Below are 54,362 nucleotides of genomic sequence, written 5' to 3'. Positions count from 1 at the left end.
CAACGTCTCGTTCGTCGGCTCTACCGCGCTTGCCGAAGAACTGAAACTCTTGGGACCGCGTTACACCAACGGCGTGATCGTGACGCAGGTGGTGCCGGCGGTGTCGGGCTATTCGTCGGCCGTGCTCGAATATAAAAATGCGCTCGCCAAGTATTTCCCAGGCGAAGCGCCCGACTACGTTTCGTTCGAGGGCTATGTCGCCGCTAACGTCCTGATCGCGGGCATCAAGCGGACCGGCCCGCAGATCGATACGGAGAAGCTGATCGACACGCTGGAGACCATGCGCAATCTCGACCTCGGTCTCGGGACCCAGCTCAGCTTCGGCCGCTCCGAGCACCAGGCCTCGAACAAGGTGTGGGGCACGGCACTCGACGAAAGCGGGCGTTACCAGCCGATCGATCTCGAATGATTGAAGGGGGCCGCAATCCCGGTGATTGCGGTCCCTTTACGTACCGACCCCGCGCCGTCAACGCTTCTCGATGACAAGGCTCTGGATGGCGCGGCCGAAGTAACCGCGCTCGTCGGCAAGCCGCGCCATTGCGAGCCCCGCGCCATCGGGACCGATCCAGGACTCGGCATCGAGCAGGATCCAGTCGCCGACCGGCTCACGGGCAAAATTCACGGTCAGGTCGGCATTGAGAAAGGTCCACGCGCGGAAATCCAGCACGGCCGAGGTGCCGTTGCAGAAATCCGCCGCCGCCATAGCCCGCATCGCCTGCGAAACGGCTGCGCCTTCCACGATCGGCCGATCGACGCGGTACCAGATCGCGCCGGGACCGGGCTCGCCGAAGCGGCCGCGCGCGGCGCGCAGCGACATACCTGATACGAACGGGCTGGAGGAAAAATCCGCGGGTTCGACGCGCGATCGATCCGGGCCCGGTAGCTCGACCGGCAGGATCGCGGCCTCTAGCGGCAATTCCTGGGCCTGCACCTTGATCTTCAGCACGGTCGCGCCGACCACGACGACGCCTTTAGCCCGTAGCCTGACCGCGCAGAGCTGGATCTTGCGCCCCTCGCGCAACACTTCGCTCTCGATGGTGAGCGGCGCCACCGGCACGGGACGCATCAGGTCCACGGTCACGCGCGCAACCCGCATCGCGACCGGCGTCGTAATCCGCTCTGCCGCCCACACCACCAGCGCCGCCGGCGGCGAGCCGTGCTGCATGCTCGGATCCCATGGGCCTGCCGCAAAGGGGCTAGTGACGACGTCGTTGCCGTCAACGCGAAAAATGCCGTCCATTGAATGAGAAGTCCTGTCGATCAAGGGACGAGCTTCTTGCCTGCTTCGGCGGAACGAGTCGAGCCCGCGGCGGACAGGGCACCGTGCGCCATTCGCGGGAAACGGCGAGCAAGGCGGCGCATCAAATGAACGCCATGCCGCCATTGAGGACGATGGTCTACCCGGTCATGTAGCTGTTGCCGAGCACCATCGCGACGGCTTGCGCGACTTCCTCGGCCCGGCCCATCCGACCGAGCGGGATGTTGCGCGCCAGATCCGTCCGGCCGCCCATCATATCGGTCTCGATCAGCGACGGCGCCACGGCGTTGACCGTAATGCCTTCCTTGACGAGGCGCGCCGCGTAGCCGCGCGTCAGTCCTTCCATGCCGGCCTTGGAGGCGTTGTAGTGCACGCCGATGGCACCCGCGCCGCGCGCCGCGCCCGACGAGATGTTGACGATGCGGCCCCATTTGCGCGCCCGCATCGCCGGCAGCACCGCCTGCGTGCACAGGAACGCCGATTTCAGGTTTACGGTAATGGTCCGGTCAAAATCGTCCTCGGTGAGGTCGTCGACGCCGCGCACGATAGCTAAGCCCGCATTGTTGACGAGAATGTCGATCGGACCGAGCGCGGAGGCGACCTGCTCGACCATGTTGGTGACGGCCGCGGCCTGCGAGACATCGGCTCCGATCGCGATGGCGCGGCCACCATTGGCCTTGATGGCGGCGACGACAGCATCGGCATCACCAGCGCGCTCGCGATAATTGACCGCGACCGCGGCGCCGGCCTCGGCAAGCGTCAAGGCAATCGCCGCGCCGATACCGCGGGACGCGCCAGTCACCAGTGCAACCCGCGCGCTCAAATTCTGTCCGCCATCGCCGATCCTCCGTCGCATTCACGACGGGGCGCCGCTCCGCAAGACGCCTCACAATGCGGGGTCGACCGCCTCGTCATATTCCTTCTTAAACCGCGCGATCAGCTCGGCGGCCGGCACCACCTTGCCGATGCCACCGATGCCCTGACCAGAGCCCCAGATCTCCTTCCATGCCTTCGGCTTGGCGCGCTCGCCTGAGGCGTCCGTGCCAAAACTCATCTTCGAGGGATCGGAGGTCGGCAGGTCGTCGGGATTGAGCCCGGCTTTGACGATCGACGGCTTGAGGTAATTGCCGTGCACGCCGGTGAACAGGTTCGAATAGACGATGTCTTCCGCCGACGACGACGTGATCATCTCCTTGTATGCTTCGACCGCGTTGGCTTCCTGGGTCGCAATGAAGGCGGAGCCGATATAGGCGAAGTCGGCACCGAGGATGCGCGCCGCACGGATGGCGCGGCCGTTGGCAATCGCGCCCGACAGCGCGATCGGTCCGTCGAACCAAGCGCGCGTTTCCTCGACGAAGGCGAGCGGCGAGATCGTGCCGGCATGGCCGCCGGCACCGGCCGCGACCAGGATCAGGCCGTCGGCACCTTTCTCGATCGCCTTGTGCGCGAATTTCTGGTTGATCACGTCGTGGAAGACGATGCCGCCCCAATTATGCGCCGCCTGGTTGAGATCCTCGCGCGCGCCGAGCGAGGTGATCAGCATCGGCACCTTGTACTTCTCGCAGGCCGCAAGATCGTGATCGAGCCGGTTGTTGGATTTGTGAACGATCTGGTTCACCGCGAACGGCGCCGACGGCCGCTCCGGATGCGCCTTGTCGTAGGCTGTGAGCTCTTCGGTGATCCGCGCCAGCCATTCGTCGAGCAGCGAAGCCGGCCGCGCATTCAGCGCCGGAAACGATCCGACCACGCCGGCCTTGCACTGGGCAATCACGAGATCGGGCACGGAGATGATGAACAGCGGCGACCCGATCACGGGTATCGACAGGCGGCCCTTGAACAGCGCGGGCATCGACATTCGAAGCGATCCTCTGGTTATTCAGGCAAACGGTTTGGCTCTAGAGATGCCAGACGTCATACCAACCAACAAGGCAATCTTTCCAGTGTCAAGTATTGCGTTTTGGCGCTGCCAGATGCCGGAACGACCCCTACTGACAGAGCGCCCTGGTCACGTAATTTTCCGTCTTGCAATCACCAGACTGCCGCTTGTAGCCGGGCAGGAACACTTTCGGCGAGCATTTCTCGGCCGCGTCAGTATCGAGGCTCTTGCCTTCTTTGTAGCCCTTGCTCTGGCACAGCCGGTCGGCGCCGGCCTTGCAGTCCGGCGCGCCGTTGGCCGCGACAAGACACGCCGCCCGCCCGCTCACCATGACTGATGGCCTGGCGATATTCGACAGGCTGTCGCCGGCACCCTTGGCGCCGGCATTGAGATCGTCGATGGTCTCGCCCGGGCTCTTCAGCGGCAGCAACAGCGATTTGGATTTCTCGAACAGCTTTCCGATTTCGTTGATCAGGCCGGGATTTTCCTGGCGCGGCGCTCGCTGTGGCTCACTCTGCTGCCGCTCGGGCTGAGCCGGCACCGGCTGCTGGGCCGGCGACTGCAGGCCGAGCGAGGGCTGCGGCGCGCCTTGCGACCAGCCGGCATCGGGAGCGATCGCAAGCACGGATGCAACGAGGCCAACGGTCGCGCGTTGCGTCCCGAATAGCTTGATCAAACGGCCGATTCGATCGGGCATGGAACGAAACGTAGCCTGAAGCCGGGATGCCGGCAAAGCCTAGACCAGCTTGAACGCGGCGTAAAAACCGAACACCAGGACGATGGCACCGATGGCCACCCAGGTGCCAAGGCGCTTTTCCAGCTCGGCCCGGATCGCGTCGCCATAGCGGTTGAGCAGGACCGCGACCACGAAGAACCGTCCGCCGCGCGCCACGATCGAGCATAGGATGAACAGCCAGATGTTGTAGCCCGCAAACCCCGAGGTGATGGTGACGAGCTTGTAGGGGATCGGCGTCAGCCCCTTCAGCAGGATGATCACCGCGCCCCATTCGGCATAGGATGCGCGGAAGGTTTCGACCTTGTCGCTGAGACCGTAGACCGTGATCAGCCAGTGCCCGACCGAGTCATAGAGCAACGCACCGATGGCGTATCCGACCACGCCGCCGGCAACGGATGCGACGGTACAGACGGTCGCGAACCACCACGCCTTCTTCGGCTGCGCCAGCGACATCGGCAGCAGCATGATGTCGGGCGGGATCGGGAAGAACGAGCTTTCCGCGAAAGACACCGCCGCCATGATCCAGAGCGCATAGGGCTTGTCGGCGGCGTTGATACACCAATCGTAGGTCCGTTTGAGCATGGGCGCATGAACCATCATGGAGCGGATTTGTCCATGCCGGAAAACGACGGAATTTGAGAGGATTTTCTACCGCTTGCGTAAGGAACGGCCTTCCAGCGCGACAATTCGCCGCCGGACTGCGGGCCCTGCCGCCTTGGGCAGCGGCTTGGTCGGCGCCGTTTTCGGCGACTTGACGGGCTTTGGCAGCTTTTCGGCAATGCCGAGCAGGTCCTCGCGCCGCTCCATTTCGCGCCAGACGTCCTCCGGCTTCACGCCGGCCGATGCCCACAGCACGGTCAGGTTATAGAGCAGGTCGGCGCTCTCGCGGACTACCGCGTCGGTCTTGCCGTTGACGGCATCGATCACGACTTCGATGGCTTCCTCGGCGAGCTTCTTGGCCATCTTGGAGGGGCCGCGCTGAAACAGCCGGGCCGTGCGCGACGTTGCCGGATCGAGATCCCTGGCCGCGAGGACAGCCTGATAAAGCCGTTCGAGCGAATCACTCATTCTCCGAGCCTAATGCAAAGCCATGGCCGGCGTGTTAACGGCCGCCTCTGCAACCATAAAAAATCCACCGGCCGGGGTAGCCGGTGGATTCATCTTTAACAGCGGGTGGCGATCGTCGCGGTTACCAGCCGCCATAATAGTGGCTGCCATAGTACGGGCCGTGCCCGTAATAATACGGCGCCGGGCGTCCGTAGTAGGCCGGACCGCCATAGTAGCCGTAGTGACGATCGTAGTAATAGTCACGGCGGTTCTGGGCTGCCGCAATCGCAAGGCCGGTGCCGACGATGCCGGCAAAAGCCGCCGCGGCCGCCGCGCCGCCACCACCGCGATAGTGCCGGCGGCGGGCGCTGATATCGGTGGCGTCGCTGGTCCCGGTCGAGGCCGTCACGCCCTTGCTCGACGCCGCGGAGCCCGCGAATGCCGTGGTCGGCGCGACTGCCGTCAATGCAACGGCCACAACCGTCGCCACCGCGCTGGCGCGCCCGATCGATGAAAACACACCTTTTTGCGCGAACATCTCGACATCCTCCGTGGGAGCTGGCCTGACAGGCCTTCGATAGCTAACCATCGAATGGATACTAGGTTCCCGAATCCGAACGGCAGCTGAACGATCCCTGGCAAAATCGTGGCAGTCATCGATCATTCAGGTTAGATGCTGCACAATAGCTCGCCTAAAGGCCAAGTCTGCCGTCGGCGATGTCACGAAACCGACATCGCCGGAGCGGCAACTTGTCCCACCTCTTGCTGATGTCATCTCGATGCGTGCGATCAGGACCAACGCCATCCGCTCTCGCCTGAGCGTTCTCTTGGCTTTCCTTGCCGGGCTGTGCGCCATTGCGGGCTTCTCAGCGAATAGCGCCCTCGCCGCCAACGAACCTCGGCCTCCGCTCGCAATCCAGTTTTCGCTGGATCGTCCGATCGATGCCGCGGCGGCGCCGTTCGTGATGGCCGCCGCCGGCGGCCTGTTCAGCGCTGAGGCGCTTGCGGTCACGATCAACATCGCCAGCGGATCGCCGGACGCAATTGCGCGCGTCGCCGCCGGCACCAGCGATTTTGCCGTCGTCGACATCAACGCATTGATGCGGTTGCGCGACAAGGACAAGCAGGGCGGCCCCAGGATCAAGGCCGTGTTCGTGCTGTTCAACAAGGCGCCCTATGCCATCATCGCCCGCAAGAGCCGCGGCATCCGCGCGCTGACCGACATTGAGGGCAAGACTCTCGGCGTCGCCGAAGGCGACCTGTCGGCCCAGCTGTGGCCGGCGGTAGCGCACCAGAACAGTATCAAGATCAAGAACGTGAAGCAGAGCAGCATCAGTGCCGCGGTACGCGAGCCGATGCTGTCGGCGGGCCAGATCGATGCCGTGACCGGATTCTCCTATCTGTCGGCGATCAATCTGAAGGACCGCGGCGTGCCTGCCGACGATCTGGCGGTGCTGAAATTCGCCGACTATGGCTGTGAAGCCTACGGTTTCGCTATTATCGCCAATCCGGCGCTGGCGGCCGCCAAGCCCGAGGCGGTGAAAGGATTCGTGCGGGCCGTCATCGGCGGGTTGCATCTCACGGTCAAAGACCCCGAACGCGCCGCAACCGAGGTCGCAAATCGCATGGACGGCGGATCGAAGGACCTCGAACTCGAGCGGCTGCAAAGCATCCTGCGCGACTACGTCCTGACCAGCGAAGTGAAACGCAACGGTATCGGCGCCATCGATCCGGCACGCTTCGAACGCTCGATCGATCAGGTGGCGGAAGAGTTCAAGTTTCAGAAACGGCCGCAGGCGTCCGACATTTTCGACGACCAGTTTCTGCCCCCACTCAACAGCCGGCTGATTAATTGAGTGGGTCTTCTTCCGCCAGCGCCCGGGGCTTACCCCCTCTCCCCAACCCTCCGCCTTGCGGGTGAGGGTTAGGGATAGGGGTGCCACTTGATCAACTGGCTGCCGAAGTCGCCTACCTCACTGCCTAATGAATGCCTCTGCCTCACTAGTCGTCCGGAGCGATCCCTGCTTACAATGGGCGATTGAATCGCCTTGCGAGCCTCATCTGATGTCCATGCTGCGCCTTTACACCCGTGTCCTCGAGCTGCTTGGCAAGGAGGCGCGGCTGGGCTGGATTCTCGCCGTCGCCAACCTCCTGCTGGCCGGGGCCCAATTCGCCGAGCCGGTGCTGTTCGGCAAGATCGTCGACGTGCTCTCGGGCAAGCCGCAGAGCGGAATGCTGGCCTCGAACTCGGCTTGGCCGCTGCTGGCGGCCTGGGTCGTGTTTGGGCTGTTCACCATCGCCTGCGGCGCGCTAGTCGCGCTCCACGCCGACAAGCTGGCGCACCGGCAACGCCAGGCGGTGCTGACGGATTATTTCGAGCACATCATGCAACTGCCGCTCACCTACCACACCGGCACCCATTCGGGGCGGCTGATGAAGGTGATGCTGAACGGCACCGACGCGCTGTGGCGCCTCTGGGTCGCGTTCTTCCGCGAGCATTTTGCGGCAATCCTGTCGCTGGTCGTGCTGCTACCGCTCGCGTTCTACATTAATTGGCGGCTGGCGATCCTCTTGTTCGTGCTGTGCGTGGTGTTCACGGTGCTGACGACGCTGGTGGTACGCAAGACCTACGGCATGCAGAGCGAGGTCGAGGCGCAGTACAGCGATCTCTCGGCGCGCGCGTCTGATGCGCTCGGCAACGTCGCATTGGTGCAGAGCTTCGTGCGGATCGATGCAGAGGTTCAGGGCATGCGTTTCGTCGCCGACAAGCTGCTCGCCGCGCAGATGCCGGTGCTCGGCTGGTGGGCGCTGGTAACCATCATCACCCGCGCTTCCACCACCATCACCGTGCTCGCGATCTTTACCGTCGGCATCTACCTGCACACGCAGGGACAGACGACGGTTGGCGAGATCGTGATGTTCGTCAGCTTCGCGACCATGCTGATCCAGAAGCTGGAACAGGTGGTGAGCTTTATCAACAGCGTGTTCATGGAGGCCCCAAGGCTGCAGGAATTCTTCGACGTACTGGACGCTGTACCCGCGGTGCGCGACCGGCCCGGAGCGGTCGATACCGGCCGGCTTTCCGGCCTCGTCGAATTCCACGACGTATCGTTTTCCTATGACGGCAAACGGCCCGCGGTCGAAGACGTTTCGTTTACCGCTCTGCCCGGGCAGACCATCGCCCTGGTCGGTCCGACCGGCGCCGGCAAGTCGACGGCGATTGCGCTGTTGCACCGCGCCTTCGATCCGCAGTCCGGCATCATCAAGATCGACGGCATGGACATTCGCGCATTGAAGCTGACGGCGCTGCGGCGGAACATCGGCGTGGTGTTCCAGGAGGCACTGCTGTTCAACCGCTCGCTCGCGGACAATCTGCGCGTCGGCAAGCCGGACGCGACCGATGAGGAAATGCGCATCGCCGCAAGCCGCGCGCAGGCGCTGGAATTCGTCGAGCGCAGCGAGAAGAAATTCGAAACCCATGCCGGCGAGCGCGGCCGGATGCTATCCGGCGGCGAGCGGCAGCGCCTGTCGATCGCACGCGCACTGTTGAAAGACCCGCCTATCCTGATTCTCGACGAGGCGACCAGCGCACTCGATGCCGTCACCGAGGCCAAGGTCAACGCGGCGCTCGACGAGGTGATGAAGGGCCGCACCACCTTTGTGATCGCGCACCGGCTTTCGACCATCCGCAACGCGACCCGCATCCTGATGTTCGACAACGGGCGGGTGATCGAAAGTGGAACTTTCGATGAACTGGTGGCCATGGGCGGTCGCTTCGCGGAACTCGCCAAGGCCCAGTTCATGGTGCAGGAGAATGCGCAGGTCGGCATGAAGGTCAAATAGACCGGCAAGCATCTGTTACGGTTCAACTATCGCCGAAATTGCGCCAATTTCGTCCACGATTAAATCGCCGGGCCTCTGTTCTGAATCGCCAAGCCGGTATAGGTTTGCGACCTGCCGCAATGCGACGGCGCCGGACACGCTTGAAACCCGAACATTTGATTTAAGGACCTCTCCTTTTCGAAGGCGGGTCTCAAAGGACCGGAACGGAAAAGTGCATCTTCTTCGCCCGTTGCTTCGCGCTTCCTCATTGAACCTGATTTTGCTGGCGACGGCGCTTGCCGTCATAACGCCGCGCACCGTGCACGCCGAAGCGCTGCTGGTGGTCGAAGCCGATACCGGCAAGGTGCTGCAGGCCGACAATGCCACCATGCCCTGGTATCCCGCCTCGGTGACCAAGATCATGACGGCTTACGTCACGCTGAAGGCGGTCAAGGAAGGACGATTGTCGCTCGACACTCTCTTGACGGTGTCGCCGGTCGCCGCCTCGCAGTCGCCGTCCAAGATGGGCTTTCCTCCGGGCACCCAGGTCACCGTCGATAACGCGCTCAAGATGATGATGGTGAAGTCGGCCAATGACATGGCCGTGGTGCTCGCCGAAGGCGTCGGCGGCTCGGTCGACGGTTTCTCGGCGATGATGAACCAGACCGCCTTGCGGCTCGGCATGACGCAGACGAGTTACGTCAATCCCAACGGCCTGCCGGCGGACGGACAGATCACCTCGGCGCGCGATCTCGCGATGCTGGCACGCGCCGTCATTCGCGACCTGCCCGAATACGAATATTTCATGCAGATCCCCTCGATCCGCTACGGCCGCAGGGTGACGCAGAATTTCAACAAGCTGATCGGGCGCTATCCCGGCGCCGACGGTTTCAAGACCGGCTTCATCTGCGCTTCCGGCTACAATCTGGTCGCGTCCGCCACGCGCAACGGCAAGCGGCTGATCGCCGTCGTGCTCGGCGCATCCTCAGGCCAGGCGCGGGCCGTTCGCGCAGCGCAATTGCTGGAGCGCGGCTTCGGCAACGGGCTGGGCTGGCTGACGCCCGCGCTTGGCACCGTCGACAAGCTGGTTCCGGTCGATGCGACGCCGCCGAACCTGCGCGACGAGATGTGCAACGGCAAGCGCAAGCGGCCGGCCACCGATGAGGATCCGGACATCGTCGCCAGCAACGGCAATACTTCGACTGGCGAGACCGCGGTGAACTTCTTCACGGCGGGGCTGCAGAACCACCCGGTCAAACCTGCGGATCTGCTGGCGGCTGCGGCGGAGCCGTCCGAGCCTGTTCCGGTCTATACCGGTCCAACCAAGACCGGCCCCGCATTGATCGCCGCCGTTGCGGCGGAGGCCGAAAAGCAGGCGTCCGCAAAGCGCGGCAAGAAGTCGAAGATTGCCGCGAAGAAGCCCGACGCCGCGGCAGCGCCCAACGCTGAAGCCAGCGCGAAGCCGGCAGCCAAGCCTGCTGCAGTCCGGCATGCGACCGCCAAACCGGAGGCTGCCGCCAAGCCGACCGCCTTGGCCGAGAAAAAGCCGGCCGCGTCGGCCGAAAGAAAGCCGGCAGCTTCCGCCGACAAAAAGTCGGCCGCCAAGCCTGTCGCCGTCGGAGACAAGCCCGCGCCGAAGCCGGCCAAGCCAAACGCCGCCGCTAAACCCAAAGGCGAAAACAAGCCGGCTGGTTAACGGGGCCGCGGAGCCACGTAATTAGGCAGCTTTCCTGCCGTTCGGCTGAACGATTCCAGATAGCCGGAATGCGTCGAGAGCGCGCAGCCGCTTGCCATCGGCGGCGGCATTCACAATACTGCCCAAAACAAGGCATGCCCGGCCGAGAAACAGGGAAACAAGCAGAGGGGAGATACCATGGAGCGGATCTGGCTCAAGCAATATCCGGCCGGCGTGCCAGCCGATATCGACGTCACCCAATACTCGTCGCTGGTCGAGCTGTTGGAAGAAAGCTTCAAGAAGTTCGCCGATCGCAAGGCGTTCATCTGCATGGACAAGTCGATCAGCTACCGCGATATGGACGAGATGTCGGCCGCACTCGCTGCCTATCTGCAGAGCAAGGGCCTGCAAAAGGGCGCCCGCGTCGCGCTGATGATGCCGAACGTGCTGCAATACCCGGTCTCGACCGCCGCCGTGCTGCGCGCGGGATATGCCGTGGTGAATGTCAATCCGCTCTACACCCCGCGCGAGCTCGAGCATCAGCTCAAGGATTCCGGCGCCGAAGCGATCATCGTGCTGGAGAATTTCGCCACCACGGTGCAGCAGGTAATCGCGAGAACCTCGGTCAAACACGTGATCGTCGGCAGCATGGGCGACCTGCTCGGCTTCAAGGGCGTGATCGTCAATCTCGTCGTGCGCAAGGTGAAGAAGATGGTGCCGGCGTGGTCGCTTCCAGGCTCCGTCTCGTTCAACGATGCGCTCTCAGCCGGCCGCAGCATGAAGCTCAACAAGCCGCAGCTCACGCGTGATGACGTCGCTTTCCTGCAATATACCGGCGGCACCACCGGCGTCTCTAAGGGCGCGACGCTGCAGCACAAGAACATCCTCGCCAACGTGCTGCAGAACGACGCCTGGTTGCAGCCGGCGCTGAAGAAGCCGCCCCATGTCGACCAGCTCTTCATCGTCTGCGCGCTGCCGCTCTATCACATCTTCGCACTGACGGCGTGCTTCCTGATGGCGGTGCGGGCCGGCGGCGTCAACCTTCTGATCCCGAATCCGCGTGACATACCGGGCTTTATCAAGGAGCTGCAGAAGTATCAGGTCAACAGCTTCCCAGCGGTTAACACGCTCTACAACGCCCTGCTCAACGCACCCGGCTTCGACAAGGTCGACTTCTCCAAGCTGAAGACCTCGTTCGGCGGCGGCATGGCGACGCAAAAGCCGGTCGCCGAGAAATGGCTGAAGGTCACCGGCTGCGCGCTGTCGGAAGGCTATGGCCTGTCCGAGACCTCGCCGGTGCTGACCTGCAACCCTGCCGACACCGACCAGTTCTCCGGCTCGATCGGCATTCCCGTGCCGTCAACCTACATCTCGATCCGCGACGACGAAGGCAAGGAAGTGCCGCTTGGCCAGCCCGGCGAGATCTGCGCCAAGGGACCGCAGGTGATGGCCGGCTACTGGAACCGGCCGGAAGAGACCGCGAACGTGATGACCGCGGACGGTTTCTTCCGTACCGGCGACATCGGCGTGATGGACGAACGGGGCTACACGAAGATCGTCGACCGCAAGAAGGACATGATCCTGGTCTCGGGCTTCAATGTCTATCCGAACGAGATCGAGGAGGTGATCGCGGGGCATCCAGGCGTGCTCGAATGCGCCGTGATCGGTGTGGCGGATTCGAAGTCGGGCGAGGCGGTGAAGGCCTTCATCGTCAAGAAGGACCCAAACCTTTCGGCCGATGACGTCATCAAGTACTGCACCACGCAGCTCACCGCCTACAAGGTCCCCAAGCAGATCGAGTTCAGGACCGATTTGCCAAAGACCAATGTCGGCAAGATCCTGCGCCGCGAACTGCGCGACGAGAAGAAGGCCGCGGCGTAAGGCGCACGCGGACCTCTCGACATGACCGAGACTAACGTCGCGCCAGCCGACATTCTGGCCTTCTGGCGCGACGCCGGCCCTGATCGCTGGTACACACGCGACGACGCTTTCGATGCGGAGGTGTGCCGGCGCTTTCTCAGCCTTTGGCAGAGAGCGGCGGCCGGCGAGCTATCGTCATGGGAAAAGAGCGATGACGGCGCGCTGGCGCTCGTCATCGTGCTCGACCAGTTTCCCCGCAACATGTTCCGCGGCGACGCGAGAACCTACGCCAGCGACCGCCTCGCGCGCGAGGTGGCGCACCGCGCCGTCGATCGCGGCGTGGACGCGCGGATCGATCCCGCTTTGCGCGAATTCCTCTATCTGCCTTTCATGCATTCGGAGCACCTGGGCGACCAGTTGCGCTGCATCGAACTGTCACGTGCGGCCGGCCATACCGAAAGCCTGAAATGGGCCGAGCACCACGCCGATATCATCCGGCGCTTCGGCCGCTTTCCCCACCGCAACCACCTTCTGGGCCGCGCTACCACGCCGGAGGAGCAGGCATTCCTCGATGAAGGCGGCTTTTCGCCGTGATGACGCAAGCGTGAACGGTCTCGACCGTTGCCGTTTCGAGCCTGACGAATATTGTGCCGGCTACCTGCCCGGTCTAAGAAACCCGCTCATTGAGGGAGAATAGACGATGACGATCCAAGTTGGCGACAAGCTGCCGGAAGCCAAGTTTCGCGTGATGACGGCGGAAGGCCCGCAGGTCAAAACCACCGACGACATTTTCAAGGGCAAGAAGGTGGCGCTGTTTGCGGTGCCCGGCGCCTATACCGGCACCTGCCACAAGATGCACCTGCCGAGCATCTTCCTCAACGCCTATGCCATCAAGGACAAGGGCGTGAACACGATCGCCATCGTCTCCGTCAACGACGCCTTCGTCATGAATGCGTGGAAGCGCGACACTGACCAGCGCGACGAAGCCTTATTCCTCGCCGACGGCAATGCTGATTTCACCAAGGCGATCGGCATGGAGCTCGATGCCTCCGGCAATGGCCTTGGCATCCGCTCCAAGCGCTATTCGATGCTGGTGGAAGACGGCGTGGTGAAGAAGCTCAACCTCGAGCCCGCGCCGGGCAAGGTCGAAGTTTCCGGCGGCGATACGCTGCTGGGGCAGTTGTAAGCTGAAGCGCGTCGCAAATTAAGCTGTCATCGCCCGGCTCGACCGGGCGATCCAGCACGCCGCGGCTTCTCCGAATTTCTCAGCGTCGCTGGAATACTGGATCACCCGCCTTCGCGGGTGATGACAGCGGGAGGATGCGGCCCTACTTCCCCACTCTCTCCTGCAACCTCGCCATCGCCACGCCCTCGCGCGCGAGTTGATCGGCGCGCTCGTTTTCGGCGTGGCCGGCATGGCCCCTGATCCAGTGCCAACGCACCTGGTGCGGTTTCAGCGCGGCGTCGAGGCGCTGCCAGAGATCGACGTTCTTGACCGGCTTCTTGTCCGCGGTGCGCCAGCCGTTCCGCTTCCAGCCATGGATCCAGCCGCTGATGCCCTGGCGAACGTACTGGCTGTCGGTGGTGAGATCGACCACGCACGGTTTCTTCAGCGCTTCCAGCGCGGAGATCGCCGCCATCAGCTCCATGCGGTTGTTGGTGGTGTGCGGCTCGCCGCCCTTCAGTTCCTTCTCTTTGTCGCCGAACCTCAGAATCGCGCCCCAGCCGCCGGGGCCGGGATTGCCCGAGCAGGCGCCGTCGGTGAAAACCGTCACGTGAGGCAATTCGCTCAAGCGGCAAATCCGGGCTGGGTCAGGCCGTAATCGCGCACGCTGGAAACGCTCTGGTGGAAGCGCAGCTTGCGGACGTATTCGAGCGGGTCCTTCGGCTTCACCAGCGCGCCCGGCGGCACGTTGAGAAAATCGACCAGCCGCGTCAGCAGGAAGCGCAGCGCCGAGCCGCGCGCCAGCAGCGGCAGCGCTTCCTGCTCGGTATCAGACAATTGCCGCTCGCGGCCATAGGCGTTGAGCAGCGCGCGCGCTTTGGTGACGTTGAACGAATGATCCGGCTCAAAACACCACGCATTCAGGCAGATCGCGACGTCGTAGGCCAGGACGTCATTGCAGGAAAACGGGAAGTCGATCAGGCCGGACAATTTGTCGCCGAGGAAGAAGACATTGTCGGGAAACAGGTCGGCGTGGATGACGCCGAGCGGCAGATCTTTCGGCCAGCGTGCCTCGAGGTGATCGAGCTCGCGCGCGATGAAGTCCTGCAAGCCAGGCGCGACGCTGTCGGCGCGCGATGCGGCGAGATCGAACAGCGGCCGCCAGCCCCCGACCGACAGCGGGTTCTTGCGGAACATCGGGAAGTCGCCGCCCGCCAGATGCATCTTTGCAAGCGCCTCGCCGACGCCGGTGCAATGGGCGGCGTTGGGCCGCCGCGGCCACATGCCTTCGAGGAAGTTGATGATCGCCGCCGGACGCCCGGCCAGTTCGCTGTAGACTTCGCCCTTGCGGTTGCGGGCGGGCTGCGGGCAACGCAAACCGCGCTCGGCCAGATGCGCCATCAGCGACAGGAAGTACGGCAAATCGTCCACCGCCACGCGCTTTTCATAGAGCGTGAGGATGAACGCGCCCTTGCTGGTATGCAGCAGAAAATTGGAATTCTCGACGCCTTCGGCGATGCCCTTGTAGGAGAGCAACTCGCCGATTTCGTAGCCCTTGAGGAAATCCGCGAGATCTTCGGCGGCGACGTCGGTATAAACCGCCATCGCGACTACTCGGCGGCAGCTTCAGGCCGCAGCGAACGCGGCAGCGGGAAGAATTCGTTCTCCTCCGCGGCCGACACCGTCTCCACATGCAATTCGAACCGCTCGGCGAAGGCGCCCATGATTTCCTCGACGATCACTTCCGGCGCGGACGCGCCCGCCGTGATGCCGAGGCTCTTGATGCCCTCGAAGCGCGACCAGTCGAGATCCGAGGCGCGCTGCGCCAGCACCGAGACCGGGCAGCCCTCGCGCTCGGCGACTTCGCGCAGGCGCTGCGAGTTCGACGAGTTCGGCGCGCCGACCACGATCAGGGCATCGACCACCGGCGCCACCTTCTTCACCGCGAGCTGGCGGTTGGTGGTGGCGTAGCAGATGTCTTCCTTGTGCGGGCCGTTGATGTTCGGGAAGCGCTCCTTGAGAAGAGCTACGATCTCGGCGGTGTCGTCGATCGACAACGTCGTCTGGGTCACGAAAGCGAGGTTGTTCGGATCCTTCGGCGCGAACGTCTTGGCATCCTCAGCGGTTTCGATCAGCGTCACCGCGCCCGTCGGCAACTGGCCGAGCGTGCCGACCACCTCGGGGTGGTGCGAATGCCCGATCAGCAGGATTTCACGGCCGCGCTTGAAGTGGATCGCGGCCTCGCGATGCACCTTGGTGACCAGCGGGCAGGTCGCATCCAGCGAGAAGAAATTGCGGGCGCGGGCATCCGCCGGAACCGATTTGGGAACCCCGTGGGCCGAAAACACCACCGGCGCATTGGTATTGTCGGGGATTTCGGCGAGTTCCTCGACGAAAATCGCGCCCTTGGTCTTCAGGCTGTCGACCACGTAGCGGTTATGCACGATCTCGTGCCGGACATAGACGGGGGCGCCATAAATGGCGAGCGCCCGCTCCACGGTATCGATGGCCCGCACCACCCCGGCGCAGAAGCCGCGGGGAGAACAAAGCACGATTCTGAGGTCTGGTTTGGCTGGCATGGGGCGCTATCTCGGGACCGAATCACCCCTTGCCGGCGGGCAGGGAACGGCCAATTCGGATAAGGACTTGGGACTGCTTTCGGCCTGTGTCAAGGCACTTTAGCAGACCATTGCGCCAGTGGGTCCGGAAGGCCTATATAGGCATTGAATTCCCGTCATCACCGATGACCACAGGCTTCGCCTCCGAAAGAGGTGGGCGAGGCACAAAGGAGATTTGCCATGAGCAATGCACCGCTGATGCCCAAGGCGACGGCCGTGTGGCTGGTTGATAATACCGCTTTGACCTTCGACCAGGTGGCCGATTTCACCAAAATGCACCCCCTTGAGGTCCGCGCCATCGCCGACGGCGATGCGGCCCAGGGCATTAAGGGCATGGACCCGATTTCGACCGGCCAATTGACCCGCGACGAGATCGAAAGGGGCGAAAAGGACCCGAATTACCGCCTCAAGCTCGGCGAGAGCAAGGTGGTGCTGCCGCCGGCCGCCAAGAAGAAGGGCCCGCGCTATACCCCGGTGTCGCGCCGCCACGAGCGGCCGAGCGCGATCCTGTGGCTGGTCCGCAACCATCCCGAACTGAAGGACGCGCAGATCATGCGCCTGGTCGGCACCACCAAGACCACCATCGCCTCAGTCCGCGACCGCACCCACTGGAATGCCTCGACGCTGACCCCGATGGACCCGGTGACGCTCGGCCTGTGCTCGCAGATCGAGCTCGACTTCGAGGTGCAGCGCGCAGCGAAGGAAAAGCCGGTGCCCGCAGCTTACGGCGGCGCCACCCTGCTGCCGGCCTCCGAGACCACGAAAAAGGAGCCGGAATTCGAGCCGAGCGAGAAGTCGGAGGACGACCTCAACGTCGATGCCGTGTTCGCCAAGCTGAAAAATATCGGCGGCAAGAGGCAGGACGAGGAAGAGTAGAAGCTATCGGCTACGGCTGATGTCGAACGCGGCGGGGCAACCTGCCGCGTTTTTGTTTGGGCGCTCAGCCGTATTTCAGCTTCATGAACAGGATCCCGCCGGCCAGGACGATCGTGATGGCATTGGCGATGATGAGCGGGACATCACCGGAAAACAGGCCGTACAGCAGCCAAAGCACGAGCCCGAGCAGCATGACGAGGAACATGCCCAGTGAAATGTCCTCGGTGGAGCGGGTTCTCCAGACCTTGATGAATTGCGGGGCATAAGCGAGGGTTGTGCACGTCGCGGCGGCAAACCCCAGCAGCTTGATTGCAAGTTGTTCCATGCCCGACTTATAGCATCGATTCGAAACGTGCGCGGCAGTGGCAGGACAAGCCGTTACTGCAAAGTATCTTTTTTGCGCAACGGCCGTGCGCTGCCCCAATAGGGGCTTCGCGCCTGCAACGGCAGGGTCCCGAAGAAACCCTCAGCCCAGCTCGATCTCCTCGTCAATCTCATGCGACAGGCCGATGCCGCTGATCGTGAGAACCATCTTCGCCGGCAGCTTTTCATGGCCCTTCAGCTTTCCCGACTCGATGGCATCGCGCACGGCCTTTTCGATCTCACGCTGCGAGGTGACGCCGACTTGCTTGAGAAATTTGCGCAGGCTGACGTTGAAGACATCTTCGTTCATACGGACCTCCTGATCACGGCCTGGTCGGATTGTTCAGCATCTGCTCGGCGAGATTGCGCTGGGCACGATCGGTGCGGGCGTTGGCGTTGCCGCGCTGGACGTCGCGGTTCTTGCGGCAGATGACGTAGTCGTTGGAGCCCGGCGCGACATTGTTGGAGCGACAGAACGCGTCATCATCGGCGCTGGTGTCGACCATGGTCGGCTGGCCGCGTTCGAGGCAACCCGCGAGCAGTGGTGCGATGAGGAGGAATGCGAGTGGCAGGTTACGTCGCATGCTCTGTCCCTTCCAGGTTTCATCATTGCCGGGCACGCGTCCCCGACTTGATCGGGATGAGCCGGCAATCCATCGAAATAATGGCAGCCTGCTTTGACGATGATGGATGCCCGGGTCAAGCCCGTGCATGACAGCGCGGGTGGGTTGGAACCTACACCCTGCCCTTCAGGGCCTCGCCGATTTCGTCGAGCACCTTGGGGTCCTCGATGGTGGCCGGCATGGTCCAGCTTTCGCCGTCGGCGATCTTCTTGATGGTGCCGCGTAGGATTTTTCCCGAGCGCGTCTTCGGCAGGCGCCCCACCGTGATCGCCAGCTTGAAGGCTGCGACGGGACCAAGTTTTTCGCGCACCAGCGCCACGATCTCCTTTTCGATCTCGGCCGGAGCTCGCGTCACGCCGGCTTTCAGCACCAGGAAGCCGCAAGGTACCTCGCCCTTGATCGCGTCCTTGATGCCGAGCACGGCGCATTCGGCGACATCAGGATGAGAGGCCAGAATTTCCTCCATACTGCCGGTGGAAAGGCGGTGGCCGGCGACGTTGATGATATCGTCGGTACGGCCCATCACCCAGACATAGCCGTCCTCGTCCTTGTAGCCGGCATCCGAGGTCTTGTAGTAGCCGGGGAATTCGGTGAGGTAGGCTTCCCTGAAGCGCTCATCCTGCTGCCACAGCGTCGGCAGGCAGCCGGGCGGCATCGGCAGCTTGATCACGATCGAACCCATGGTACCCGCAGCGACCGGCTTGGATGCCTCGTCGACCACCTCGACCTGATAGCCCGGCATCGGCACCGTCGGCGAGCCGTGCTTGACCGGCAGCATGCCGAGGCCCACCGGATTGCCGGCGATGCACCAGCCGGTTTCGGTCTGCCACCAGTGATCGATGACAGGCACTTTCAACTGCGCTTCTGCCCATTCTACCGTCGGCGGATCGGCGCGCTCGCCGGCCAGGAACAGCGTGCGGAATTTCGACAGATCGTATTTGCGGATGAAGGCGCCGTCCGGGTCTTCCTTGCGGATGGCGCGGAACGCGGTCGGCGCGGTGAATAGGGCGACGGCCTTGTGCTCGGAAATGACGCGCCAGAACGCGCCGGCGTCGGGCGTGCCGATCGGTTTGCCCTCATACATGATCGAGGTGGCGCCATGGATCAGCGGGCCGTAGACGATGTAGCTGTGGCCGACGACCCAGCCGATGTCGGAGCCGCACCACCAGACCTCGCCGGGCTTGACGCCATAGAGATTGAACATCGACCATTTCAGCACGACCAGATGTCCGCCATTGTCGCGCACGACGCCCTTCGGAATTCCCGTGGTGCCTGACGTGTAGAGAATATAGAGCGGATCGGTCGCGAGCACCGGCGTGCACGGCGCGGCCTTGCCGGCGTCGAGCGCCGCGCGACGGAGCGCCGCCCAGTCGTGATCGCGGCCGGTCGTGAGTTCGCAAGGATGCTGCGGCCGCTGCAGGATGACGCAGGCCTGCGGTTTGACACTGGAGAGCTTGATCGCCTCGTCGAGCAGCGGCCTGTATTGCACGATGCGGCCGGGCTCGATCCCGCAGCTCGCCGAGAAGATCAGCTTCGGCTTGGCGTCATCGATTCGCGTTGCGAGCTCTTTGGCGGCAAAGCCGCCGAACACGACACTGTGCACCGCGCCGATCCGCGCGCAGGCCAGCATCGCAAACACCGCTTCCGGCACCAGCGGCATATACAGGATGACGCGGTCGCCCTTGACGACACCGAAATCGGCCATCACGGCGGCGAGCGTCTGCACCTCCTTCAGCATCTCGGTATAGGTGAATTTCGAGATGGTGTTGGTGAGCGGCGAATCGTGGATCAGCGCGACCTGGTCGCCGCGTCCGCCCGCGACATGGCGGTCGAGCGCGTTGTAGCAGGTATTGACCACCCCTCCGGCGAACCAGCTACCATACGCGCCCATCGAGGGGTCGAAGATTTTCTTGGCCGGCTCGATCCAGTCGATTTCGCGCGCGGCGTCGGCCCAAAATGCTTCCGGATCGGCCAGCGAGTGGGCATGGACCTCGTGGTAGCGGCTATTGTCCTGGATGTTCATGGCGCACTCCCGGTCGACGCATTCTTGGCTCCGCAGGCCCCAGACATGGGCGGCGCCAGGCGCCCTGCCCTGACCAGGATCTAAAGCAGGCCAGTTTTCTTGAACGCATTGTCACGGGAAGCCGCGACAGATCAAGCCAAGAATGGCTTGACCGCCAAACGACCTAGTAGCCGACGATTCCGTTAATCTTTTGCAGGCGATCGCGCATGGCCTTTTTCAGATCGTAGTCGGGCCGGCCGTATTCCGCATTGCGCCGGGAGATATACTCCTGCTGTTCTCGCCGCAGCGTGCGCGCCTGCTGTGGGGTCATCTTTCCAGCGGCCGCCCTGACATAGGCCGCTTGAACCTCGCGATCGAGATCGGCGAGTTCTGGATTGTCGCAGATCGCCTTTTCCACCTTGCGGCGGGCAGTGGCACAGTTGAAGCTCGGTTTGCCGGCGACCGCCTTCAGCGCGCCTTGCCGCTCCGCCTCCTGCGCCAGCGCCCGGTGGTTGGCTCTTGCGACGACGTGATCCGGGTTCAGCTTGATTGCCGCGGCAAAATCGGCCACCGCCTTGGGCAGATCACCTTTCTTGCGCCAGAGTTCGCCGCGCGCGTTGTGAACATCGGCGTGCGCCGAATCGAGCCGCAACACGCCATCATAATCGGCGATGGCACGGTCGATCATGTCCTTGCGCTCATAGGCGGTCGCACGGGCAATCAGTGCCTTGATGCGGTCGGCCTTTTCGGTCTTTGCGTTGTCGATCAGCGCACTGCAGAGATGCACGGTCCTGTCGTGATCATGCGCAAGGCCAGCGGCAAGACAGGCCGCAGGATCAATGCGTATATCCTCGCCCGGCTCGGTCCCGGTCGCCGATGCATCATGCGCATACGTCAGCGACAGCAGGGAAGCCACGACCAAGCTGCGGATGTGGAGATAGCCTCGCATCAATTGATCCGGAAAGCGCTGTCTATTGCGACGCGATCCTAGCAAGCGACCTGCATTTTCGACAAGCAGCCTGCAAATTTCCCGTTCGCACAAAAACGGATTTTGGCCGAAACGTGACCTGCGGAAAACGTAATTCTCTTCACAGACGGAAGAATACGATCCGTGAGAAAATCTGCTGTGAACCTATTGCAGTTTTCGCGGACTCAACAACCATGACCACATTGATCGACTTCAATTCGCCGCGCGCCATCGCGCAATCCCAATCAGGCTATTTCTACTTCTACATGGCGCTAGCCTGCATGGCCGTCGCCTTTCTCGGCTTCGCTCCGACCTATTGGCTGCCGTTGGCGAAGCGATCGTTCTCGGCGTCGCCCGTCGTGCACTTTCACGGCCTGCTATTTTTCGCCTGGTCGCTCTTTTTCGCATTCCAGAGCTGGCTTGCCGCGTCAGGCAAAGTCGCCCGGCACCGCACCATCGGCATGATCGGCGTCTCACTGGCGACCGCTATGACGATTTTCGGTTTCCTGGTCGCGGTCAACGCGATGAAGCGCTCCGCGGCGGCGGGATTGACCGACGAAGGAATCTCGTTCGTGATTGTCCCGCTTAGCGGAATTCTGTTCTTTGCCGTGGTGTTCGCGCTGGCGATTGCCGCGATCCGGCGGCCCGAAGCCCATAAGCGGCTGATGCTGCTGGCCAGCATTTCGCTACTGGACGCCGCGGTCGCCCGCTGGTTTCTCACCTTCCTCGCGCCTCCCGGTCCGCTCGGCCCGCCGCCGGTCCCCGTGACCATCCCGCCGGCCTTCGTCGCCTATCTCCTGCTGGTGGCCGCCATCATTTTCGACTGGCGCACGCGCGGCCGGCCGCATCCGGTCTATGTCTACGGCGGCATTGCGCTGATAGCTGTAAAACTCCTGAACTGGCCGATCAGTGTCACGCCGCTCTGGCATTCTTTCGCTGGCGGCATATTGGCGATGGCGCAGTAGCGACTAGTACCACTTGCCAGGCTGAGCTGATCTTCCGAATAAGGACAAGCTTCAGCCGGGAAAACCTGCCGGTTTTGGTGCTAGATTGATGGCGACATTGATCTCGGCCGGCAGGGAATCCGGAATTGCAAGCATTTGAATGGATCATCGGGCTGCTGCTTGGCGCGGTGCTGCTGTCCGCGCTGGCGCGGCGGCTCAAGGTACCCTACCCGACATTTCTTGCGCTCGGCGGCATGCTGCTGGCATTCGTGCCGTCGGGGCCGCAATGGACACTGGAGCCGGATCTGGCGCTGGCGCTGTTCGTGGCGCCGGTGTTGCTGGATGCGGCTTTCGACACCTCGCTGCGCGATCTCCGAAACAACTGGCTGCCGGTCTCCACGCTCGTCCTCGTCGCCGTCGGCCTCACCACCGCGTCGGTCGCGGTGTTGGTGCACTGGCTTCTGCCCGACATGCCCTGGGCCGCAGCGGCCGCGCTTGGCGCCATCGTCGCACCGCCCGATGCTGCTGCAGCGACGGCAATCCTGCGTCAAGTCAACCTTCCCTACCGTCTGCTCAAGATCCTCGAAGGCGAGAGCCTGCTCAATGACGCCAGCGCATTGTTGGTCTATCGCGTCGCCGTCGGCGTCGCGATGGCCCATCATTTCAGATGGAGTGAGCACGCCCCCTCGATCGCGTTCGCATTAGTCGGAAGCCTACTGGCTGGCTATCTATGTGCTCGGCTTTGGATGCCGTTGACGCAGCGGATCACGGAAGCACCGAGCGCGATCATCACGCAATTCGCCGGCACCTTCACGGTATGGATCGTCGCCGAGCATATCGGCCTGTCCGGGATCCTCACCATCGTCGCCTATGCGATCACGCTCGCGCGCACCTCACCGGCGCGGATGTCGGCGCGGCTGCGGGTGCCCACCTATGCGGTGTGGGAAACCGCCGTCTTTGTCCTCAACGTGCTGGCATTCGTGCTGATCGGGTTGCAGTTGCGGCCGATTTGGGAACGGCTCGATGATGCCGTGCGGTTGAAGTATTGTCTGGTCGCCGCCGCCGTGCTCGGTATCGTGATCCTGACGCGCATCGCCTGGGTGATGTCGTACGGCGCGGTGCTGCGGCTCGTGATCGCGCGTCGCGCTTTCCGCTCGAAACAGCCAATGACCGCGCCCACCGTTCGGGGCGGCATAGTCGTCTCCTGGTGCGGTATGCGCGGCATCGTTACGCTGGCGGCAGCATTCGCACTGCCCGAAAACTTTCCATATCGCGATCTGATGCTGCTGACGGCGTTCACGGTGGTGCTGGGATCGCTTGTGATTCAGGGCCTGACACTACGGCCGCTGATCACGGCGCTGCGGTTGCGGGATGAGAACCCGGTTGCATCGGAAGTCGCACGCGCGCGGGCGGCAGCCTATCGGGCGGCGCTGGATGAAATCGACGGTGATCCATCCGAGGCAGCCGAGCTGCTCCGGCTTGAATACCGCGCGCTGTTGCTCGGCGCCGGGGACGATGGAGGCCTTGCCAGCGGCGAACTGCCCGCCGACCCGTTGCGCCGCCGCGCCATTCGCGCCGCCCGGCAATCGCTCCTCAATCTGCGGGAATCCGAGGAAATCGGTGACGATGCGTTTCACCAGCTCGAAGAGGAACTGGACTGGGCGGAATTGAGCGCGCGGGGGTGAGCGTCGTCGTCCCGGCGAACGCCGGGACCCATACCCCGCGGCCTTTGTGCGTACGAGCGGTGTGTCTACCACCTTTCTTCAAACGGCAGTACACGGCGTATGGATACCGGCTCGCGCTTCGCTTGGCCGGGACGACGAGAGAGTGGTTGTAGTGCTAGCCCGACTTCACCGTTATCCCGCCATCGACCACCAGTTCGATCCCCGTGACATAGCGGGATTCGTCCGAAGCGAGAAACAGCGCCGCATTGGCAACATCCCAGGCGTCGCCCATGTGCCCCATCGGCACCTGCGCATCGCGCGCCCGCCACATCGCTTCGACGTTGCCGGCCGAATAGCTTGCTGCAAGACCGGCGGAGTGCTCGACCATCGGCGTCTTCATCAGGCCCGGCAGGATGCAGTTCACGCGAACATGGTCTTTCGCGAATTGCACGGCGGTGGTGCGCGTCATCTGGTTCATCGCCGCCTTCGAGGCGCCATAGGTGACGTAGGAGATGCCGAGATGGCGAATCGATGCGATCGACGAGATGTTGATGACCGAGCCGCCACCCTGCTTCTGCATCACGGGAATAACGTGCTTCATGGCAAAATAGGCGCTCTTGAGATTGACCGCGAAAACGTGGTCCCAGCTTGCCTCGTTCACCTCGACGACGCTGCCCATTTCGGCGATGCCGACATTGTTGTCGAGCACGTCGATGCGGCCATAGGCCTTCAGGCACGCCGCCACCATCGCCTCGACCTCGGTCTCGCGCGAGACATCGGCGGTGAAGGCGGTGGCCTTGCCGCCCTCGCCCGTGATAATGCTGACGGTTTCTTTTGCGGCAGCCGCGTTGCGATCGACGCAGAACACGCTGGCGCCCTCGCGCGCGAAGGTGACGGCGGTCGCCTTGCCATTGCCCCAGCCAGGACCGATCGATCCCGCGCCCACCACCATCGCCACCTTGCCCTTGAGCCGTTCCATCGACTTCTTCTCCCTTTGGGTTGTCGTTGCATTGCAGCGCGCAGGAATGCGGCGCATCCGAATTTTGGGGCGGGAAATTGGACGGACGGCGGCCCTGGGTCAACCTGTCCGAAAAGCTAAAGCAGCGACTTGGACATAGGCCGAAAAGCCCCTTGCCACCGCCACCCAAAACGGACTGAATGCGGCCCGCGAAGGAGGCTCGCCGCAGTCGGGCCGGAAAGTTAACCGGTCCCCGGGGGAAGCATGGCCGTAGACAAGACAACGCCGCCCAATGACGAGGTCGTCACCGTTTCGGACGAAGCCTTGCACAAGGCGGAAGCCTACATCGAGGCGGAAGAAGGCGCGACCAACCGCCTGATGGGGTGGGCGGGAAGGATTTCGACCACGATTGCCGTGGTCATGAGCCTATTTCACCTCTATGCGGCCTATGCCATCGTTCCGACCCAGGAGCTTCGCTACACCCACGTCGCCTTCACCTTGATCTTGAGCTTCCTGCTGTTTCCGCTGGCGACACGGTTTCGCAACCGTGTGCGCTGGTGGGACGTCGTTCCCGGGATCGTCGCGGTGGCGACCGTCATCTACGCGCTGTGGGGTGGCGAGGATTTTACCGACCGCGCCACCACGCCCGATCGCTGGGACGTGATCGTCGGCATCGTTTTCATCGTGATGCTGCTGGAGGCGACGCGGCGCACTACCGGCGCAATCATGCCCGTGGTGTCGATCCTGTTCATCGCCTATGCGATGCTCGGCCCCTATTTGCCGGCGCCGTGGACCCATCGCGGCTACGACCTCGACCGCCTGGTCGGTCACCTCTTTATCACACTGGAAGGCATTTTCGGCGTCGCAGTCGACGTGTCGGCGACGCTGATCATCCTGTTCACGATCTACGGCGCATTCCTGCAGCATTCCGGCGCCGGCAAATTCTTCATCGATTTCTCGCTGGCCTTGATGGGCGGCAAGCCGAACAGCGCCGGCCGTACCGTGGTGTTGTCGTCATTCCTGCTCGGCGGCCCCTCCGGATCGGGCGTCGCCACGACCGTAATGATCGGCACGGTGGCCTATCCGATGATGGCAAAGGCGGGCTTTGAGAGGAACGCCGCGGGCGGATTGCTCGCCGCCGGCGGGCTGGGCGCGATCCTGTCGCCGCCGGTGCTCGGCGCCGCCGCGTTCCTGATCGCCGAGTTTCTCAAAATCAGCTATCTCGACGTCATCTGGATGGCGACCATCCCGACCTGTCTTTATTACATGTCGCTGTTGTTCATGGTCGAGCTGGACGCCAAGAAATTCCACGCCAAGAACGTGACCTTCACGCCCGAGATGTCGCTCGGCCAGATGACCAGGCGGTACGGCTTCCACTTCATCTCGCTGCTCGCCGTCGTCTTTTTCATGATCATCGGCTACTCGCCGTCGCTATCGGTGTTCTACGCCATTGTCGTCACCTTCGCGCTGAGCTTCCTGCGCCGGGAGACCGCGCTGGTGCCGAGCAAGCTGGTGAAGGCGCTGGCCGACGGCTCGATCGGCGCGCTCAATGCCGCGACCACCTGCGCCTGCGCCGGCATCGTCGTCGGCATCGTGACGCTGACCGGTCTCGGCCTCAAATTCTCGTCGATTGTCATCGCCTATGCCGGCGGCAGCCTGTTGCTGACCGCGATCTACACCGCGCTGATCGTCTGGATCATCGGCCTAGCCGTGCCGGTGACGGCGTCCTACATCATCTGCGCGGTCATCGCCGCGCCCGCGCTGGTCAAGCTCGGCGTGCCCGATTACGCCGCGCATATGTTCATCTTCTACTATGCCGTCCTGTCGGAGGTCTCGCCGCCGACCGCGCTGTCGCCGTTCGCCGCGGCCGCCATCACCGGCGGCGATCCCTACAAGACCACGCTGCAATCCTGGAAATATACGCTGCCGGCGTTCCTGGTGCCGTTCGTCTTCGTGCTCGATCCCCAGGGCGGCGGCCTGCTGATGTCGATCCCCAAGGGTGGATCGTGGGTCGACATTCTCGAAATCGCGATCAAGACGAGCTTGGGGCTGCTGGCGCTGGCTGCGTTTGCCCAGAACTGGGCGCTGCGACAAAATACAGCGGTCGAGCGCGGCCTGCTTCTGCTATCGGGATTGCTGCTGGTGTTCCCAAGCCTGATTGAGGCAATGGTCGAATGGATCACCGGACGCGATATCAGCTACACCTATGTGCCGGGCCTGATCATCGGTTTCGGCGTATTGCTGTGGCAGGCCAGAACGCGGTCGCCTGAGCGGCCTGCGGTCACAACATAGAGAAGAAGCAATTGAGGAGACAAAAATGAAAAAGACCACAGCGATACTGGCGATGGCTCTGGGGCTCGCCTTTGCCGGCGCAGCCCACGCGCAGCAGAAAACCATGTCAATCGGCACCGGCGGCACCGGCGGCGTCTACTATCCGCTCGGCGGCGCGGTTGCCAACGTGCTCTCGAAGAACCTTCCCAACCTGCAGGCCACCGCCGAGGTCACCGGCGGCTCGGTCGACAATCTCAAGCTGATCGGCGCCGGGAAGAGCGAACTTGCCTTCACCATGGCCGATGCCGCGCTCGATGCTTTGCAAGGGCAGGACAAGTTCAAGAGCGGCAAGGTGCCGCTGCAGGCGCTGCTCGTGGTCTACCCGAACCGCATGCATGTTGTGACGGTGGAAGGCACCGGCATCCAGACCATGGCAGATCTCAAGGGCAAGCGCGTTTCGACCGGTTCGCCCGGCAGCGCCACCGAAGTGATGGCATTTCGCGTCATCGAGGCGGCCGGCCTCGACAAGGACAAGGACATGAAGCGCGAGCGGCTCGGCGTCGCCGAATCCGTCAATGCAGTCAAGGACCGCAAGATCGACGCCTTCTTCTGGGTCGGCGGCATTCCGACCGCTGCGGTCACTGATCTCGCGGCGACGCCCGGCCTGAAGATGAAGCTGATCGACCATGGCGATCTGGCCGAGAAGATGAATGCCAAATACGGCAAGCTCTATTCTCCCGGAAAGATCAAGGCGGGCTCCTATCCCGGCTACGACAAGGACAACTCCATCACTGAAGTCTGGAATCTGATCGTCACCGGCGACAAGATGAGCAATGAGGACGCCTACACCATCGTCAAGACGCTGGTGGAAAAGAAGGCCGACATTGTTGCCGTGCACAAGGAAGCCGAGAGCTTCTCGCTCGACAACCAGGTGCAGGACCGCTCGCCGATCCCATTCCATCCTGGCGCGTTGAAGTACTTCAAGGAGAAGGGCATCGGCGGCTAAGGCAGCGTGCTCGAGCTAGTTCGGCTTGCTTCATCAGTGACCGCGGTCTGCCGAGGACCGCGGTCATTTCTTTTGGCCAGGGTTGTGAGCATTGCGATATTGCTGCGCCTGCGAGGGAGCGTTCAGACGACGTTCGCTGAACCACGAACATCGCGGCGCCGGCGAGCGACCACAGGCGTTAACACGCGAGGCTGATCAAATGTTGCCCAAGCTGGAATCATCGCGTTGAAGCCGACGAAATGACCCCTTCGAGTGCCCGGGCGCTGGTTGGCTGCGTCGCGGCAGCAGCTTCCCTAAAATTTTATTCTTGTCGGCTGCTTTAACCCTACCGAAGTAATCATGTGACCTGCCGCAAAATTCCATGATTGCGACCGCAACGCCGATGTACCACTGGCGTTGGGGTAGCTAGCGGGAGGGTGGCATGGAGCAAATCAACTTCGTCGAGTATTCGCGCGCCGCGCACTTTGGGCATCGGAAGCTGGCGCCCAGAGCGTGCGTCGTCGACAGCAAAAGGCACCTGCGATTGTTTCTTTCCGACGCTCTCGAGGATCTCGGGTTCGTGACCTGCGAATGCGGCCAGGCCAGCGATTTGGCAGGCATACTGCAGGCGGAGCAGCCGGATCTGATCGTGCTCAGCGTGTGCGCCGACGGGATCAATGTCGGCGAAATTCTCGAGGCAATCGTCCGGAAAGATTTCGGCGGCAAGGTTCTCGTGATCGGTCAACCGGACACGATCATGGTTAAGGCCGTCAGGCAAATTGGCGAAGAGTACGGCATTGCCATGCTGCCCTCGCTGCCGACGCCGTTCGGCGCAGCTAGCCTGCGCGCCAGCCTCGCGACGCTGCTGCCTGCCGAGCCGGCGCCAAGCCCGGCCGTCGACGTCGCCGAGGCGTTGAAGGCTGGCTGGCTCGAATTGTGGTATCAGCAGAAGATCAACGCCCGCACGCTGGTCCCCAGCGGAGCGGAGGCGCTGGTCCGCATGCGGCATCCGGCCTGGGGCGTGGTCCCGCCGGCCTACTTCATTCCAGACGACAAGGATCCGCATTTTTGCAAGCTTTCCGAATTCGTGATCGGCCGCGCGATCGAGGACTGGCGCTATCTGCTGGAGAGCCAAGGTCCGGTCGACCTCTCGATCAACCTGCCAATATCGTTCTTCGACGACGCAGCGGCAGTGCGCGATCTGTGCCGCGCCATGCCCGCCCACCCGGCGTTCGGCGGACTTTTGATCGAAATCAACAGCAGCGAGGTGGTCGACCATCCGGATCTCGCAGTGGACACCGCAAGACGGCTGCGCCTGCACAATATCGCGATCGCCATCGACAATGTCGGCGCGGAATGGCCGTCGCTGCTGGAGCTTCGGAGCTTCCCGTTCGTCGAGCTGAAGGTCGACCAGCAATACGTCAAGGGCTGCGCCGACGATCGGCTGAAGCAGACGGTATGCCGACGCATCGTCGAACTGGCCGGGGACAACGGCGCTCGCGCCGTCGCCCAGGGCATCGAGACGCGCGCCGATTACCTTGCCGCGCACGACATGGGGTTCGATCTGATTCAGGGCCATCTGTTCGGCAAGCCCGTCGGCGTACGCAAATTCGCGCGGTCACGCCCTCAGCTTGCAGCCGACCCCGAGAAGGCTCCCTGAGCGAGGCTCACTCGAACTTCATGTCGATGCATTTCGCGATGTCCGAGCCAAGACCGGACGAGATGATGATGCAGCCGCGCACCTTCAGATTACTGTTGTCGCTGGCCCACACCGCATAGCCACCGGGACCGAAGAACGAATTGGTGTTCGGCCCCTCGGTTTCGGTGGCATCGAACGAATAACTCGAATCGGCATCGAAGATGCGCGGCTTCTTCGTGCAGCCGCCGTCGGACTGCACGTTGATGACTTCCTTGTTGTCCCGCGTCAGGGCCATCGAGACCTGGCAGCGGAAATACTCTGACGTCTTCGTGTTGAACACGTAAGCATAGGATTTGCAGGTCGCGGTGTTGAGCTTGCCCGCGCTCAATCCCCGACTGCAGGCGATCCGCTGGTTGTTGGACAGCTTGAAATTGTCAGCCTCGGCCGCTTGAGCCGGCGTCATGAACGATAGCGCAACACCAAGACCGATCTTCATGACGTGGTTCATCATAACCATCCCTATGACGTTTCTCGCAATGCATGCTTGTAGCCGGAATGGCGAACATAGTCGCGAAGTCAGACGCGGGAAATCACAAAGTCTCAAGGGCCATGTGATGCGTCGAAGGTGGCAATTGACGGCGCAATGCCGTTCGTGATTTGTTCAAAACGTGGGACAGAAGCCGCTTAAGGCCGCTGGGAGGATGACGATGACGAGCGTTTCGACAAAATCAGTTTTGATGGCGGCCGCACTGACAGGGCTGGCGACATCGGCATTTGCGCAAGGCGCGGCACCGACTCCATGGGAATTGAAGTCGGACATGGGTTACGCCTACGGCAGGGACGGCAAGACGCTAGCCTACAAGCTGGGCACCAATAATGCCGGCTTGCTATTGAAGGGTGCCAAGAAAGTGCCGAGGGGCACGTTGTTCTTCCTTGGCCAGAACGGGCAGCTCTACATGCGCTCAGGCCCCTATCTGGAAAGCGACGGCAAGTTCATGTTCGGATCGGAGTGAACTTTCTTCCTTCTCCCCTTGTGGGAGAAGGTGGATCACTGATGCGAAGCGGCAGCGAGACGGATGACGGGTCTGTCTCCGCGGAGAGAACCCCTCATCCGGCGCGGATTTTCATCCGCGCCACCTTCTCCCACAGGGGGAGAAGAGGCCTAAAACGCCGTCGCCAACTCCTTTGCGCCGGGCTTGCTGGAGTTGAAATCCATCCGCTCGTCGGTGATCGCCAATAATTTCGCCACCGTGTTATGGCGGATTGCGACCGGGTTACGCTCGTAGCCGCCGCGCTGGAAGAAATTCGAGGTCGGCACCTGCTCGCGCATCGCCTGCGGCATGGTGACCATGTCGAGGCCGGTGCCGTCGCCGGTCAGGTTCATCATTTCAAGTTCAGCCGCCGTCAGTGGACGATTGTAGCCCTTGGCGCGCGCGAAATGGACCGATGTCAGCAGCTTGTGGGTCTGCAACATCGGCCCGACGTCGATATCGAGCGCCATAGCGTGCACAGCCCAGCCCTGCGGAGTGTTGGCGAGCTTCTCATGCTCGGACCAGGTATCCGGCACGGTGCGCGTAAACGCCACCATCCGTTTCAAGACGGCAAGCTTGTGGTCCATCGCCTTGCGCGGCGCGCCCGACAGCGTCGCGGCCCTTGCCGTCAATTCCCTGATGATTTCGTGACCTTGTTCGGCCAAAAGCTCGACGCTGTTGGTGGTGAGCAACTGATTGTAGCCGATCGCGGTCGAGATCGCGCGCGAGCCGGGTTTCGAGGGGTTCAGCCCCGACTGCATGTCGTAATTGCCGTTACCGCCGGTCTCGAACGAGTAGACCCGCACCGCCTGCTCGCGCGTTAATCCCGCGGCCAACGCGTAGCGGGCATAGGCGCGCTTAAACTCGACCTCGGTTGCCGGCCGTTGCGGCGTGAACTGGAAATGCTCGGCGGCCGCTTTAAGAAAATCGGCAACCACCGGCAGCGGCTTGCGCTCGCGCGGCGGCTTTTCTTCTTCCGGCTCCGGACTGACCGGGCGCTTCGGACCGGTGTAGACCGGCGGCTGCGTCAGCACGTAATCGTTGAGCGTGATGGCCTGGCGTTCCCGGCGCTTGGCGTTACGGCCCTTTCGCTTCTCGGAGATTGAGGCCCAATAGGCGCCCGCCTGCTCTTCGAACGCGGCATGGGCCTCCTGATATTCTTTCAGCTTGCGACGGTACTCGGCCATCGCCTGCGGCGAGGCGGCTTGCGCCATGGCGTCGGCGGCTGAGGGAGCGAGCAGCTCCGTCGCCACGGCAGGCGGCGCACTCGCGAGCAGCGCGAGCGCAGCTAATCCGGAACCCATGCGAATCAATGGCAGGCGCATGGCACGGTTGTAGCAAGCGCCGCCGCGATGTCAGCCCCGAAAGGGAGCGACTCTTTTTCCTTCGCCCACAAGGGAAGAAGGGAGAAAGTCACTCCTGCTCGACGCCGCTGGCCTTCACTAGCTGCGACCACTTCTTCTCGTCCTTGTCGATGAAGGCCGCATAGTCTTCCGGCGTGCCTGGGGTGATTTCGGTGCCGTCATTGCCCAACTGCTTCTTCACCTCGTTGGAGGCGAGCGCGTCGCACAGCGCCTTGTTGAGCTGGTCGATGATCGGCCGCGGCGTGCCGGCGGGCGCGACGAGGCCGTAATAGAGCGAAGCGTCGAAGCCGGCTAGCCCCGCCTCCATCAGCGTCGGCACGTCGGGCAACAGGCTCGATCGCGTGGTGCTGGTGACCGCAAGCGCGCGCAGTTTGCCGGCGGAGACATTGGCGTGCGAGGCCGGGATCGGCGCGAACGCCATCGGGATGTGGCCGCCGAGGAGATCGGTCAACGCCGGGCCGGTGCCCTTGTAGGGAATATGCACCAGCCTGATGCCGGCGGCGCGGGCGAAATATTCGCCCGTGATGTGGCTGGCGGTGCCGGCGCCGGCCGAGCCGAAATTGACCCTGTCGGGATTGGCCTTCGCGTAGGCAATCAACTCGGCGACACTCTTGGGCGGAAATGATGGATGCACCACCAGCGAATTCGGCGCGTTGCCGATCATGCCGATCGGCGCAAAATCCTTGCGCGGATCGTAGCCGGGGCTCTTGTAGAGCGAAGGGCCGATCGCGAGCGTGCCGGTGTAGCCCAATAGCAGCGTGTAGCCATCGGGATCGCTTTTCGCGACCGCCTTGGTGCCGACCGTGCCACCGGCGCCGGGACGGTTGTCGACCACCACCTTCTCGCCGAGCATCTCGCTCATTTTGTCGGCAATGGCGCGGCCGACGATCGAGGTGCTGCCGCCAGGCGCGAACGGAATGATCAGCGTGATGGCGCGGGCGGGATAGGTTTGAGCGTGCGACACGTCTGTTGCTGCGCTCAAGCCGAGCATGGCGGCTGCAAGGCAAAACCACTTTCTCCCGATGGACATAGCGAGCCAACTCCCGGATATGTTCTTCTTTTTGACGCAGCTATCGTCTCCGAAACCACCGACATCCGCAACCCGCGCTGCGTGAGCACGCTCTCTCACATGGTGAGATGAGCAGCCGTTTCGGCAGCGGCGCCGGCTCTATTTCCAGGCAAACACCGGCTGCTCGAGTTCGGCTACACGGGTCGCGCGGCCCGCCAGCACTTCGGCAAATTGATAGATCAGCGCCGCCGTTGGCGCGTGGATGTGCTGGCCGGCATGGCGGAAGCGGATCACGCGCCGTGTGCTTTCGGGAATCCTGGTGAAGCTGAAGACGTCGGCTCGCTCGATGTCATCGAGCGTGACCCGATGCACCGAGGCGACCTCTGCCGGATTGGGGATGATATCGGCGCTCGTACCGACCCAGACCACCACCGGCGTGATCAGATAGCCTGAGCGCGTCGGGTAATCGTCGAGCAGGCCCAGCACATCGCTTTCGCCGAGGCCGACGCCGAGTTCTTCGTGGAGCTCGCGCAACGCGGCCTGCGCCGGCGTCTCGCCGTGGTCGCAGCGCCCGCCCGGCAACGCCCATTGAGCGGCGTGGGCGCGCAGGCTTGCGGCACGGCGGGTCAACAGAAATGTGGTGCCCGGGCCGCTCGCGGCTTCCGTCAACGCGATGGCGACTGCGGCGCGCTTCAGCTCGGGCTCTGCGCGCTCCAAGGGCGACCGCGTAAATGCCGCGCAAAGCTCTGCAATATTCCGCCGTGTGGTATCGTCAAATGGCCTGGCCATCCCGCTTGACTACAACACCAGCGCATCAGATGAAATGACCCGGGGGCAACAAGATAGCCCGCGGGAGACGGAAAGCACGAGATGACAGTCAAGGCCGCGGACAACCTCAAATCCGATGGCTGGAAGATCGTCGAAACCTCCGGCTTCCTGCACCTGATCGGCCCGCTGTGGCAGCGCGTCGTCGACGGCGCGCACGAATACGCGCTTGCTACCGAGGACAAGCACCACAACCGCCGCGGCTTGGTGCAAGGCGGCGTCATCATGACCTTCGCCGACCGCACCTGCGGCATGACCGCCCGCTTCGTCTCGGGCAAACCGACGCTGGCGACCGTGCAGCTCGATACGCACTTTGTCGAAGCCGGCAAGATCGGAGAGGTGTTGGTGTCGAGGCCGCACGTGGTGCGCTCCACCCGCAGCCTCATTTTCATCACGACGGAAGTGACAGTCGACAAACGCTGTATCGCGATGGCGAGCGGTGTGTTCAAGATATTGAAGAGCGAGGTTTAGATGCCGTCGTTCCGGGTCTGGTGCTGACGCCCCATCCCGGAATGACGGCCCAGGATGGAGGACCCACCCATGCAATACCGCCAACTCGGCCGCAGCGGCTTGAAGATTTCACCGATCTGCCTGGGCACCATGATGTTCGGCGGCCCGACCGATGAAGCCACGTCGACGCGCATCGTTGCAAAAGCGCGCGAGGCCGGCGTCAACTTCATCGACACCGCGGACGCCTATAATGGCGGCCAGTCCGAGCAGGTGGTCGGCCGCGCCATTTCAAACAATCGCACGAACTGGATTCTGGCGACCAAACTGGCCAACCAGATCGGCGACGATCCCAATCGCGGCGGGCTGTCGCGGCGCTGGGTGATGCAGGCCGCGGACGAAAGCCTGCAACGGCTCGGCACCGATTTCATCGACATCTATTATCTGCACAAGGAGGACCACGCGACGCCGCTGGAGGAGACGGTGCGCGCGATGGGCGATTTGATGCGCCAGGGCAAGATCCGCTATTTTGGCGTCTCCAACTACCGTGCCTGGCGCGTCGCCGAGATCTGCAACATCTGCGACAACAACGGCATCGATCGCCCGATCGTCAGCCAGCCCTATTACAACGCCATGAACCGGATGCCGGAGGTCGAGCACTTTCCAGCTTGCGGCTATTACGGCCTTGGCATCGTGCCCTATAGCCCCTTGGCGCGCGGGGTGCTGACCGGCAAATACAGGCCGGACGCGGCGCCCGACCAGGACACGCGCGCGGGGCGCGCCGACAAGCGCATGATGCAGACCGAATGGCGGGCGGAATCGCTGCAGCTCGCCCAGGAGATCAAGCGTCACGCCGAAGCCCGCGGCATCACCGCGGGGCAGTTCGCGGTTTCATGGGTGCTGAATTCGTCATTCGTGAGCGGGGTGATCGCGGGCCCCCGAACCGAACAGCAATGGGATGATTATATCCAAGCGCTGGACTATCGCTTCACGGCAGAGGACGAGGCGCTGATCGACCGGCTGGTAGCGAGCGGCCATCCCTCGACGCCGGGGTTCAACGACCCGGCCTATCCGATCGAAGGGCGGCGGGCGCGGACGGATGGCCAAGCTCGATGAGCCAAAGCCGGTTCCGCAGCGACCCACAACCTGGCGCTGCACCATGGCCGGAACGCTCGGTAACGTGATAGTAACCTCGCCTGTAGAAAGTTCCCTGTTCAGGGGGAGGTCCATTGGAGGTCCATGTGGTGGACGAGCACAGAATTGCACCACGGCGTCGGCTGCTAAAGGGGGGCAAGATTTCGTTTGGCGGCGCAATCATCGATTGCACGGTGCGCAACCTCTCCGAAACCGGCGCCGCGCTCGAGGTGAGCTCTCCTGTCGGCATTCCCGAACGCTTCACGCTGGTGATCGAAGCCGGCCACATCCATGTCCCGTGCCGCGTCGTCTGGCGCAAAGAGACGCGGATCGGGGTTCATTTCGAAACCTGACCGGCGCACGCCAGCGATCATCGCGCGCGGCACGCAACCGCGCACGACAAATCATCTGAGCACACGGCGAGTCGCGGACTCGAAGAGTCAGTGCCTGGATTCGAGGCTGACAATCACGCCTGTGGGTTCGGGCTCGTGTGGCGACAATTTCGTCAGCGTCTCATCGCTCCAATAAGCAAGGTTTACGATCATGCCGATTGTGGTCTCCCGCTCGGAAGCCTCGGTCGGCTCCAGGACGTTGAGCCCGCCGCTGTCGAGGAAGAATGTATGATCCCCAAACATGCTGGCTAGCTGCGGAACCACCGGATGATCGTCGGGAAGCGCCTGGGCTTCGAATTGCGTCAGAGCGCGTTCCACCTGTGCCGAGTTCAATTTCATGCACGATCTCCTTACTTGGCTTCTGGTTGGTGAGCACCGCGCGACGGCCTTGACCGCGCGCGGCTCTTCTGCGGAGGGAATTAACGTCAAGCGTGTAGGATCCTGATCGCTCGTCCCCACCGGCGCCGCGCGCCGGCTCGCAGCTTCGCTTTCAATTCCGCAAGCAAGCCGAATTGAAGTCGGGACAGTGGTGCCTGTTGGCGCCGCTTCAAGCCGGCAACAAAATTAAATTCGCAATGTTCCGCAGAAGGGCATCTTTAATACCCATTGTTCCGCCGATCGGCGACACGGGGAGGCCACAATCGGCTATTTCCCGTCGGGAATGGGATGGCGCCTTGCCAGTTCGTCGAGCGGCAGGTGCGCTTCCTCGTCGCTCAGCGCAAAACGTACGATGACGTCCTGACGCCCGACCTGCCCCCAAAGTCCATCCGATGACCATTTCTGCGGCGCAGGCCCTCGCAGGCCTTCCACCCAGACAAAGTACCATTCCGTCATCGCAGCACCTCTTGGGTCTTCGATCAGGCCTCTTCGATCGGGTCTCTTCGATCAGGTCTTGGACCGGAACCAGATGCACCGTGGCCTCGTTGGAACGATATCGCAGGCCTCGAACGCGAAACAGGCTGCTCGGCTCGTGCAGGTTACTTCCGAAAGACGGTGCAGCGCTGCTGCCGGAAGCCTCATCAGCATCCTGAGAGAAGGAGTTCGCCATGGAGATCAAGAATTTCAAGGACATGTACATTGCCGAACTGCAGGAACTGGTGAGCGTCGAGGACCAACTTGCGGAAGCACTGCTGCGTATGGCGGCGGCTGCATCCCACCCGGCGCTCAAGGACGCGCTAGTGGACCATCATGCGGAGACGGTCACGCAGAAGCACCGCCTTGTGGCCATCCTTCGCCAGCATGGCGCAGACCCGACAGCCCATGTCGACCAGGCCATGGAGGCGCTCATCCGTGAGACCCGGAAGATGCTCGGCATGCTGGAGGGCGATGATCTTCGCGATGCCGGCCTGATCGCATCCGCCCAGAAGCTCGAGCACTATGAGATCGCCGCCTACGGCTCGGCCGCAGCGCTCGCCGGGCAGTTGGAATTGCGCAACGACCAGGCGACGCTGCACGAGAGCCTGATGGAAGAGAAGGAGATCGATGCGCTGCTCACCGATATCGCCAAGGGTGAGGTCAATCCGGATGCGCTGGCGGCTTAGAGCGGCAGAAGGCGGGACGTCTCGATCGATCAGACTCACGTCCGATCTTCGCCCTCGCGACGCTCCTTGAAATGCGGACTGGCGGCCTCGTCGTGACCGCTTCGGCTGCTGAAGAACATCAGCGCCATTAGGCCGCATCCGATCAGCAGCGAAAAGAACGTGCCTAGGCCAAGCGCGATCCAGCCGTGCGCGCTCATCGGAACGTCGCTGCTTGCGTTCCAGACGTAAGCGGCCCACACGCCGGTGAGGAAAAGCAGAGCGCCAAGTACGATGAGCAGGACGATTTGTCCTGAGCCGATCTTGGCCCTGTCCGAAGATCGCTGCATGCGCCAACTCCGTCTTCCGTTAGAAATTTCCCTCTGCGACTTGCGCGCATGGAACACCCTTTGCGCGCCACATCTTCACGACCTGGTCGCGATCGTCGAAGGCCATGATCGGCCGATAACCGTCAGCCTGAAGCCGGTCCAGCAACTCCGCCTTGACGATGTAGTCCGGGCGGCGGTCGCGGCGGTCTCGCATGTACAAAGGCCCACGCAGACCTGTTTCGCGTTCGAGCCAGTCTTCGGTTTCTTCGCGCACCTCATCCGAGCGGCCTGACACAAAGACCACCGGCTTGGCTTTGGAAAGATGCCGGGCCAGGTCGCAGATGTGCTCAATGGCTTTGTCATCGGCGCTGGCTGCGAAAAATGCGCGCCAGTTCTTTGGTTTTCGCTCGATGTGGTGCAGCCGGTGGGACACGTCGGCAAGTGTCCCATCGATGTCGAACACGTAACAGTCTTTCGGTGCGGTTTTCATCATAGCTATAACGAATTCTTCCAAGCGGGAGTTCCTGGGAACGGTGGCAATCACTCCGCGTTTCCTTTTGGTCGGAGCAAGGAGATGGCGATGACACAAAGCGACGACCGCGCCCGCAACAAGGGCGAAAGCGCCAGCCCGAACACGAAGGGTAATGCGCCGCAGCATCAGGGCGGCGACGCAACCCGGAAGGCTCAGCAATGGGGCGGCGGAAACAAGGCTGCGAAAGGTCCGATCATCAAGGAGGATCGGCAGAACGAAAATTCCAGCGCCAAGAGCTGACGTAAAGAGCTGACGCCAATCACCGACACCAAGAGCTGATTCATGGCCAAAACGAAAGCAACCGCAGAGCCGGGCAAGCGGATTGGGAAACACGGCGGCAATCGAGGTGGGCACCACGCGAGAGGTGCCGAGAAGGTAGTTCGCGCCGGTCGTCAAGGCGCGGGCAAGGATCCTCGTCGGGGCGGCAAAGGCCGTCGCTAGTTTCAGCAAGAACCCCGCGCGGGGACAACACGGTCGCGCGACGCGCGGCTGATGGATGAACGTTTAGCACGTTACCATCTCGACACGGCCGAAGATGTGCTCGCGCCTGAGATCAAGAAGATGGCGGCCTACGCGTGAGAGCGATAGTGCACTTAATCAAAAGCGGAACGTTTGGTGCACTGTCACCGGAGTTTGTGATTTCCCCCTAAGCTCCCCTGCCATCCTGTTTGCCAATCACGCAGCGCCATGCCGCCAAGCGCTCGGCCGGATGCTGCTTCATCCACTCGGCGAGCTGCGGCGCGCCCATCAGGCAGGACCGCACCGACAAGGCGACGAAGTCCGAAGTGGTGACGGTCTGCTCGTGGCAGTTTGTCGGAGAGGAAAGACTGCATAGCACGGCGATGACCTTGATCACGACAGGAGACCCCTATCGCCACGATTGACGCCGGCGACCGAATGACCAATCGGTGCCTTGCCCTGCCGCTCGCTGACCGGTTCAGCCGGCGGGAAGATGCTGTCATATATCGCGCGGGCTTCTCGAATTAAGCGCGCTCGCTCGCGCTCAGCCTTCGGGACAAATCGAATAACTTCACCCATATTCGCTCCAAACCTCGATTAGAGAATGGTTCCACCATGAGATGATGGAAATCATTTCATTAGAATCTAAGATCCCAACTCCAACTTAGAAGCGGTGCAGGTGGTAACGAGGAATAAAAAGCTTGTGACCGGGCGGCGGCATCCAAGCACCACAACATTTGCTTCCGCAGGGTTGGCTGTGAATGCGCTTTTCCAACGCATGCAGCAAGTAGGCCCCCATGAGTTTACGGGTCGCGCGAACGCATGCCCGCGACGAGCGCAATTGCGCTCGTCCAGCGATGACAGGCTCCGCGATATGCGGGACCGGCACTTACCAAAACCCGGATGTCGCTTTAGGTCATCCGGCTACGCTTGCTGAAAGATAGATCGGCAGCCGAAGTTGGCCGCCGCTAGCTGGGCATCTGTAGACCAACCCGCAACATCCCATTTTGAACGGCTTAGGGACCGTTCAGAAACCCTGCCGCCCAGGGTCCCGATGCTGTCCGGCCGGTGGCTGTCACGGCTCGCAGAATTGTAGACATGTGGACACGACCGCACGTCCACATGTCATCATCTATCGGTGTTGGGGGCCACCTCACGCGTCCGTTGTTAGACTAGGCGACACCTTGTAGATTGGAACGACACCTTGGAGATTGGAGACATGGCGCTCAAGCGGATGGACAACGTAGGAATCGTCGTCGAAGACCTCGGAGGGACGATTGATTTCTTTCGCGAACTCGGCCTCGAGCTCGAAGGGCGAGCCACGATCGAAGGAGAATGGGCCGGACGTGTCACTGGACTGGGCGATCAGCGTGTCGAGATCGCCATGATGCGCACACCGGACGGCCACAGCCGGCTCGAGCTCTCCCGCTTCCTCACGCCGCCTGTCGTCGCAGATCACCGGAACGCCCCGGTCAACGCCCTAGGCTACCTCCGCGTTATGTTCGCCGTGGACGACATCGACGAGACGCTTGAAAGGCTCCGCACGCGCGGCGCGCAGCTCGTAGGCGAAGTAATCCAGTATAAAGACGCGTATCGGCTCTGCTACATCCGTGGGCCTGAAGGGCTTCTTATCGGACTCGCCCAAGAACTCAGTTGAGCGCAATACGAAGACAAACGGCGAAGAGTGACCAGTGTCAGCGAGCGCATCCGAGGCCGACCATGTCGCCATGGGCGATCTTCTGCTCCGACGTATCAGCCACTGACGTTCTCAAACGGACTCTTAGTGTCCGAAATAGAGTATCCCGGCCCATGTAAGAAAGAATAATTGCCGAAGACGCGCTCGCACCGCAGATCAAGAAGATCGTGTCTTACGCGCGACGACAATCGGTGCCAACAGGCGTGCCGGAGGCGGGCCGTAGATCCGGCCCGCCTCCGCAACCTCAAGCGGTCACGAGGAAATTCGCGGCGTCAAACTCGGTCGGAAGGAGACCCACGAACACCACCTGATTGCCCTCGCCGAGATCAAGGGTGGTACCCGAAGCTGCCGCGCTCAGATTGTCCAGCGGGTCGAAGTCGGCTCCAAAGCCGTCCAACACCGCGACGTCCTGTGTTACGTCGAAGTCGGTGATGAGATCATTGCCTGGTTCAGACTCGCGAAAAACAAACTGATCAGCGCCACCGAAACCGGCGAGGGTGTCGTCGCCGGCGCCGCCTTCGATCGTATCATCAGCATTGCCGCCGATGATGGTGTCATTGCCGCGGTCTCCGAACAGGCGGTCGGGCGCGTGATCCGCCAACTGCTGGTTGGCGACCGCCCGGATGAGGTCGTCACCCCCACCACCAAAGATCGTGTCCGCGGCAACGTCGCCGCCTCGCAGCGTGTCATTCCCGGCGTCCCCAAACACGACATCGCCCGTAGGGTCGTTCCAGGCGATGAAGTCATCGCCAGCACCGCCGAAGACTGTATCGCTTCCGGCCATGCCGCCGACGGTATCGTTGCCGCGACCGCCGAAAACCAGATCATTGCCAGCGCCTGTATTGATATCGTCGTCTCCCTGACCACCCCTGATAATGTCGTCGCCGTCGCCGCCTTCAAGTCTGTCGTTACCGGCAAGGCCACGGATGATGTCATTGCCGCCGAGCCCGGGAAGAAAATCGTCGCCCGGCGTTCCGACGACGACGTTGTCATTATCATCCGCGATTGCGATCAACTGACCCCGGATCTCGCCCCCTTGAAACTGATTCGTGTGGACGTTGAAATAGATCGGGATCTCCGATCCCACCGCAGCTGAGCCGAACTCGTCGGCGAAGTCGGTGATTGGAACGCTGGCGGGGTCCGTCGTCTCCCATCGACCGCTTACCGTCCAGGAGCCATCCACATTCAGGGCGATGTTGAGATCATCTTCGTCCTGTGCCGGGTTGATCTGCCCGAAGACAACGGGCCCGTTTGCTCCTCGCACTTCATTGTGAAAATGGGTGGAGATGACGTCGTCGTCGGTCGACGGCGTCTGGGCGGGACCGCCCGTAATCGGGCCATAATCGACGCCCTCGATCTGAAACGTATAGCTCGCGGCGATTTCCGTGCTGTCAAAGATGACAGTGCCGAGACCGCTTGCAGTCGAGTTGTTCGGGGGGACTTCCTGAGAGCCTTCGAGAACCACGCGGAACGCTGTGGACATGAGAGCCTCCTGCTCTTTGCTCAGCAGGTCGGGCGGCCAGCGACGCCGGCCTGCACATGTGGCAGATGTTGCACCCGGCTCGCGCCGGCATGGATTAGGCGCCGCGTCGCTCCGCTATCGCGGAATCGGCGCGTTATCCTTCTCGCGGTATTTCGGCCGAGAACAAGGGATCGCTGGATCGCGCCAACTAAGGTTCGCCGCTGTAGGCCATCGACCGGGCGTTATTGTGATCTTTCAGCGCGATCGAGGCATTGTGATGCAATGTCCGGTTGCCGACGCTGAACTTGTGCTGTGGTGCCACCCAGCGTGCACATCTCGATCGCGCACAACGTTGGAACCATCGGCAGGGAACCCTCACGAGCGAAGCGACATGCGGGGATGGGGATATCAATGAAAACTCCCGGATACTGCGGAGCCTGTCATCGGGCGCGCATTCGCGCGACCCGTTGGCTCATCCGGCTTGCCGTATCTGCTTCACGCCTTCGCTGGCGGAAGGGTTTCAGGTCGTTCGCCGGTGGCGGTCGCGAAATCCCATGGACAAAGAAAGCGAGGCAAGTTGTCGGGAGCCGCGCCGGTCGTTCGTCCTCCGGATGCAAAGCGCAAGAACTGGATACCTGACCGTGGGAAAGATCGTCGCAATCACGCACATCACTTTCGACAGCGTCATGCAATCACCGGAGTCCTCCAATGACCCCCACCATCACAGCTTTTGAACGGTCGCCCGACCGCGGCAAGGGACAGGCACGTGACATGCGTGTTCATTGGGCGCTCGAAGAAGTAGGTCAACCGTACGACGTTCGTCTTGTTTCGTTCGACGATATGAAGGAGCCCGCGCATCGTGCGCTTCATCCATTCGGGCAGATTCCGACCTATGAAGAAGGCAATCTCGCCCTGTTCGAGTCGGGAGCGATCGTGTTCCATATCGCGGAGCGCAATAGTAGCCTGCTGCCGAACGATGCGAATGCCCGGGCGCGCGCGATCACATGGATGTTTGCCGCGCTCAACACGGTGGAGCCGCCAATTGTTGATCGCGAAATGGCCACACTCGTGGAGCGCGACAAGACCTGGTACGAGCAGCGCCTGCCTATCCTCGAGGATCGCGTCCGTGGCCGGCTGGACGAACTTTCCCGTCGGCTTGGCGATGCCGACTGGCTCGATGGCGCGTTCAGCGCCGGTGACCTGCTGATGGTAACGGTGCTGCGCAGGTTGAACGGATCGGGCCTATTGGACGAATATCCGAACCTCTCCGCCTACGTCGCCCGCGGCGAAGCGCGGCCGGCCTTCAAGCGTGCTTTCGACGCTCAATTGGCGGTTTTCACTGCCGGATCCTTAACTGATAAACATCTGCCCTAGGCTCAATTCGGCCGTTCGCCATGCTTGGCATCAATGCCTGCTTGATGGTGCCCAGGGATGCTGCCGTCTCAGCAAATTTGGGACCTTTGGTGCGCATTCCACCGACCTTGATTTCTTTGATTGGCAGTTGCGGGCTATTGTCGATGTTGCCTTCGGCCTAGGCGGATTGCGTTGGGGACGTCGAAATAGTGCTCGACCCGCTTGCATCGCAGTCGGTCTTTTGACGCAGGATGCGCTTGATCTGCGCGTCGTATCGTTTGGATGACGTGAGAAACCAAACGTCGAGTTTCCCTTTGCCGTTGGTCCAGAACTCGAAAATTAAAACGTCTTCATGCGCATCGTTGCGCGCAATCCAGGGGTTACGGTGACAGTGCACTTAACTCCGGCACAAGCGACAGGAATCAGTTTAAGTGCACTGTCACCGTACATGAATTCCCACTCTGAGCCCTGACAGGGCTTATGGACGCAACGATTGAAATGCCAAGTCTACTGTCGCTGTGCGGGAGCGCTATCCGCCCTTTCCGAATCCGGCTGCGGATCGCCCTTGATCAGCTTCGGCGAATCCACGTATGGCAACGTTGCCGTGCGCGTGGCCTCAAACCACGGCGCCCAGACAGCTCGCGCGGCCTCGGCCCAAAGCGCGAACGGGTTCATCGCGCGCAGATATTGCTCGAACGCATCGAACGAGGGCACCGCCAGCATGTTGATGGAAATCTGCTCGCGATCGCCCTCTGCCGACCGGCGGTGGACAATCTCGATCTCGAGGCCGGGCAGACGGGCGGTGGCGCGCATGGGCTCCGGGTCTCGTAGAGTCGATCGATCAGGCTCGGACAAGGGATTTCTCCATTTGGTACCTTGATACACGTCGGCCCGGCTTCAGACTACGCCCGGCAGTTCACATCATCGACAAGATCTGAAGAGAAGATATGTAGCGAGAGTAAGAGTGGGAGGAATCGTTATGAGCACCACCGAGATTGCCAAGCAGTTCACCGCCGCACTCAAAGCCGGCAAGTTCGACGAGGCGGAGCGCTTCTGGTCGGACGACGTCGTGAGCTACGAGGCCCAGGAGGGGCCGATGCACGAGGTCCGCGGCCGCGCGGCGGTGCACGGCAAGGGCGAATGGTGGACCGCCAATCACGATGTGCATAGCTTCGAAGCCGAGGGGCCTTATGTGAACGGCGATCGCTTCGCCCTGCGCTTCAAGATCGACGTGACGCCCAAGGCGACCGGCCAGCGCACGCAGATGGACGAAATCGGCCTCTACACCGTCAAGGACGGCAAGATCGTCGAGGAGCGGTTCTTTTATTGATCGCTTCGAGAGGACGTCATGGTGCCCAGGGCCGGAATCGAACCACCGATGATACTGCGATTTTCAGTCGTCTGCGGCGCGTGACAGCGCAGCTATCGTCCGGGGGCTCAGGTCGCCCGCAATTTTCGCAAAGGTCTCCAACGAGGTCGGCTCAATTGGCTGCGGCGTGCTCAGTTGGTTTGAATGCATCGCGCCGGCTCAGGTGAGACGATCGAGATTGCCCAACGGCTTGAGATCGCCTGCCTCCTCATTGTGTTGGCGGCCTTTCTCGTCCTGGGCTTTGCCTTCATCGTGCAGCACCTGATCACCTACCATTTTGCCCGCGATCTGCTTGGCCTTTCCCACGATCCGGTCCTTGATGGCCTCAGCTGGAGTCATCGAGCCGACTGTCGTTGCATCGCTGGATTCACCTTTGAACCCGACCTTGCCGCGGAACTGATCGATCAGTTTCGAGGCTTCCGCCTTGGTCATGTTCTTCCGGAACGGGAACGGCTCATGCGCCTCTTCAGCAAGCATCTGCAGACACGAGGCCTGCGCAGCTGTCATTGGTTCGGTGCCGCAGACCCAGTCGTCCGGGTTCTTTCGCGTGTCGAATGCATTCGGATGGCTGACGTTCATGCGTCTACTCCTGGCTAATTCGGCGGTTCCGCTCGTTTTCGCATGGCCCGCCGCCATGTAGATTCGCGAGCGTTGAAATCGGAATGTCACGCCGCCCGACGGCTGAACACTTGGGTCGCGTAGAATTTCCGATGCAACACGCATCAACCTAGAAGCATCAAATCAACGCATGTCAGCCGCGATCGTTCCCGACTAGCGCCTCCACCTGTGGCCACCGGGAATAGGTCCGTTCCAAAAGATTGGTCGTTCTCCGCCAGAAGGGAAGTGTCGGCACGGGCAATCCGCTCATACCCCATCCAACCTTCGCATGAGGCAGTTCATGAACTCCCAAGCGAGCTCAGCTTTTGCTCTGTGGAAGACGAACGTCAAAACGTCACGGGGGAGCTCGTGTTTCGAGCGTTGTTGCGATGCTTGGCCATTGCACAGCGCCTGTTCCAGTGCACCAGGTTGCCGAGTTTGCACCACGTCGCGCGGACGCTTATGTGCTTCAACTTCCCGGCTACATCTGATGGGTTACCGGGAACAACCGTTTCAGAACGAGGTGCGTGGGAAGCAGCACCAAGGCCGGTATAACCGCCATTTCGATTGCGAAGTAGGCGGATGGCGCGATCACCTGCTGTGGCTCACGCCCGGGGCCGAATACCCAATTGATGTTCTTGGCCGGTTCGGTCAAACCGTAACTCAGGGCGAGGGCTGCCCAGGTCACACAAATCTGCCAAACTAGTGCGCGCGGATCATAGCCAAATCGATAAAGCAGCCAAACGAGAGCTATCGGCACTGCAAGATGAAAGAGCGAAAGACTCCGGAGATGCAGCGGCAGAGCTTCGTCGAACATATAGCTAGCGAGCCTGAGAAGACGGCCTCCTGACAGAAAGTCGGCGGTCCACGCGATCTCAAGCGCGAGTACGCCAACCGCCGCCATGCTCGCAAGCAATCGGCTTTCCAGCACGATTGCGCCAACCGTGAAGGCCAACCCGATATCCGACAGCCAGAGAAAATTGCTCGGTCCGTACGCGCGCCAGTAGACGGTAGCAACCAGCAGCAACAGTCCGCAACTCGCGAGCTTGAGCGTGATGTGAATGCTGTCAGGAGGATGTGCCGCCCACATTCAGGCGCAGCTCCATACAGTAGGCCAGATAGTATGAACCGGGCACGTTTGGTCAGGTTCCTATCTAGAGACGTACATCAAGCCTAGCGAGAACGCCATCTTCCCGCCGCCGGTCCGTCCGGTGCGACGCGGAGGCTCGCATCGCGGCGCGTGAACCTATAGGATCGGAGTAGATTGGAGCACCACAATCCGGGCAGAAGGTTTGTTCGCGCTTGTTACCGCTCTCGCCGACCTTGACGTAGACGGTCGGCGTTCTCGACAGCAGGCGGAAGCTGTTCTCCTCGGTCGGCACTACGGTGCGAAGGCAGAACCGGTTTGGCAATCGGTGCAGTGGCAGATCACGACCTTGGCGGGGCGACGTCAGCCTCGTATCGGATATTGCCGCAATATCAGGCGCCATCGATTTTCGTCGCCTTCTCCCTGTGTCGCCGACCAACGCGCGACAGACGTCGTCACGTTGCACGATCAGTCAGCTCGAAAGGCCGACATTATGCGGAAGAAGATGGTACCCAGGGGCGGAATCGCACCGCGACAAGCCTTTGCGCGAAGAGACTGTTGGCTACGGCAGCATCGAACTGAATGGTGCCCAGGGGCGGGATCGAACCACCGACACTGCGATTTTCAGTCGCATGCTCTACCAACTGAGCTACCTGGGCATACTCGAAGGCCCCAAAGGCCGCACCGAGCGGGCGGTTTATAGAGAGGTCGGAGGGCTGTGTCCACCCAGCTTCGCCGTCGGCTTCGCTGGGCGCGGCCCGCCTCCTTATCCATCCCCAAATATTTGGCAGAACTCGGCTATTCGGCGTCTTCGGGGTCGGTGGGGCGGCCGGGGATGACGTAGCGGCCGGAGAGCCAGCGGTTCAGGTCAACGTCGCGGCAGCGTTTGGAACAGAATGGCAGCGTGGCCGGGTCGGCCGGCTTGCCGCAGACCGGGCAAGGTTTCGGCGGCTTGGGCGCGCCGGTATCCTTGGGGCCATCCTTCGGGGCGTCCTTGGGGCCGTCAACTCGCATTGAGCCAGCCGAACCGAATCGGGAAGCCCTCCCCGCCGAGCAGCGTGACCGATTCGTAGAGCGGCAGCCCAACGACGTTGCTGTAGGAGCCGACCATCTTGACCACGAAGGAGCCGGCAATGCCCTGTACGGCATAGCCGCCGGCTTTGCCGCGCCATTCGCCGGAGCCGATATAGGCCTGAATGTCATCCTCGCTCAAACGCTTGAAGCGGACGCGGGTTTCGATCAGGCGCTGGCGGAACGCCTCCTTCGGCGTCACCAGGCAGATCGCGGTGTAGACGCGGTGATTGCGCCCCGAGAGCAGCCGCAGGCATTGCGCAGCTTCATCCACCAGATTGGCCTTCGGCAGAATGCGGCGGCCGACCGCGACCACGGTATCGGCAGCCAGGATGAAGGCGCCGCGCAGCTCGTCGTCTAGGTGAACGGATTTCAGCGCTGCGTCGGCCTTGGCCCGCGCCAGCCGATTGGCGCAGGCGCGCGGCAGCTCGCCTCGCTTCGGGGTCTCGTCGACATCGGCCGGGCGCAGCGCGTCGGGCTCGATGCCGGCCTGGTTGAGCAGGCTGAGCCGCCGCGGCGAACCGGAAGCAAGAACGAGTTTGGGACGGCCAAGCATGCTGGATGTGTCGGGGAGATAAGGATTCGGGTGGATCGCGCGCGCGGAACCTATCGGAAGGCACTCCATTCCACAACCGGGGAACAAGTGATTGTAAGGGCTTTGGTTCTTCCGTCGTCCCAGGGAGCGCAGGGACCCGTAACCACAGGCGGTTGTCATGGGAATGACAGGGGCGCGACTGGCACTTCCTCAAACTGCTGGGCCGCGGGGGTATGGGTTCCTGCGCAGGAACGACGGTGAGAGCTTTACCCGCTCGCCGTCTCGTGTCCCGGACCCGGCGCGGCCCGCAGTGACGCAACGCAGAGCCGGGACCTATGGCTGAGATGGACCCCGGGATCAGCAGCGCAACGCTTCGTGTTGCGCAGCGTCCGGGGAACGCCGGCCGGCAGTTCACCCCCACGACGGCTATCCGCTCGCGGCGCCTGCCTTGGCGAAGCGGCGGCGGATGCGCATCAATAGGCCGTCGCAGACGTCGCGATAGGCGGCGAGCTTTTGCTCGCGGTTGCCTTCCGCGTCGGTCGGGTCCGGCGTCGGCCAATATTCGACATCGGCGGCATGCGTGCGCGTCAGTTCCAGCGCCTTGTGGTGGGCTTCCGGCGACAGCGTGATGATGAGATCGAAATTGAGCCCCTCCCAATCTTCGAGCTCCTCGAACGTGATCGGCTTGTGGCCGGAAATGTCCTGGCCGAGCTCGGCCATCACGGCGACGGCGAACGGATCGAGCTCGCCCTTTTTGACCCCGGCGGATTTCACATAGAGTCCTTGCGGAAACATCTGCTGCAGCAGGCTCGCCGCCATCGGCGAGCGCACGCTGTTCAGCCCGCATGCGAACAGCACGGCCTGCGGATTGCGCGCGCGGGGCGGCGCCTCCATGCGTTAGGAAATCCTTTCGGCAAAGCGCTTCGCACTCTTCGGCATCATGCGTCCTGCCCCTTCCAGTGCAGCACGCAGATCAGCGTGAACAGGCGGCGGGCGGTTTCGAAATCGACGCGGACCTTGCCCTTCAGCCGCTCCTGCAGCGTGCGCGAGCCTTCGTCGTGGATGCCGCGGCGGCCCATGTCGATCGCCTCGATCTTGTCAGGCGTCGCGGTGCGGATCGCCTGATAGTAGCTGTCGCAGATCATGAAATAGTCCTTCACGATCCGCCGGAACGGCGTCAGCGACAGCAAATGCGCCACCACGGGCGTGCCGTCCTCGCGGCGGATGTCGAACATCAACCGGTTGCCGGTAATCGCGATGTGCAGCGCGTACGGCCCCTGCTCGGTCCCCTCGGGCGCGAACAGGTTCTGCTCGATCAGGTCGTAGATCGCGATCGCCCGCTCGTGCTCGATATCGGGGCCGGAGCGCCCGATCGATTCCTCGTCGAGCGTCACCGCGACGATGCGATTGTGCTGGTCATCGTCTGGTGGCGGCTTGTTCATGGCAGATTGAGGCGCAATCCGACGGAGCGTGAATGGGCATCCAAACCCTCGGCCTTGCCCAAGGTCATCGCGGCGGGCCCCAGCGCGCGCAACTGGTCCGGCCCGCATTTGAGAATCGAAGTGCGCTTCATGAAGTCTAGCACGCCGAGCCCCGACGAAAACCGCGCCGAGCGCGCGGTCGGCAGCACGTGGTTGGAGCCGCCAACATAATCGCCGATCGCTTCCGGTGTGTGGGCGCCGAGGAAGATCGCGCCGGCGTTGCGGACATTTGCCGAGAGCGCTTCCGCATCCGCGGTCAGGATCTCCAGATGCTCGGCCGCGATCGCATTCGCCAGCTCGACCGCTTCGTCGAGCTCTTTCACCATGATGATGGCGCCGAAATCGTTCCACGAGGCCCGCGCGATCTCGGCGCGGGGCAGCGTCGCGAGTTGCGATTCCACTGCGCGCTCGACTTCGGTGGCCAGGTCTGCGCTGTCGGTGATCAGGATCGATTGCGCACTGGCGTCATGCTCGGCCTGCGCCAGCAGATCGGCGGCGATCCAGCCGGCATTGGAGGTCGCGTCGGCGATGACGAGCACTTCCGAAGGACCCGCGATCATGTCGATGCCGACCTTGCCGAACACCTGCCGCTTGGCGGCGGCGACATAGGCGTTGCCAGGCCCAACGATCTTGACCACCGGTGCAATCGTCGCCGTACCATAGGCCAGCGCCGCCACCGCCTGCGCACCGCCGACGCGATAGATTTCGGAGACGCCGCCGAGATGGGCGGCCGCCAGCACCAGCGGATTGAGCTTGCCGTCCGGCGACGGCACCACCATCACCACGCGCGGCACGCCGGCGACCTTGGCCGGCACCGCGTTCATCAAGACCGAGGACGGATAGGCGGCCGTGCCGCCGGGCACGTAAAGGCCGACCGCATCGACCGCGCTCCAGCGCCAGCCGAGCTCGACGCCAAGCGCATCGGTGAAGCGCTCGTCCTTCGGCAACTGCCTCTGATGGAATGCCTCGATCCGGTCGCGGGCGAATTTCAGCGCGTCGATGGTCGCGGCATCGCAGGCGTTCACGGCGGCGTCGATCTCGGCCGCGGTCACGCGCAGGCCGGCCGCGTCGAGCTCAAGCCGGTCGAATTTCTTGGTCGCCTCGATCAGGGCGGCGTCGCCGCGCGCGGCCACGTCATCCACAATCGCGCGTGTGGCGCGCTCGACATCGGCCGATACCTCGCGCTTGGCGGCGAGGAATTGCTTGAATTTCGGATCGAAATCGGCGCTGCTGGTATCCAGGCGGACGGGCATGGCGGCTTTCTGAGAGACGTCGGAGGCCCCTGCTCAATGGCGCGGCGGCCATGGGCCGTCAACCCTCCACGTCGTCCCTGCGAACGCAGGGACCCATAACCACCGATGTCCGGCTTGGGCACGCTGAGGCGACAATCCCCTTTCACCACACGCATTTGTGGTTATGGGTCCCCGCGTGCGCGGGGACGACGGATAGAGGGGATACCTCCTACCCCTCTGGCCCCAGCGGCGCTATCGCCAGGTCGCTGGTGCCGAGATCGTCGGTGCCGAGGTCGGTCAGCTCGCATTCCAGGCACTCGAGGTCCAGCCGCAGCGCCTCGCCATGGCTGAACAGGAGAAGCGCACTGCCGCCGGGGGCCTCGCCCGGGTGGAATTCGATCCCGACCAGTTCCAGCATCGCGGTGGGCTGCTGCAGATCGATGTTGCGCGATTTGCAGGCCAGCACCCGGTCGAAGCGCAGCGCCGCGATCAAGCGGCGCGGTTCGGTTCCGCCCGACAGCGTCTGCTCCCAGTCCAGCCGGCTCATGCCGACCACCAGCCGCTTTTCGCCCTGCCGCCAGACGATATCGGAGGCCAAAACGCGGGCGTCCTGCACATGGGCCGATATGACAGCGAGATCGTCGGGGTCGAGCGCAATCAGTTTGAGCGGGTCCGCCACAAGATCCTCGATCGTCCTTTAGTCGCTGATGCGCTGGATCAACGCACCGCAGGCCGAAAGTTTTTCCTCCAGCCGCTCGAATCCACGGTCGAGGTGATAGATGCGGTTGACCATGGTTTCGCCCTCGGCGGCAAGACCTGCGATAACAAGCGAAACCGACGCCCGCAAATCGGTCGCCATGACAGGTGCGCCGCGCAGCTTTGCGACGCCGTCGATGGTCGCGGTCTCGCCGTCCAGCGATATCCGCGCACCGAACCGCGCCAGTTCCTGCACATGCATGAAGCGGTTCTCGAAGATGGTTTCGGTGATCTGCGAGGAACCGCCGGCGCAGGCCATCAGCGCCATCAATTGCGCCTGCAGGTCGGTCGGAAAACCCGGGAACGGCGCGGTCGACACCGTCACCGGCTTTATCGGGCCGCCGTTTCTGGCGACACGAATGCCGTCATTGTTGACGGTAATCTTGGCGCCGGCTTGTGCCAGCACGTCGAGCGCCGACTGCAAGAGTTCGGGGCGGGCGCCGGAAAGCTGCACGTCGCCGCCGGTCATGGCGACGGCCATCGCATAGGTGCCTGCTTCGATCCGGTCAGGCAGCACCGTGTGGCGCGCGCCATGCAGCTTCTCGACGCCCTCGACCACGATCCGCGGCGTGCCGGCGCCGGTGATGCGCGCGCCCATCTTGTTCAGGCAGTCGGCAACGTCGGTGATTTCGGGCTCGCAGGCGGCGTTGGTGATAACAGTCGTGCCCTTGGCCAGCGTTGCCGCCATCAGCGCGACATGGGTGCCGCTCACCGTCACCTTGGGAAAATCGATCGCAGCCCCGCGCAGGCCGCCGGGCGCTTTCGCCACCACATAGCCGCCGTCGATTGTGAGCTCGGCGCCGAGCTTCTCCAGCGCCATGATCAAAAGATCGACCGGCCGCGTACCGATCGCACAGCCGCCCGGCAGCGAGACTTTCGCTTCATGCATGCGCGCCAACAGCGGCGCGATCACCCAGAAGCTGGCGCGCATCCGCGACACCAGCTCGTAAGGCGCTGTCGTGTCGATGATGTTGGCGGCGGAAATGTGCAGGCTCTGGCCCTGATATTGGCCGTCGCCCTGCCGCTTGCCCGCCGACATGATGTCGACGCCATGGTTGCCGAGGATGCGCTGCAACTGCGCGACGTCGGCAAGCCGCGGCACGTTGTCGAGGATGAGCGTTTCCTCCGTGAGCAGCGCCGCGATCATCAGCGGCAGGGCCGCGTTCTTCGCGCCCGAAATCGCGATGGTGCCGTTGAGCTTGCTACCGCCGACAATACGAATGCGGTCCATGCCATGCCCTTTGCTGTGCACAATTTTTATGAGCGGGTGCGTCTGCAGCAGAAGCGGCGACATTTGCGGCGATTTGATGGGGTGGGGCCAAAGCCAACCACTGTCGTTCCGGGGCGCTCACGAAGTGAGCGAACCCGGAACCTCGAGATTCTCAGGGCGCAAGGGCGCCCCATAGTTCGATGCTAACGCATCGCCCCGGAATGACGATGATCAAGTCGGATCAAGGTGAACTTCATAACCGGATAAACGCCAGCAAGTCGGCGTTGATCGTCGCCGCCTCCGTGGTCGGCATGCCGTGCGGAAAGCCCTTGTAGGTCTTCAGCGTGCCGTTCTTCAGAAGCTTCGCCGACAGCGGAGCGGAGTCTTCGTAAGGAACTATCTGGTCGTCGTCGCCGTGCATCACCAAGACCGGCACATTGATCTTCTTGAGGTCCTCGGTGAAGTCGGTCTGGGAGAAGGCGACGATGCCGTCGTAATGCGCTTTCGCACCGCCCATCATGCCCTGGCGCCACCAGTTCTCGATCACCGCTTCCGACGGCTTGGCGCCCGGCCGGTTGTAGCCGTAGAACGGACCGGCCGCGATGTCGCGATAGAAGTTCGTGCGGCTCGCGGCGAGCTGCGCCTGAAACCCGTCAAACACTTCCTTGGGCAGTCCGCCCGGGTTGGCCGGCGTCTGCACCATCAGCGGCGGCACTGCGCTGAGGATCGCCGCCTTCGCCACCCGGCTCTCGCCGTGGCGGGCGATGTAATGCACCACCTCGCCGCCGCCGGTGGAATGGCCGACATGAACAGCACCTTTGAGATCGAGATGCGCCGTCAGCGCCGCGAGGTCGTCGGCGTAGTGGTCCATGTCGTGACCGTCGGCCACCTGGCTGGAGCGACCGTGGCCGCGGCGGTCATGGGCTATGACCCGAAAGCCGTTGTTCAGGAAGAACAGCATCTGCGCATCCCAATCGTCCGCCGACAGCGGCCAGCCGTGGCTGAACACGATGGGCTGACCCTTGCCCCAATCCTTGTAGAATATCTCGACGCCGTCTTTGGTCGTGATGGTGGGCATTACGAATTCTCCTCTTGTTATGCCGTCATCCCCGAGCACGCGTTATTGCGTGGCCCTCGGAAACTGATGTGGCTGATTGCGATGTGCGGATTTTCCTCGACAGATACCAGAGGCCAGCCTATGTCGGCGTCGGCCGGTATCGCCGGAGCGCGCCGATGATCATGACGACGAAGAATATCAGCACGATGCCCTGGACGATGGCGAACGGCGGCTCGGCCGGTGGCACGCTCGGCGCCAGCGCATGCAGCGCCGGCACCTTGAGGAAGGACTGGATCACCAGCACGAACACGTTGAGATAGAGCGAGACCAGCGCGGTCAGCGCGTAAATCCAGCGCCAGGCACCGTTAAGCTTCATGCCGTAAAGCGCAAAACAGGCGATCGCCAGCAGCACCAGCGAGAGAATGCCGATCATATGTGACGGCAACAGCTTCTCGGACAAAAGAGGCGGAATCGGAAATCCTGATGCGCTGGTCAGGATCGTGAACACCAGGAAGATCGCGGTCAGGCCCGGCATACGCTTCGAGCCGAGCATTCCGAACATCACGATGATTCCCGCAACGATAGCGATGAGGCTGATGATGACATGCACGAGAACGAATGTCGCCAAACTCATACCCAAAATCATAACGCGCCCCCTTCGTTGGAAATCTTCTAAACGTTACGACGCGGCGCGAAGAATTTCCACACGCATCGCGTCCGCGTTCGGCAAGGCAGGCATGTGCGTGAATGAAGGCACATCAACGAAAGTTGTGTGATGCACGAAATATTTGCACTGCCGTCACAAACGACGGCAGCCACGTCGCATCATAGCGACGGCTTCGCGGCGTCGGCGAGATAGCCATGCAGCGCGGCCACCACCTGCGCACCCTGGCCGATCGCGCCGCCGACGCGCTTGACCGAGCCGGAGCGCACATCGCCGACCGCGAACACACCGGGCACCGAGGTTTCCAGGGGCGGCACCGGGCGGCCGAGATTCTGCTCGGACTGCGCCCCCGTCACCACAAAGCCCGCACGGTCGAGCGTGACGCCGCAGCCGTCCAGCCAATG

62 protein-coding genes and 1 tRNA gene (2 of these 63 running past the window's edge) are annotated in these 54,362 nt (G+C 62.5%); 21 read left to right on the top strand and 42 right to left on the bottom strand.

Going from position 1 to position 54,362, the window contains the following annotated elements:
* On the top strand, positions 1–409 hold the final stretch of the coding sequence (locus KJQ96_RS05425) for an ABC transporter substrate-binding protein (RefSeq protein WP_213285662.1). Its footprint begins 1,160 nt before the window's first position; only the last 409 of its 1,569 coding nucleotides appear in the window; the start codon falls outside the window, past its left edge; it ends in the stop codon at positions 407–409.
* A 57-nt stretch (positions 410–466) separates the two neighbouring features.
* Here KJQ96_RS05425 and KJQ96_RS05420 read toward each other — a convergent pair whose 3' ends face one another.
* The 7 genes from KJQ96_RS05420 to KJQ96_RS05390 form a co-directional block, all read right to left on the bottom strand.
* Positions 467–1,240, bottom strand: a complete 774-nt coding sequence (locus KJQ96_RS05420; RefSeq protein ID WP_213285661.1) for a thioesterase family protein — start codon at positions 1,238–1,240, stop codon at positions 467–469.
* A 157-nt stretch (positions 1,241–1,397) separates the two neighbouring features.
* Positions 1,398–2,114 carry an SDR family NAD(P)-dependent oxidoreductase gene (locus tag KJQ96_RS05415; protein ID WP_213285660.1) on the bottom strand — a complete coding sequence of 239 codons (717 nt, stop codon included), beginning with the start codon at positions 2,112–2,114 and terminating at the stop codon, positions 1,398–1,400.
* Between the two features lie 30 nt (positions 2,115–2,144).
* A complete protein-coding gene (locus tag KJQ96_RS05410) occupies positions 2,145–3,113 on the bottom strand; it encodes a nitronate monooxygenase family protein (protein WP_213285659.1) in 969 nt (322 codons plus the stop codon).
* A 130-nt stretch (positions 3,114–3,243) separates the two neighbouring features.
* Complete coding sequence (locus KJQ96_RS05405) at positions 3,244–3,810, bottom strand: hypothetical protein (protein ID WP_249733766.1); 567 nt, start codon at positions 3,808–3,810, stop codon at positions 3,244–3,246.
* A gap of 60 nt (positions 3,811–3,870) precedes the next feature.
* Positions 3,871–4,452 (bottom strand): YqaA family protein, encoded by a 582-nt coding sequence (locus KJQ96_RS05400; protein ID WP_213285855.1) that lies wholly within the window; start codon positions 4,450–4,452, stop codon positions 3,871–3,873.
* A 66-nt stretch (positions 4,453–4,518) separates the two neighbouring features.
* Positions 4,519–4,938: a phosphoribosyl-ATP diphosphatase gene (gene hisE / locus KJQ96_RS05395; protein ID WP_213285658.1), complete on the bottom strand. Its 420-nt coding sequence runs from the start codon at positions 4,936–4,938 to the stop codon at positions 4,519–4,521.
* A gap of 121 nt (positions 4,939–5,059) precedes the next feature.
* A complete protein-coding gene (locus tag KJQ96_RS05390) occupies positions 5,060–5,455 on the bottom strand; it encodes a hypothetical protein (RefSeq protein ID WP_213285657.1) in 396 nt (131 codons plus the stop codon).
* Between the two features lie 241 nt (positions 5,456–5,696).
* Between KJQ96_RS05390 and KJQ96_RS05385 the strand changes: the two genes are divergently transcribed.
* The 6 genes from KJQ96_RS05385 (at position 5,697) to KJQ96_RS05360 (ending at position 13,460) form a co-directional block, all read left to right on the top strand.
* Positions 5,697–6,773, top strand: a complete 1,077-nt coding sequence (locus tag KJQ96_RS05385; RefSeq protein WP_213285656.1) for an ABC transporter substrate-binding protein — start codon at positions 5,697–5,699, stop codon at positions 6,771–6,773.
* Positions 6,774–6,981: 208 nt separating this feature from the next.
* Positions 6,982–8,760 carry a glucan ABC transporter ATP-binding protein/ permease gene (locus KJQ96_RS05380; protein ID WP_213285655.1) on the top strand — a complete coding sequence of 593 codons (1,779 nt, stop codon included), beginning with the start codon at positions 6,982–6,984 and terminating at the stop codon, positions 8,758–8,760.
* A 211-nt stretch (positions 8,761–8,971) separates the two neighbouring features.
* Complete coding sequence (locus KJQ96_RS05375) at positions 8,972–10,435, top strand: D-alanyl-D-alanine carboxypeptidase family protein (protein ID WP_213285654.1); 1,464 nt, start codon at positions 8,972–8,974, stop codon at positions 10,433–10,435.
* Positions 10,436–10,612: 177 nt separating this feature from the next.
* Positions 10,613–12,295, top strand: a complete 1,683-nt coding sequence (locus KJQ96_RS05370) for a long-chain fatty acid--CoA ligase (RefSeq protein ID WP_213285653.1) — start codon at positions 10,613–10,615, stop codon at positions 12,293–12,295.
* A 21-nt stretch (positions 12,296–12,316) separates the two neighbouring features.
* Positions 12,317–12,868, top strand: a complete 552-nt coding sequence (locus KJQ96_RS05365; protein WP_213285652.1) for a DUF924 family protein — start codon at positions 12,317–12,319, stop codon at positions 12,866–12,868.
* Between the two features lie 106 nt (positions 12,869–12,974).
* Complete coding sequence (locus KJQ96_RS05360) at positions 12,975–13,460, top strand: peroxiredoxin (protein ID WP_213285651.1); 486 nt, start codon at positions 12,975–12,977, stop codon at positions 13,458–13,460.
* Between the two features lie 142 nt (positions 13,461–13,602).
* On the opposite strand, the gene rnhA is transcribed toward KJQ96_RS05360, so the two are convergent.
* Genes rnhA through ispH form a run of 3 tightly spaced genes read right to left on the bottom strand, consistent with a single transcriptional unit; the run spans position 13,603 to position 16,018 of the window.
* Entirely contained in the window at positions 13,603–14,067 is a 465-nt protein-coding gene (rnhA, locus tag KJQ96_RS05355; protein WP_028348107.1) for a ribonuclease HI, read from the bottom strand.
* A complete protein-coding gene (locus KJQ96_RS05350; RefSeq protein ID WP_213285650.1) occupies positions 14,064–15,044 on the bottom strand; it encodes a homoserine kinase in 981 nt (326 codons plus the stop codon). Before KJQ96_RS05350 ends, rnhA begins: the two co-directional genes overlap by 4 nt.
* 5 nt (positions 15,045–15,049) lie before the next feature.
* Entirely contained in the window at positions 15,050–16,018 is a 969-nt protein-coding gene (ispH, locus tag KJQ96_RS05345; protein ID WP_028348105.1) for a 4-hydroxy-3-methylbut-2-enyl diphosphate reductase, read from the bottom strand.
* A 219-nt stretch (positions 16,019–16,237) separates the two neighbouring features.
* On the opposite strand from ispH, the gene KJQ96_RS05340 reads away from it, so the two are divergent.
* Positions 16,238–16,933 carry a DUF1013 domain-containing protein gene (locus tag KJQ96_RS05340; RefSeq protein WP_213285649.1) on the top strand — a complete coding sequence of 232 codons (696 nt, stop codon included), beginning with the start codon at positions 16,238–16,240 and terminating at the stop codon, positions 16,931–16,933.
* Between the two features lie 64 nt (positions 16,934–16,997).
* On the opposite strand, the gene KJQ96_RS05335 is transcribed toward KJQ96_RS05340, so the two are convergent.
* The 5 genes from KJQ96_RS05335 to KJQ96_RS05315 form a co-directional block, all read right to left on the bottom strand.
* Complete coding sequence (locus KJQ96_RS05335; RefSeq protein ID WP_028348103.1) at positions 16,998–17,258, bottom strand: SemiSWEET transporter; 261 nt, start codon at positions 17,256–17,258, stop codon at positions 16,998–17,000.
* 141 nt (positions 17,259–17,399) lie between these two features.
* Positions 17,400–17,606 carry a DUF6494 family protein gene (locus KJQ96_RS05330; protein WP_171711722.1) on the bottom strand — a complete coding sequence of 69 codons (207 nt, stop codon included), beginning with the start codon at positions 17,604–17,606 and terminating at the stop codon, positions 17,400–17,402.
* 13 nt (positions 17,607–17,619) lie between these two features.
* Complete coding sequence (locus KJQ96_RS05325; RefSeq protein WP_213285648.1) at positions 17,620–17,880, bottom strand: hypothetical protein; 261 nt, start codon at positions 17,878–17,880, stop codon at positions 17,620–17,622.
* A 151-nt stretch (positions 17,881–18,031) separates the two neighbouring features.
* Positions 18,032–19,942 (bottom strand): propionyl-CoA synthetase, encoded by a 1,911-nt coding sequence (locus KJQ96_RS05320; RefSeq protein WP_213285647.1) that lies wholly within the window; start codon positions 19,940–19,942, stop codon positions 18,032–18,034.
* 163 nt (positions 19,943–20,105) lie between these two features.
* Positions 20,106–20,870 (bottom strand): tetratricopeptide repeat protein, encoded by a 765-nt coding sequence (locus KJQ96_RS05315; protein WP_213285646.1) that lies wholly within the window; start codon positions 20,868–20,870, stop codon positions 20,106–20,108.
* A gap of 212 nt (positions 20,871–21,082) precedes the next feature.
* On the opposite strand from KJQ96_RS05315, the gene KJQ96_RS05310 reads away from it, so the two are divergent.
* Both KJQ96_RS05310 and KJQ96_RS05305 read left to right on the top strand, forming a co-directional pair.
* Positions 21,083–21,853, top strand: coding sequence for a hypothetical protein (locus KJQ96_RS05310; protein WP_213285645.1), 771 nt, complete (start codon positions 21,083–21,085; stop codon positions 21,851–21,853).
* A gap of 125 nt (positions 21,854–21,978) precedes the next feature.
* A complete protein-coding gene (locus tag KJQ96_RS05305; RefSeq protein ID WP_213285644.1) occupies positions 21,979–23,517 on the top strand; it encodes a sodium:proton antiporter in 1,539 nt (512 codons plus the stop codon).
* Between the two features lie 154 nt (positions 23,518–23,671).
* Here the strand turns inward: KJQ96_RS05305 and KJQ96_RS05300 are convergent, their stop codons facing one another.
* The gene (locus tag KJQ96_RS05300) at positions 23,672–24,475 is read right to left on the bottom strand and encodes an SDR family NAD(P)-dependent oxidoreductase (RefSeq protein ID WP_213285643.1); all 804 of its coding nucleotides are present in this window, start codon (positions 24,473–24,475) and stop codon (positions 23,672–23,674) included.
* 243 nt (positions 24,476–24,718) lie between these two features.
* Between KJQ96_RS05300 and KJQ96_RS05295 the strand changes: the two genes are divergently transcribed.
* The 3 genes from KJQ96_RS05295 (at position 24,719) to KJQ96_RS05285 (ending at position 29,370) form a co-directional block, all read left to right on the top strand.
* On the top strand, positions 24,719–26,746 hold the full coding sequence (locus tag KJQ96_RS05295; RefSeq protein WP_213285642.1) for a TRAP transporter fused permease subunit: 2,028 nt from the start codon (positions 24,719–24,721) through the stop codon (positions 26,744–26,746).
* 25 nt (positions 26,747–26,771) lie between these two features.
* Positions 26,772–27,731 carry a TAXI family TRAP transporter solute-binding subunit gene (locus KJQ96_RS05290; RefSeq protein WP_213285641.1) on the top strand — a complete coding sequence of 320 codons (960 nt, stop codon included), beginning with the start codon at positions 26,772–26,774 and terminating at the stop codon, positions 27,729–27,731.
* A 421-nt stretch (positions 27,732–28,152) separates the two neighbouring features.
* The gene (locus tag KJQ96_RS05285) at positions 28,153–29,370 is read left to right on the top strand and encodes an EAL domain-containing protein (RefSeq protein WP_213285640.1); all 1,218 of its coding nucleotides are present in this window, start codon (positions 28,153–28,155) and stop codon (positions 29,368–29,370) included.
* Positions 29,371–29,377: 7 nt separating this feature from the next.
* On the opposite strand, the gene KJQ96_RS05280 is transcribed toward KJQ96_RS05285, so the two are convergent.
* Complete coding sequence (locus KJQ96_RS05280) at positions 29,378–29,857, bottom strand: hypothetical protein (protein ID WP_213285639.1); 480 nt, start codon at positions 29,855–29,857, stop codon at positions 29,378–29,380.
* 199 nt (positions 29,858–30,056) lie between these two features.
* Between KJQ96_RS05280 and KJQ96_RS05275 the strand changes: the two genes are divergently transcribed.
* The gene (locus tag KJQ96_RS05275) at positions 30,057–30,362 is read left to right on the top strand and encodes a hypothetical protein (RefSeq protein WP_213285638.1); all 306 of its coding nucleotides are present in this window, start codon (positions 30,057–30,059) and stop codon (positions 30,360–30,362) included.
* A 149-nt stretch (positions 30,363–30,511) separates the two neighbouring features.
* On the opposite strand, the gene KJQ96_RS05270 is transcribed toward KJQ96_RS05275, so the two are convergent.
* The 3 genes from KJQ96_RS05270 to KJQ96_RS05260 all read right to left on the bottom strand — a co-directional run bounded on the left by KJQ96_RS05270 (position 30,512) and on the right by KJQ96_RS05260 (position 33,542).
* Positions 30,512–31,705 (bottom strand): hypothetical protein, encoded by a 1,194-nt coding sequence (locus KJQ96_RS05270; protein ID WP_213285637.1) that lies wholly within the window; start codon positions 31,703–31,705, stop codon positions 30,512–30,514.
* An 88-nt stretch (positions 31,706–31,793) separates the two neighbouring features.
* Complete coding sequence (locus tag KJQ96_RS05265) at positions 31,794–32,774, bottom strand: tripartite tricarboxylate transporter substrate binding protein (RefSeq protein ID WP_213285636.1); 981 nt, start codon at positions 32,772–32,774, stop codon at positions 31,794–31,796.
* A 138-nt stretch (positions 32,775–32,912) separates the two neighbouring features.
* Positions 32,913–33,542: a CoA pyrophosphatase gene (locus tag KJQ96_RS05260; RefSeq protein ID WP_213285635.1), complete on the bottom strand. Its 630-nt coding sequence runs from the start codon at positions 33,540–33,542 to the stop codon at positions 32,913–32,915.
* Positions 33,543–33,623: 81 nt separating this feature from the next.
* Here KJQ96_RS05260 and KJQ96_RS05255 point away from each other — a divergent pair, with 81 nt between their 5' ends.
* The 3 genes from KJQ96_RS05255 (at position 33,624) to KJQ96_RS05245 (ending at position 35,512) form a co-directional block, all read left to right on the top strand.
* Positions 33,624–34,049 carry a PaaI family thioesterase gene (locus tag KJQ96_RS05255; protein WP_213285634.1) on the top strand — a complete coding sequence of 142 codons (426 nt, stop codon included), beginning with the start codon at positions 33,624–33,626 and terminating at the stop codon, positions 34,047–34,049.
* A 69-nt stretch (positions 34,050–34,118) separates the two neighbouring features.
* Positions 34,119–35,141 (top strand): aldo/keto reductase, encoded by a 1,023-nt coding sequence (locus KJQ96_RS05250; protein WP_213285633.1) that lies wholly within the window; start codon positions 34,119–34,121, stop codon positions 35,139–35,141.
* 128 nt (positions 35,142–35,269) lie between these two features.
* A complete protein-coding gene (locus tag KJQ96_RS05245; protein ID WP_213285632.1) occupies positions 35,270–35,512 on the top strand; it encodes a PilZ domain-containing protein in 243 nt (80 codons plus the stop codon).
* 87 nt (positions 35,513–35,599) lie between these two features.
* On the opposite strand, the gene KJQ96_RS05240 is transcribed toward KJQ96_RS05245, so the two are convergent.
* Together KJQ96_RS05240 and KJQ96_RS05235 are read right to left on the bottom strand one after the other, a co-directional pair.
* On the bottom strand, positions 35,600–35,890 hold the full coding sequence (locus KJQ96_RS05240) for a hypothetical protein (protein WP_028348084.1): 291 nt from the start codon (positions 35,888–35,890) through the stop codon (positions 35,600–35,602).
* 306 nt (positions 35,891–36,196) lie between these two features.
* Positions 36,197–36,385, bottom strand: coding sequence for a hypothetical protein (locus tag KJQ96_RS05235; protein ID WP_028348083.1), 189 nt, complete (start codon positions 36,383–36,385; stop codon positions 36,197–36,199).
* 212 nt (positions 36,386–36,597) lie between these two features.
* On the opposite strand from KJQ96_RS05235, the gene KJQ96_RS05230 reads away from it, so the two are divergent.
* On the top strand, positions 36,598–37,092 hold the full coding sequence (locus KJQ96_RS05230; protein WP_213285631.1) for a ferritin-like domain-containing protein: 495 nt from the start codon (positions 36,598–36,600) through the stop codon (positions 37,090–37,092).
* Between the two features lie 35 nt (positions 37,093–37,127).
* Here KJQ96_RS05230 and KJQ96_RS05225 read toward each other — a convergent pair whose 3' ends face one another.
* From KJQ96_RS05225 to KJQ96_RS40110, 4 genes are all read right to left on the bottom strand, one after another.
* Positions 37,128–37,418, bottom strand: a complete 291-nt coding sequence (locus KJQ96_RS05225) for a hypothetical protein (RefSeq protein WP_213285630.1) — start codon at positions 37,416–37,418, stop codon at positions 37,128–37,130.
* A 19-nt stretch (positions 37,419–37,437) separates the two neighbouring features.
* Positions 37,438–38,379, bottom strand: a complete 942-nt coding sequence (locus tag KJQ96_RS05220; RefSeq protein WP_213285629.1) for an HAD family acid phosphatase — start codon at positions 38,377–38,379, stop codon at positions 37,438–37,440.
* 196 nt (positions 38,380–38,575) lie between these two features.
* Entirely contained in the window at positions 38,576–38,785 is a 210-nt protein-coding gene (locus KJQ96_RS05215; protein WP_213285628.1) for a hypothetical protein, read from the bottom strand.
* Entirely contained in the window at positions 38,782–38,967 is a 186-nt protein-coding gene (locus KJQ96_RS40110) for a hypothetical protein (RefSeq protein WP_249733765.1), read from the bottom strand. The genes KJQ96_RS05215 and KJQ96_RS40110 overlap by 4 nt, the downstream gene beginning before the upstream one ends.
* Before the next feature lie 640 nt (positions 38,968–39,607).
* On the opposite strand from KJQ96_RS40110, the gene KJQ96_RS05210 reads away from it, so the two are divergent.
* Entirely contained in the window at positions 39,608–40,045 is a 438-nt protein-coding gene (locus tag KJQ96_RS05210; protein ID WP_213285627.1) for a VOC family protein, read from the top strand.
* A 283-nt stretch (positions 40,046–40,328) separates the two neighbouring features.
* On the opposite strand, the gene KJQ96_RS05205 is transcribed toward KJQ96_RS05210, so the two are convergent.
* Positions 40,329–41,567: a CHRD domain-containing protein gene (locus tag KJQ96_RS05205; protein ID WP_213285626.1), complete on the bottom strand. Its 1,239-nt coding sequence runs from the start codon at positions 41,565–41,567 to the stop codon at positions 40,329–40,331.
* 687 nt (positions 41,568–42,254) lie between these two features.
* Between KJQ96_RS05205 and KJQ96_RS05200 the strand changes: the two genes are divergently transcribed.
* Positions 42,255–42,920: a glutathione S-transferase family protein gene (locus KJQ96_RS05200; protein WP_213285625.1), complete on the top strand. Its 666-nt coding sequence runs from the start codon at positions 42,255–42,257 to the stop codon at positions 42,918–42,920.
* A 486-nt stretch (positions 42,921–43,406) separates the two neighbouring features.
* Here the strand turns inward: KJQ96_RS05200 and KJQ96_RS05195 are convergent, their stop codons facing one another.
* Positions 43,407–43,712 (bottom strand): hypothetical protein, encoded by a 306-nt coding sequence (locus tag KJQ96_RS05195; protein ID WP_213285624.1) that lies wholly within the window; start codon positions 43,710–43,712, stop codon positions 43,407–43,409.
* 166 nt (positions 43,713–43,878) lie between these two features.
* On the opposite strand from KJQ96_RS05195, the gene KJQ96_RS05190 reads away from it, so the two are divergent.
* Entirely contained in the window at positions 43,879–44,229 is a 351-nt protein-coding gene (locus KJQ96_RS05190; protein WP_213285623.1) for a nuclear transport factor 2 family protein, read from the top strand.
* Between the two features lie 198 nt (positions 44,230–44,427).
* Here KJQ96_RS05190 and KJQ96_RS05185 read toward each other — a convergent pair whose 3' ends face one another.
* The 14 genes from KJQ96_RS05185 to KJQ96_RS05120 all read right to left on the bottom strand — a co-directional run.
* A complete protein-coding gene (locus KJQ96_RS05185) occupies positions 44,428–44,904 on the bottom strand; it encodes a DUF3072 domain-containing protein (protein ID WP_249733764.1) in 477 nt (158 codons plus the stop codon).
* A 442-nt stretch (positions 44,905–45,346) separates the two neighbouring features.
* Complete coding sequence (locus tag KJQ96_RS05180) at positions 45,347–45,955, bottom strand: hypothetical protein (protein WP_213285622.1); 609 nt, start codon at positions 45,953–45,955, stop codon at positions 45,347–45,349.
* 64 nt (positions 45,956–46,019) lie between these two features.
* Positions 46,020–46,355, bottom strand: a complete 336-nt coding sequence (locus tag KJQ96_RS41940) for a GFA family protein (protein ID WP_213285621.1) — start codon at positions 46,353–46,355, stop codon at positions 46,020–46,022.
* A 180-nt stretch (positions 46,356–46,535) separates the two neighbouring features.
* Positions 46,536–46,611: transfer RNA gene (locus KJQ96_RS05170), tRNA-Phe, on the bottom strand.
* 139 nt (positions 46,612–46,750) lie between these two features.
* Positions 46,751–46,966 carry a DNA gyrase inhibitor YacG gene (gene yacG, locus KJQ96_RS05165; RefSeq protein ID WP_213285620.1) on the bottom strand — a complete coding sequence of 72 codons (216 nt, stop codon included), beginning with the start codon at positions 46,964–46,966 and terminating at the stop codon, positions 46,751–46,753.
* Positions 46,956–47,579, bottom strand: coding sequence for a Maf-like protein (locus KJQ96_RS05160; protein WP_057845441.1), 624 nt, complete (start codon positions 47,577–47,579; stop codon positions 46,956–46,958). The genes yacG and KJQ96_RS05160 overlap by 11 nt, the downstream gene beginning before the upstream one ends.
* A 405-nt stretch (positions 47,580–47,984) precedes the next feature.
* A complete protein-coding gene (locus KJQ96_RS05155) occupies positions 47,985–48,452 on the bottom strand; it encodes a low molecular weight phosphatase family protein (protein WP_213285619.1) in 468 nt (155 codons plus the stop codon).
* A gap of 44 nt (positions 48,453–48,496) precedes the next feature.
* The gene (locus tag KJQ96_RS05150) at positions 48,497–49,000 is read right to left on the bottom strand and encodes a UPF0262 family protein (RefSeq protein WP_213285618.1); all 504 of its coding nucleotides are present in this window, start codon (positions 48,998–49,000) and stop codon (positions 48,497–48,499) included.
* Positions 48,997–50,292 carry a histidinol dehydrogenase gene (gene hisD / locus KJQ96_RS05145; RefSeq protein ID WP_213285617.1) on the bottom strand — a complete coding sequence of 432 codons (1,296 nt, stop codon included), beginning with the start codon at positions 50,290–50,292 and terminating at the stop codon, positions 48,997–48,999. The genes KJQ96_RS05150 and hisD overlap by 4 nt, the downstream gene beginning before the upstream one ends.
* Before the next feature lie 208 nt (positions 50,293–50,500).
* Entirely contained in the window at positions 50,501–50,950 is a 450-nt protein-coding gene (locus KJQ96_RS05140) for a DUF2948 family protein (protein ID WP_213285616.1), read from the bottom strand.
* An 18-nt stretch (positions 50,951–50,968) separates the two neighbouring features.
* A complete protein-coding gene (murA, locus tag KJQ96_RS05135; RefSeq protein ID WP_213285615.1) occupies positions 50,969–52,258 on the bottom strand; it encodes a UDP-N-acetylglucosamine 1-carboxyvinyltransferase in 1,290 nt (429 codons plus the stop codon).
* A 232-nt stretch (positions 52,259–52,490) separates the two neighbouring features.
* Positions 52,491–53,315, bottom strand: coding sequence for an alpha/beta fold hydrolase (locus tag KJQ96_RS05130; protein ID WP_213285614.1), 825 nt, complete (start codon positions 53,313–53,315; stop codon positions 52,491–52,493).
* Between the two features lie 118 nt (positions 53,316–53,433).
* A complete protein-coding gene (locus tag KJQ96_RS05125) occupies positions 53,434–53,940 on the bottom strand; it encodes a hypothetical protein (protein ID WP_213285613.1) in 507 nt (168 codons plus the stop codon).
* Between the two features lie 179 nt (positions 53,941–54,119).
* Positions 54,120–54,362, bottom strand: the end of a protein-coding gene (locus tag KJQ96_RS05120) for an FAD-dependent oxidoreductase (protein ID WP_213285612.1). 1,464 nt of this gene lie beyond the right edge of the window; only the last 243 of its 1,707 coding nucleotides appear in the window; its start codon lies off the right edge, out of view; its stop codon occupies positions 54,120–54,122.

The sequence above is a fragment of the Bradyrhizobium sp. sGM-13 genome (assembly GCF_018398875.1).
GTDB lineage: Bacteria > Pseudomonadota > Alphaproteobacteria > Rhizobiales > Xanthobacteraceae > Bradyrhizobium.
Note: the sequence above shows the minus strand (reverse complement) of the source record. Positions and strands in the feature narration are given on the sequence as shown.

Bases quoted from the DNA above. Each gene is read 5' to 3' on its own strand.
- KJQ96_RS05420 (WP_213285661.1), bottom strand. From the start codon at position 1,240: ATGGACGGCATTTTTCGCGTTGACGGCAACGACGTCGTCACTAGCCCC.
- KJQ96_RS05415 (WP_213285660.1), bottom strand. From the start codon at position 2,114: ATGCGACGGAGGATCGGCGATGGCGGACAGAATTTGAGCGCGCGGGTT.
- KJQ96_RS05410 (WP_213285659.1), bottom strand. From the start codon at position 3,113: ATGTCGATGCCCGCGCTGTTCAAGGGCCGCCTGTCGATACCCGTGATC.
- KJQ96_RS05400 (WP_213285855.1), bottom strand. From the start codon at position 4,452: ATGCTCAAACGGACCTACGATTGGTGTATCAACGCCGCCGACAAGCCC.
- hisE (WP_213285658.1), bottom strand. From the start codon at position 4,938: ATGAGTGATTCGCTCGAACGGCTTTATCAGGCTGTCCTCGCGGCCAGG.
- KJQ96_RS05390 (WP_213285657.1), bottom strand. From the start codon at position 5,455: ATGTTCGCGCAAAAAGGTGTGTTTTCATCGATCGGGCGCGCCAGCGCG.
- KJQ96_RS05385 (WP_213285656.1), top strand. From the start codon at position 5,697: ATGCGTGCGATCAGGACCAACGCCATCCGCTCTCGCCTGAGCGTTCTC.
- KJQ96_RS05380 (WP_213285655.1), top strand. From the start codon at position 6,982: ATGTCCATGCTGCGCCTTTACACCCGTGTCCTCGAGCTGCTTGGCAAG.
- KJQ96_RS05370 (WP_213285653.1), top strand. From the start codon at position 10,613: ATGGAGCGGATCTGGCTCAAGCAATATCCGGCCGGCGTGCCAGCCGAT.
- KJQ96_RS05365 (WP_213285652.1), top strand. From the start codon at position 12,317: ATGACCGAGACTAACGTCGCGCCAGCCGACATTCTGGCCTTCTGGCGC.
- KJQ96_RS05360 (WP_213285651.1), top strand. From the start codon at position 12,975: ATGACGATCCAAGTTGGCGACAAGCTGCCGGAAGCCAAGTTTCGCGTG.
- KJQ96_RS05350 (WP_213285650.1), bottom strand. From the start codon at position 15,044: ATGGCGGTTTATACCGACGTCGCCGCCGAAGATCTCGCGGATTTCCTC.
- ispH (WP_028348105.1), bottom strand. From the start codon at position 16,018: ATGCCAGCCAAACCAGACCTCAGAATCGTGCTTTGTTCTCCCCGCGGC.
- KJQ96_RS05340 (WP_213285649.1), top strand. From the start codon at position 16,238: ATGAGCAATGCACCGCTGATGCCCAAGGCGACGGCCGTGTGGCTGGTT.
- KJQ96_RS05335 (WP_028348103.1), bottom strand. From the start codon at position 17,258: ATGGAACAACTTGCAATCAAGCTGCTGGGGTTTGCCGCCGCGACGTGC.
- KJQ96_RS05330 (WP_171711722.1), bottom strand. From the start codon at position 17,606: ATGAACGAAGATGTCTTCAACGTCAGCCTGCGCAAATTTCTCAAGCAA.
- KJQ96_RS05325 (WP_213285648.1), bottom strand. From the start codon at position 17,880: ATGCGACGTAACCTGCCACTCGCATTCCTCCTCATCGCACCACTGCTC.
- KJQ96_RS05320 (WP_213285647.1), bottom strand. From the start codon at position 19,942: ATGAACATCCAGGACAATAGCCGCTACCACGAGGTCCATGCCCACTCG.
- KJQ96_RS05315 (WP_213285646.1), bottom strand. From the start codon at position 20,870: ATGCGAGGCTATCTCCACATCCGCAGCTTGGTCGTGGCTTCCCTGCTG.
- KJQ96_RS05310 (WP_213285645.1), top strand. From the start codon at position 21,083: ATGACCACATTGATCGACTTCAATTCGCCGCGCGCCATCGCGCAATCC.
- KJQ96_RS05300 (WP_213285643.1), bottom strand. From the start codon at position 24,475: ATGGAACGGCTCAAGGGCAAGGTGGCGATGGTGGTGGGCGCGGGATCG.
- KJQ96_RS05295 (WP_213285642.1), top strand. From the start codon at position 24,719: ATGGCCGTAGACAAGACAACGCCGCCCAATGACGAGGTCGTCACCGTT.
- KJQ96_RS05290 (WP_213285641.1), top strand. From the start codon at position 26,772: ATGAAAAAGACCACAGCGATACTGGCGATGGCTCTGGGGCTCGCCTTT.
- KJQ96_RS05285 (WP_213285640.1), top strand. From the start codon at position 28,153: ATGGAGCAAATCAACTTCGTCGAGTATTCGCGCGCCGCGCACTTTGGG.
- KJQ96_RS05280 (WP_213285639.1), bottom strand. From the start codon at position 29,857: ATGAACCACGTCATGAAGATCGGTCTTGGTGTTGCGCTATCGTTCATG.
- KJQ96_RS05275 (WP_213285638.1), top strand. From the start codon at position 30,057: ATGACGAGCGTTTCGACAAAATCAGTTTTGATGGCGGCCGCACTGACA.
- KJQ96_RS05270 (WP_213285637.1), bottom strand. From the start codon at position 31,705: ATGCGCCTGCCATTGATTCGCATGGGTTCCGGATTAGCTGCGCTCGCG.
- KJQ96_RS05265 (WP_213285636.1), bottom strand. From the start codon at position 32,774: ATGTCCATCGGGAGAAAGTGGTTTTGCCTTGCAGCCGCCATGCTCGGC.
- KJQ96_RS05260 (WP_213285635.1), bottom strand. From the start codon at position 33,542: ATGGCCAGGCCATTTGACGATACCACACGGCGGAATATTGCAGAGCTT.
- KJQ96_RS05255 (WP_213285634.1), top strand. From the start codon at position 33,624: ATGACAGTCAAGGCCGCGGACAACCTCAAATCCGATGGCTGGAAGATC.
- KJQ96_RS05250 (WP_213285633.1), top strand. From the start codon at position 34,119: ATGCAATACCGCCAACTCGGCCGCAGCGGCTTGAAGATTTCACCGATC.
- KJQ96_RS05240 (WP_028348084.1), bottom strand. From the start codon at position 35,890: ATGAAATTGAACTCGGCACAGGTGGAACGCGCTCTGACGCAATTCGAA.
- KJQ96_RS05235 (WP_028348083.1), bottom strand. From the start codon at position 36,385: ATGACGGAATGGTACTTTGTCTGGGTGGAAGGCCTGCGAGGGCCTGCG.
- KJQ96_RS05230 (WP_213285631.1), top strand. From the start codon at position 36,598: ATGGAGATCAAGAATTTCAAGGACATGTACATTGCCGAACTGCAGGAA.
- KJQ96_RS05225 (WP_213285630.1), bottom strand. From the start codon at position 37,418: ATGCAGCGATCTTCGGACAGGGCCAAGATCGGCTCAGGACAAATCGTC.
- KJQ96_RS40110 (WP_249733765.1), bottom strand. From the start codon at position 38,967: ATGGGTGAAGTTATTCGATTTGTCCCGAAGGCTGAGCGCGAGCGAGCG.
- KJQ96_RS05210 (WP_213285627.1), top strand. From the start codon at position 39,608: ATGGCGCTCAAGCGGATGGACAACGTAGGAATCGTCGTCGAAGACCTC.
- KJQ96_RS05205 (WP_213285626.1), bottom strand. From the start codon at position 41,567: ATGTCCACAGCGTTCCGCGTGGTTCTCGAAGGCTCTCAGGAAGTCCCC.
- KJQ96_RS05200 (WP_213285625.1), top strand. From the start codon at position 42,255: ATGACCCCCACCATCACAGCTTTTGAACGGTCGCCCGACCGCGGCAAG.
- KJQ96_RS05195 (WP_213285624.1), bottom strand. From the start codon at position 43,712: ATGCGCGCCACCGCCCGTCTGCCCGGCCTCGAGATCGAGATTGTCCAC.
- KJQ96_RS05190 (WP_213285623.1), top strand. From the start codon at position 43,879: ATGAGCACCACCGAGATTGCCAAGCAGTTCACCGCCGCACTCAAAGCC.
- KJQ96_RS05185 (WP_249733764.1), bottom strand. From the start codon at position 44,904: ATGGCGGCGGGCCATGCGAAAACGAGCGGAACCGCCGAATTAGCCAGG.
- KJQ96_RS05180 (WP_213285622.1), bottom strand. From the start codon at position 45,955: ATGTGGGCGGCACATCCTCCTGACAGCATTCACATCACGCTCAAGCTC.
- KJQ96_RS41940 (WP_213285621.1), bottom strand. From the start codon at position 46,355: ATGGCGCCTGATATTGCGGCAATATCCGATACGAGGCTGACGTCGCCC.
- yacG (WP_213285620.1), bottom strand. From the start codon at position 46,966: ATGCGAGTTGACGGCCCCAAGGACGCCCCGAAGGATGGCCCCAAGGAT.
- KJQ96_RS05160 (WP_057845441.1), bottom strand. From the start codon at position 47,579: ATGCTTGGCCGTCCCAAACTCGTTCTTGCTTCCGGTTCGCCGCGGCGG.
- KJQ96_RS05155 (WP_213285619.1), bottom strand. From the start codon at position 48,452: ATGGAGGCGCCGCCCCGCGCGCGCAATCCGCAGGCCGTGCTGTTCGCA.
- KJQ96_RS05150 (WP_213285618.1), bottom strand. From the start codon at position 49,000: ATGAACAAGCCGCCACCAGACGATGACCAGCACAATCGCATCGTCGCG.
- hisD (WP_213285617.1), bottom strand. From the start codon at position 50,292: ATGCCCGTCCGCCTGGATACCAGCAGCGCCGATTTCGATCCGAAATTC.
- murA (WP_213285615.1), bottom strand. From the start codon at position 52,258: ATGGACCGCATTCGTATTGTCGGCGGTAGCAAGCTCAACGGCACCATC.
- KJQ96_RS05130 (WP_213285614.1), bottom strand. From the start codon at position 53,315: ATGCCCACCATCACGACCAAAGACGGCGTCGAGATATTCTACAAGGAT.
- KJQ96_RS05125 (WP_213285613.1), bottom strand. From the start codon at position 53,940: ATGATTTTGGGTATGAGTTTGGCGACATTCGTTCTCGTGCATGTCATC.